Source organism: Idiomarina sp. A28L (assembly GCF_000218785.1).
In the GTDB taxonomy this organism is placed as follows: Bacteria; Pseudomonadota; Gammaproteobacteria; order Enterobacterales; family Alteromonadaceae; genus Aliidiomarina.
The window spans coordinates 57,672-115,342 of the sequence record NZ_AFPO01000012.1 but is presented as its reverse complement, the minus strand read 5'-3'; the positions used below and the strand labels follow the sequence as shown (position 1 = coordinate 115,342).

General features: G+C 46.3%; 48 protein-coding genes, 1 pseudogene and 1 riboswitch (2 of these 50 cut by a window edge). Of the genes and pseudogenes, 35 read left to right on the top strand and 14 right to left on the bottom strand.

Annotated elements, in window-relative coordinates:
- Together spoT and A28LD_RS05095 are read left to right on the top strand one after the other, a co-directional pair.
- A protein-coding gene (gene spoT / locus A28LD_RS05100; protein ID WP_007420001.1) for a bifunctional GTP diphosphokinase/guanosine-3',5'-bis pyrophosphate 3'-pyrophosphohydrolase crosses the window boundary here: on the top strand, positions 1 to 1,636 show its 3' portion. 479 nt of this gene lie to the left of the window's left edge; the window shows 1,636 of its 2,115 coding nt (coding positions 480-2,115); the start codon falls outside the window, past its left edge; the stop codon is at positions 1,634 to 1,636.
- A 1-nt stretch (position 1,637) separates the two neighbouring features.
- Positions 1,638 to 2,030, top strand: a complete 393-nt coding sequence (locus A28LD_RS05095) for a RidA family protein (RefSeq protein WP_007420000.1) — start codon at positions 1,638 to 1,640, stop codon at positions 2,028 to 2,030.
- 101 nt (positions 2,031 to 2,131) lie between these two features.
- On the opposite strand, the gene A28LD_RS05090 is transcribed toward A28LD_RS05095, so the two are convergent.
- A complete protein-coding gene (locus tag A28LD_RS05090; RefSeq protein WP_007419999.1) occupies positions 2,132 to 3,490 on the bottom strand; it encodes a Na+/H+ antiporter NhaC family protein in 1,359 nt (452 codons plus the stop codon).
- 204 nt (positions 3,491 to 3,694) lie between these two features.
- On the opposite strand from A28LD_RS05090, the gene A28LD_RS05085 reads away from it, so the two are divergent.
- The 12 genes from A28LD_RS05085 to hemB all read left to right on the top strand — a co-directional run bounded on the left by A28LD_RS05085 (position 3,695) and on the right by hemB (position 16,375).
- Positions 3,695 to 5,221 (top strand): carbon-nitrogen hydrolase family protein, encoded by a 1,527-nt coding sequence (locus A28LD_RS05085; RefSeq protein WP_007419998.1) that lies wholly within the window; start codon positions 3,695 to 3,697, stop codon positions 5,219 to 5,221.
- 36 nt (positions 5,222 to 5,257) lie between these two features.
- Positions 5,258 to 7,342, top strand: coding sequence for an ATP-dependent DNA helicase RecG (gene recG, locus A28LD_RS05080; protein WP_007419997.1), 2,085 nt, complete (start codon positions 5,258 to 5,260; stop codon positions 7,340 to 7,342).
- A 130-nt stretch (positions 7,343 to 7,472) separates the two neighbouring features.
- Positions 7,473 to 8,225, top strand: coding sequence for a bifunctional demethylmenaquinone methyltransferase/2-methoxy-6-polyprenyl-1,4-benzoquinol methylase UbiE (ubiE, locus tag A28LD_RS05075; RefSeq protein WP_007419996.1), 753 nt, complete (start codon positions 7,473 to 7,475; stop codon positions 8,223 to 8,225).
- Positions 8,225 to 8,815 (top strand): ubiquinone biosynthesis accessory factor UbiJ, encoded by a 591-nt coding sequence (locus tag A28LD_RS05070; protein WP_007419995.1) that lies wholly within the window; start codon positions 8,225 to 8,227, stop codon positions 8,813 to 8,815. The genes ubiE and A28LD_RS05070 overlap by 1 nt, the downstream gene beginning before the upstream one ends.
- A 53-nt stretch (positions 8,816 to 8,868) precedes the next feature.
- Positions 8,869 to 10,509: a ubiquinone biosynthesis regulatory protein kinase UbiB gene (gene ubiB / locus A28LD_RS05065; RefSeq protein WP_007419994.1), complete on the top strand. Its 1,641-nt coding sequence runs from the start codon at positions 8,869 to 8,871 to the stop codon at positions 10,507 to 10,509.
- A gap of 52 nt (positions 10,510 to 10,561) precedes the next feature.
- Positions 10,562 to 10,795, top strand: coding sequence for a twin-arginine translocase TatA/TatE family subunit (gene tatA, locus A28LD_RS12420; RefSeq protein ID WP_007419993.1), 234 nt, complete (start codon positions 10,562 to 10,564; stop codon positions 10,793 to 10,795).
- A 2-nt stretch (positions 10,796 to 10,797) separates the two neighbouring features.
- Positions 10,798 to 11,256 (top strand): Sec-independent protein translocase protein TatB, encoded by a 459-nt coding sequence (gene tatB, locus A28LD_RS12140; protein ID WP_007419992.1) that lies wholly within the window; start codon positions 10,798 to 10,800, stop codon positions 11,254 to 11,256.
- Positions 11,256 to 11,987 carry a twin-arginine translocase subunit TatC gene (gene tatC / locus A28LD_RS05050; protein WP_007419991.1) on the top strand — a complete coding sequence of 244 codons (732 nt, stop codon included), beginning with the start codon at positions 11,256 to 11,258 and terminating at the stop codon, positions 11,985 to 11,987. Before tatB ends, tatC begins: the two co-directional genes overlap by 1 nt.
- Complete coding sequence (locus A28LD_RS05045) at positions 11,984 to 12,703, top strand: hypothetical protein (RefSeq protein WP_007419990.1); 720 nt, start codon at positions 11,984 to 11,986, stop codon at positions 12,701 to 12,703. Before tatC ends, A28LD_RS05045 begins: the two co-directional genes overlap by 4 nt.
- A gap of 9 nt (positions 12,704 to 12,712) precedes the next feature.
- Positions 12,713 to 13,519, top strand: a complete 807-nt coding sequence (locus A28LD_RS05040) for a TatD family hydrolase (protein WP_007419989.1) — start codon at positions 12,713 to 12,715, stop codon at positions 13,517 to 13,519.
- Positions 13,516 to 15,333 carry a sensor domain-containing diguanylate cyclase gene (locus tag A28LD_RS05035; protein WP_007419988.1) on the top strand — a complete coding sequence of 606 codons (1,818 nt, stop codon included), beginning with the start codon at positions 13,516 to 13,518 and terminating at the stop codon, positions 15,331 to 15,333. Before A28LD_RS05040 ends, A28LD_RS05035 begins: the two co-directional genes overlap by 4 nt.
- Before the next feature lie 40 nt (positions 15,334 to 15,373).
- A complete protein-coding gene (hemB, locus tag A28LD_RS05030) occupies positions 15,374 to 16,375 on the top strand; it encodes a porphobilinogen synthase (RefSeq protein ID WP_040487066.1) in 1,002 nt (333 codons plus the stop codon).
- Between the two features lie 33 nt (positions 16,376 to 16,408).
- Here hemB and A28LD_RS05025 read toward each other — a convergent pair whose 3' ends face one another.
- Positions 16,409 to 17,890, bottom strand: a complete 1,482-nt coding sequence (locus tag A28LD_RS05025; RefSeq protein WP_007419986.1) for a Ppx/GppA phosphatase family protein — start codon at positions 17,888 to 17,890, stop codon at positions 16,409 to 16,411.
- A gap of 53 nt (positions 17,891 to 17,943) precedes the next feature.
- Positions 17,944 to 19,206, bottom strand: coding sequence for an ATP-dependent RNA helicase RhlB (rhlB, locus tag A28LD_RS05020; protein ID WP_040487065.1), 1,263 nt, complete (start codon positions 19,204 to 19,206; stop codon positions 17,944 to 17,946).
- A gap of 99 nt (positions 19,207 to 19,305) precedes the next feature.
- Between rhlB and trxA the strand changes: the two genes are divergently transcribed.
- The 11 genes from trxA (at position 19,306) to A28LD_RS04965 (ending at position 30,493) form a co-directional block, all read left to right on the top strand.
- A complete protein-coding gene (trxA, locus tag A28LD_RS05015) occupies positions 19,306 to 19,632 on the top strand; it encodes a thioredoxin TrxA (protein ID WP_007419984.1) in 327 nt (108 codons plus the stop codon).
- A 431-nt stretch (positions 19,633 to 20,063) separates the two neighbouring features.
- Positions 20,064 to 21,326 (top strand): transcription termination factor Rho, encoded by a 1,263-nt coding sequence (gene rho, locus A28LD_RS05010; RefSeq protein WP_007419983.1) that lies wholly within the window; start codon positions 20,064 to 20,066, stop codon positions 21,324 to 21,326.
- 256 nt (positions 21,327 to 21,582) lie between these two features.
- On the top strand, positions 21,583 to 22,050 hold the full coding sequence (locus A28LD_RS05005; protein WP_007419982.1) for a mobile mystery protein A: 468 nt from the start codon (positions 21,583 to 21,585) through the stop codon (positions 22,048 to 22,050).
- On the top strand, positions 22,050 to 22,643 hold the full coding sequence (locus A28LD_RS05000; protein WP_007419981.1) for a mobile mystery protein B: 594 nt from the start codon (positions 22,050 to 22,052) through the stop codon (positions 22,641 to 22,643). Before A28LD_RS05005 ends, A28LD_RS05000 begins: the two co-directional genes overlap by 1 nt.
- Before the next feature lie 110 nt (positions 22,644 to 22,753).
- On the top strand, positions 22,754 to 24,226 hold the full coding sequence (gene ubiD, locus A28LD_RS04995; protein WP_007419980.1) for a 4-hydroxy-3-polyprenylbenzoate decarboxylase: 1,473 nt from the start codon (positions 22,754 to 22,756) through the stop codon (positions 24,224 to 24,226).
- Between the two features lie 3 nt (positions 24,227 to 24,229).
- The gene (gene fre, locus A28LD_RS04990) at positions 24,230 to 24,934 is read left to right on the top strand and encodes an NAD(P)H-flavin reductase (protein ID WP_007419979.1); all 705 of its coding nucleotides are present in this window, start codon (positions 24,230 to 24,232) and stop codon (positions 24,932 to 24,934) included.
- A 67-nt stretch (positions 24,935 to 25,001) separates the two neighbouring features.
- Positions 25,002 to 25,111, top strand: a riboswitch (TPP riboswitch).
- 94 nt (positions 25,112 to 25,205) lie between these two features.
- On the top strand, positions 25,206 to 27,341 hold the full coding sequence (locus A28LD_RS04985) for a TonB-dependent receptor (RefSeq protein ID WP_007419978.1): 2,136 nt from the start codon (positions 25,206 to 25,208) through the stop codon (positions 27,339 to 27,341).
- Between the two features lie 108 nt (positions 27,342 to 27,449).
- Positions 27,450 to 27,704: a YkoF family thiamine/hydroxymethylpyrimidine-binding protein gene (locus A28LD_RS04980; RefSeq protein ID WP_007419977.1), complete on the top strand. Its 255-nt coding sequence runs from the start codon at positions 27,450 to 27,452 to the stop codon at positions 27,702 to 27,704.
- Positions 27,697 to 28,305, top strand: coding sequence for a nicotinamide riboside transporter PnuC (pnuC, locus tag A28LD_RS04975; RefSeq protein ID WP_007419976.1), 609 nt, complete (start codon positions 27,697 to 27,699; stop codon positions 28,303 to 28,305). The genes A28LD_RS04980 and pnuC overlap by 8 nt, the downstream gene beginning before the upstream one ends.
- 29 nt (positions 28,306 to 28,334) lie before the next feature.
- Entirely contained in the window at positions 28,335 to 29,126 is a 792-nt protein-coding gene (locus A28LD_RS04970) for a phosphotransferase (protein ID WP_007419975.1), read from the top strand.
- Between the two features lie 11 nt (positions 29,127 to 29,137).
- A complete protein-coding gene (locus tag A28LD_RS04965; protein ID WP_007419974.1) occupies positions 29,138 to 30,493 on the top strand; it encodes a hypothetical protein in 1,356 nt (451 codons plus the stop codon).
- A 55-nt stretch (positions 30,494 to 30,548) separates the two neighbouring features.
- Here A28LD_RS04965 and trhO read toward each other — a convergent pair whose 3' ends face one another.
- From trhO to pheA, 4 genes are all read right to left on the bottom strand, one after another.
- The gene (gene trhO / locus A28LD_RS04960; RefSeq protein ID WP_007419973.1) at positions 30,549 to 31,469 is read right to left on the bottom strand and encodes an oxygen-dependent tRNA uridine(34) hydroxylase TrhO; all 921 of its coding nucleotides are present in this window, start codon (positions 31,467 to 31,469) and stop codon (positions 30,549 to 30,551) included.
- A 172-nt stretch (positions 31,470 to 31,641) separates the two neighbouring features.
- A complete protein-coding gene (locus tag A28LD_RS04955) occupies positions 31,642 to 32,115 on the bottom strand; it encodes a Dps family protein (RefSeq protein WP_007419972.1) in 474 nt (157 codons plus the stop codon).
- Positions 32,116 to 32,233: 118 nt separating this feature from the next.
- Positions 32,234 to 34,024, bottom strand: a complete 1,791-nt coding sequence (locus A28LD_RS04950; RefSeq protein ID WP_007419971.1) for an ExeM/NucH family extracellular endonuclease — start codon at positions 34,022 to 34,024, stop codon at positions 32,234 to 32,236.
- A 47-nt stretch (positions 34,025 to 34,071) separates the two neighbouring features.
- On the bottom strand, positions 34,072 to 35,235 hold the full coding sequence (gene pheA, locus A28LD_RS04945) for a prephenate dehydratase (RefSeq protein ID WP_007419970.1): 1,164 nt from the start codon (positions 35,233 to 35,235) through the stop codon (positions 34,072 to 34,074).
- Between the two features lie 232 nt (positions 35,236 to 35,467).
- On the opposite strand from pheA, the gene A28LD_RS04940 reads away from it, so the two are divergent.
- The gene (locus tag A28LD_RS04940; protein WP_007419969.1) at positions 35,468 to 36,061 is read left to right on the top strand and encodes a hypothetical protein; all 594 of its coding nucleotides are present in this window, start codon (positions 35,468 to 35,470) and stop codon (positions 36,059 to 36,061) included.
- A 25-nt stretch (positions 36,062 to 36,086) separates the two neighbouring features.
- Here A28LD_RS04940 and cfa read toward each other — a convergent pair whose 3' ends face one another.
- Complete coding sequence (cfa, locus tag A28LD_RS04935; protein WP_007419968.1) at positions 36,087 to 37,199, bottom strand: cyclopropane fatty acyl phospholipid synthase; 1,113 nt, start codon at positions 37,197 to 37,199, stop codon at positions 36,087 to 36,089.
- A 227-nt stretch (positions 37,200 to 37,426) separates the two neighbouring features.
- On the opposite strand from cfa, the gene udk reads away from it, so the two are divergent.
- From udk to A28LD_RS04920, 3 genes and pseudogenes are all read left to right on the top strand, one after another.
- Positions 37,427 to 38,059 (top strand): uridine kinase, encoded by a 633-nt coding sequence (gene udk, locus A28LD_RS04930; protein ID WP_007419967.1) that lies wholly within the window; start codon positions 37,427 to 37,429, stop codon positions 38,057 to 38,059.
- 45 nt (positions 38,060 to 38,104) lie between these two features.
- A pseudogene (locus tag A28LD_RS04925) lies at positions 38,105 to 39,315 on the top strand (NupC/NupG family nucleoside CNT transporter).
- Positions 39,316 to 39,435: 120 nt separating this feature from the next.
- Positions 39,436 to 40,107, top strand: a complete 672-nt coding sequence (locus A28LD_RS04920) for an MlaC/ttg2D family ABC transporter substrate-binding protein (protein WP_007419964.1) — start codon at positions 39,436 to 39,438, stop codon at positions 40,105 to 40,107.
- Between the two features lie 60 nt (positions 40,108 to 40,167).
- Here A28LD_RS04920 and A28LD_RS04915 read toward each other — a convergent pair whose 3' ends face one another.
- Positions 40,168 to 41,199, bottom strand: coding sequence for a hypothetical protein (locus tag A28LD_RS04915; RefSeq protein ID WP_007419963.1), 1,032 nt, complete (start codon positions 41,197 to 41,199; stop codon positions 40,168 to 40,170).
- A gap of 204 nt (positions 41,200 to 41,403) precedes the next feature.
- Here A28LD_RS04915 and gorA point away from each other — a divergent pair, with 204 nt between their 5' ends.
- Complete coding sequence (gene gorA, locus A28LD_RS04910; RefSeq protein ID WP_007419962.1) at positions 41,404 to 42,759, top strand: glutathione-disulfide reductase; 1,356 nt, start codon at positions 41,404 to 41,406, stop codon at positions 42,757 to 42,759.
- A gap of 82 nt (positions 42,760 to 42,841) precedes the next feature.
- Here gorA and A28LD_RS04905 read toward each other — a convergent pair whose 3' ends face one another.
- Positions 42,842 to 43,525, bottom strand: a complete 684-nt coding sequence (locus A28LD_RS04905; RefSeq protein ID WP_007419961.1) for a DNA-3-methyladenine glycosylase I — start codon at positions 43,523 to 43,525, stop codon at positions 42,842 to 42,844.
- Positions 43,526 to 43,685: 160 nt separating this feature from the next.
- Between A28LD_RS04905 and A28LD_RS04900 the strand changes: the two genes are divergently transcribed.
- A complete protein-coding gene (locus A28LD_RS04900) occupies positions 43,686 to 44,759 on the top strand; it encodes a sel1 repeat family protein (RefSeq protein ID WP_007419960.1) in 1,074 nt (357 codons plus the stop codon).
- A gap of 88 nt (positions 44,760 to 44,847) precedes the next feature.
- Here the strand turns inward: A28LD_RS04900 and A28LD_RS11905 are convergent, their stop codons facing one another.
- Complete coding sequence (locus tag A28LD_RS11905) at positions 44,848 to 47,133, bottom strand: PAS domain-containing hybrid sensor histidine kinase/response regulator (RefSeq protein ID WP_007419959.1); 2,286 nt, start codon at positions 47,131 to 47,133, stop codon at positions 44,848 to 44,850.
- 241 nt (positions 47,134 to 47,374) lie between these two features.
- Between A28LD_RS11905 and dsbG the strand changes: the two genes are divergently transcribed.
- Positions 47,375 to 48,142 (top strand): thiol:disulfide interchange protein DsbG, encoded by a 768-nt coding sequence (gene dsbG / locus A28LD_RS04890; protein WP_007419958.1) that lies wholly within the window; start codon positions 47,375 to 47,377, stop codon positions 48,140 to 48,142.
- Positions 48,143 to 48,204: 62 nt separating this feature from the next.
- Here the strand turns inward: dsbG and A28LD_RS04885 are convergent, their stop codons facing one another.
- Entirely contained in the window at positions 48,205 to 48,921 is a 717-nt protein-coding gene (locus tag A28LD_RS04885; RefSeq protein ID WP_007419957.1) for a YebC/PmpR family DNA-binding transcriptional regulator, read from the bottom strand.
- A gap of 274 nt (positions 48,922 to 49,195) precedes the next feature.
- Here A28LD_RS04885 and A28LD_RS04880 point away from each other — a divergent pair, with 274 nt between their 5' ends.
- Positions 49,196 to 51,250: a GGDEF domain-containing protein gene (locus tag A28LD_RS04880; protein WP_007419956.1), complete on the top strand. Its 2,055-nt coding sequence runs from the start codon at positions 49,196 to 49,198 to the stop codon at positions 51,248 to 51,250.
- A 109-nt stretch (positions 51,251 to 51,359) separates the two neighbouring features.
- Here A28LD_RS04880 and A28LD_RS04875 read toward each other — a convergent pair whose 3' ends face one another.
- Positions 51,360 to 52,712, bottom strand: a complete 1,353-nt coding sequence (locus tag A28LD_RS04875; protein ID WP_007419955.1) for a mechanosensitive ion channel family protein — start codon at positions 52,710 to 52,712, stop codon at positions 51,360 to 51,362.
- A 232-nt stretch (positions 52,713 to 52,944) separates the two neighbouring features.
- On the opposite strand from A28LD_RS04875, the gene A28LD_RS11900 reads away from it, so the two are divergent.
- Positions 52,945 to 55,044 (top strand): tetratricopeptide repeat-containing diguanylate cyclase, encoded by a 2,100-nt coding sequence (locus A28LD_RS11900; protein ID WP_050795140.1) that lies wholly within the window; start codon positions 52,945 to 52,947, stop codon positions 55,042 to 55,044.
- A 77-nt stretch (positions 55,045 to 55,121) separates the two neighbouring features.
- Here the strand turns inward: A28LD_RS11900 and A28LD_RS04865 are convergent, their stop codons facing one another.
- Entirely contained in the window at positions 55,122 to 57,413 is a 2,292-nt protein-coding gene (locus tag A28LD_RS04865) for a S9 family peptidase (protein ID WP_007419953.1), read from the bottom strand.
- 222 nt (positions 57,414 to 57,635) lie between these two features.
- On the opposite strand from A28LD_RS04865, the gene prlC reads away from it, so the two are divergent.
- Positions 57,636 to 57,671: the start of an oligopeptidase A gene (prlC, locus tag A28LD_RS04860; protein WP_007419952.1), read on the top strand. 2,004 nt of this gene lie beyond the right edge of the window; 36 of the gene's 2,040 nt are visible here — the first part of the coding sequence; it begins with the start codon at positions 57,636 to 57,638; the stop codon falls past the right edge of the window.

Sequence of the window (57,671 nt, the reverse complement as noted above, 5' to 3'; positions counted from 1 at the left end):
CGAAACCCTAGAAATTTATGCGCCGCTGGCTCACCGTTTAGGTATTCACAACATTAAAAATGAGCTTGAAACTTTAGGCTTTCACGCGCTTTATCCGTGGCGGGCACGCCTGCTCGATAGCCAAGTTCGCAAAGCTCGTGGCAACCGTAAAGCATTGCTAGTACGCACACACGATGAGGTGTTATCACGCCTAGGTGAAATGGGTATTCGGGCGCGAGTTTATGGCCGTGAAAAGCATCTTTATAGCATTTATAAAAAAATGCTAAATAAAGAATTAAAATTCACCCAAGTTATGGATATCTATGCATTTCGCGTAGTTGTTGATTCGGTAGATACTTGTTATCGCGTTTTAGGTGCGGTTCATAATTTGTATAAGCCGATAGAAACGCGCTTTAAAGATTACATTGCGATTCCAAAATCGAATGGCTATCAATCATTGCATACATCGCTGAAAGGCCCGCATGGCGTGCCACTGGAAATTCAAATTCGCACCGAAGAAATGGATTTAATGGCGGATCGTGGGGTAGCAGCGCATTGGTTGTATAAAGATATTGAAGATAGCGGTACCACCGCGCAAGTGCGCGCGCAGAAATGGATGCAAAGCTTGATTGAATTGCAGCAAAGTGCCGGTAATTCGTTCGAGTTTATTGAGAATGTTAAATCAGATTTATTCCCCGATGAAATTTACGTGTTTACTCCCGATGGCCGTATTATCGAACTGCCACAGGGCGCCACGCCGGTTGATTTTGCCTATGCCGTGCATACAGATATCGGCACTACCTGTATTGGTGCACGGGTAAACCACAAAGCTTATTCGCTAAGTAAACCACTTGAAACTGGGCAAACGGTAGAAATTAGAACCGCGCCAGGTTCGCGGCCAAATATTGCGTGGCTGAACTTCGTGGTTACCGGCAAAGCACGGTTGAAAATTCGTCAGTATTTAAAGAACCAAGAATTTGATGAGGCTCTGGTTCTGGGTGAGCGCCTGTTGCGCGCATCGCTTGGTAATATCAATATGAATGATATTAAAGAAGCGGAATTTACCCGTGTAGCGCATGAATTGAAACGTGAAGATAAGCAAAGCTTGTTGCGTGATATCGGTTTAGGCAACCTCATGGGTGTTGCTGTGGTTCGCCGGTTAATCGGCGATGAGCAGCGGCTTAAAGCAGCGGCTGGCGATGATGAACGCGGCCGCAGTTTAGCCATAAAAGGTGCCGATGGCTTGCTATTATCGTTTGCTAAATGCTGCCGGCCGATCCCTGGCGATGATATCATTGCTCACGTAAGCCCCGGCCGCGGTTTAGTGATTCACCGCCGCGAGTGCAAAAATGTGCGTGGTCACGAAGAAGAACCCGGCCGTTATTTTGCAGTACAGTGGGATAACAAACCGGATTCCCAGTTTGTTTCTGAAATTCGTGTAGAAGTTGTGAACCATCAGGGTGCGCTTGCGCAATTAACGCAACAGATCGCGCGCACTGGTTGTAATATTCACGGCTTAAAAACTGAAGAAATTGATTCTAGTATTTATTACATTGATGTGGCATTAACTATTAATGATCGCAAACATCTTGCTGATGTAATGCGGCAAATTCGGAAAATGCCGCACGTACAGCGAGTTTCTCGTTTAAGGAAATAACATGTCGAAAGTTATTATTGCTACCGATAAAGCACCAGCGGCTATCGGAACATACTCACAGGCCATTAAAGTGGGCACTACCGTGTATCTTTCTGGCCAAATACCATTAGTGCCAGAAACGATGGAAATGGTTTCCAATGATTTTCGCGCGCAAGCTCAGCAAGTGTTCAAAAATTTAAGCGCGGTGTGTGCAGCAGCAGGTGGCGAATTGCAAGATATGGTGAAGGTACAAATTTACCTTACCGATTTAAGCAACTTCGCGGTGGTAAACGAGGTAATGGCAGAACACTTCAATACACCTTACCCCGCGCGTGCAGCCATTGAAGTCTCTGGCTTGCCGAAAGGTTCGCAAATTGAAATCGATGGTGTGATGGAATTACCTACCACGAACTAATTTCGTTCCCTTATCGTTTCCGCAAATGTTTACAGAAACGGTTACACAAAACGCCCGAAAGGGCGTTTTTTATTGCTGCAGCGAACCCAAACGAGCCCAGCTTAAACCGCGGGTTCACCATCTGCTTGAACTTCTGGTTCGGCTTTAATGGGGCCGAGAATAAAGATAGTAGCAATGGCCACCACCGCTAATATAAAGCAGTAGAACGTGTTCATGCTTACGGCTAATGGTGAAATGCCAAACGTGGCCCCCATTAGCAGTGCTTGTGCACCGTAAGGTAATACGCCTTGCACAACACACGCCGCAATATCAAGATAACTTGCAGCTTGTTTGGGCGCTACGTTGCCTTCAGCAGCTAAGCGCTTGCTCACTTCACCTGAAAGCAAAATAGTTACTGTGTTGTTTGCCACTGCCAAGTTAGTAAATGCGGTGAGCCCAAGAATACCAAATGATGCGGAACGATCGGCACGTTTGCTAATGCGGCTGGTGATGCGCTCAACGGTATTCGATAAAAACTTCAAGCCGCCTTGCTGGCGAATAAGTGCCGATAGGCCACCAATCAACAGCGAAAGTAAGAAGATTTCTTGCATGCTGGTAAAGCCTAAATAAACATCTTGGCTAAATGCTACTAGCTCGTAATCTACCGCAACAAAGCCAAACACCGCCGCTAAAATAATACCTAAGGTGAGCACCACAAATACGTTTAAGCCCGTTACCGCCAAGGCGATAATGAAGAAGTATGGGAGTGCCAGCCAGTAATTCGCTTCTGGAATATCAATCGGCGCGCTGCCGGTATCGTAAAACGAAAGCGCAATAATGGTAAGAACTGCGGCAGGCACAGCAATACGCAGATTCGCTTTGAACTTATCTTTCATTTCGCAGCCTTGGGTACGCGTAGCGGCAATGGTGGTATCGGAAATAAACGAAAGGTTATCACCAAACATGGCACCACTTACCAACACACCCGCCATAAGAGCTGGGTTAATACCAGCGGCTTGGCTTAATCCGAGCGCAACAGGCGCTAACGCAGCTAAGGTGCCCATCGAGGTGCCCATCGCTGTTGAAACAACGGCGGCGATTAAAAAGATGCCAGGCAGAATGAACGATGCTGGAATGATACTCAAACCAAGAGCTACCATGGCATCTACACCGCCGGTTGCGGCGGCAACTGTTGAGAAAGCACCGGCGAGCAAATATATCAAACACATGGTAATGATATTATTGTGGCCAACACCCGCTACAAAGGTATCAATGCGAGCATTGATACGCTGCTTACTTAGCAGCACAGCAAGAATGATGGCGGGTAATATAGCCACAGGGCTGGCAAGCTGATAGAAAGCCATTTCAACGCCGGCCAGATGAAAATATATTCCGGTACCCAAAAAAAGAGCGAGAAATAATGCAAGCGGTAATAGCGCCACTGCGCGTGGTTTAATTGGTGTGCTAGGCGTTGATGACATAAAAATCCCAAGTTTTATTTTAGACGTCCAGAAGCATAAACATCTTAACTCCTGCTTGCAAGCAAGAATTAACACAGATGTTTTCCGTGCTACCTTGAATCGGTGTACACTTAAGCCATAGATATATGGAATTAGATGTAAAGCCCTAGAAGTAATACTTTAAAAGTAATGCCTCAAAAGTAATGAAAAACAGAGAGAAATCGAATGAGCCCAGAAGATCTACATTTACAGTTACGTAATTTGCGTGATGAAGATTACCCACAGCTAAAAGCATTGATGGATCGTGTTTACGATGATATCGGCGGAGCTTGGGAAGAGCATACAATTCATGCTCTCATTCGTGATTTCCCTGAAGGTCAGATTTGCCTTGAAGATAATGGCGTGATTGTTGGCGTGGCCCTTACCGTGCGTGTAGTTTACGATAAGTTTAGTAACCCACATCAATATGATGATTTGCTCAGCAAGCGCGATAAAATTTTGAATCAAGCAGAAGGCGATGCTCTGTATGGCCTCGATGTTCTTATTCACCCTGATTATCGCGGCTATCGTTTGGGCCGCCGCTTGTATGATGCGCGCAAAGAACTTTGTATCCAGCAGAACCTAAAAGCAATTTTGGCCGGTGGCCGCATTGTGAATTTCCATAAATATGCTGATGAGATAACCGCAAGCCAATACTTAGAAAAAGTGCGCCGCCGAGAAGTTTACGATCCTATTTTGAGCTTTCAGCTTGCCAATGATTTCGTGGTAAAACGCTTACTTTATAAGTATTTACCAGAAGATAAGCGTTCGAAAGGTTATGCCACTTTATTAGAGTGGAGCAACTTTCTTTATGAAGCTTCAGAAACCGTTATTCACTCGCGCTCGCGGAATGTTCGTATCGGTGCTGTGCAATGGCAAATGCGGGCTGTTAAATCCGTAGAAGAGCTGCTGCAACAAGTAGAGTACTTCGTTGATGCGGTTTCTAGCTATAAAAGTGATTTCGTGTTGTTCCCTGAATTTTTCAATGCACCATTGATGGGGCTTTCGAAAGAAGGCCAACAAATGAGCGCTATTCGTTTCCTTGCTGGTTTCACTGAACGCTTCCGTAAAGAAATGTCGCAAATGGCAGTGAGTTACAACGTGAATATCATTACCGGTTCAATGCCGTTAAGTGAGGGCGATTCACTCTACAACGTAACCTATTTGTGCCGCCGTGATGGTTCGGTTGAAGAGCAGCGTAAGATTCATATTACCCCGCACGAAAAGCGCGATTGGGTAATTGAGGGTGGCGATAAAGTTCAAGTATTCCAAACTGATGCCGGCCGTGTGGGTATTTTGATTTGTTACGATGTGGAATTCCCAGAGCTGGGCCGTTTGATGGCCGATGAAGGCCTTGAGATCCTATTCGTACCGTTCTGGACAGATACCCGTAACGCATATTTGCGCGTGCGTCATTGTGCTCAAGCCCGCGCTGTGGAAAACGAATGTTATGTGGTTATTTGCGGTAGCGTAGGTAACTTGCCAGAAGTAGAGAGCTTAGATGTGCAATATGCGCAATCATCGGTATTTTCACCGTCTGATTTCGCGTTCCCACACGATGCCGTTATGTCGGAAACTACCCCGAATACAGAAATGTTGATGTTCTCTGATTTAAACTTGGATGAATTGAAATATCTGCATAACGAAGGCTCGGTAACAAACTTAAAAGATCGCCGCACGGATTTATATGATGTTGTTCGCAAGTGGGATTAAAACCATAAGCCTTCGGCAACCAGCAGCTCGGTGCCTATGAGTAATCTCTCGGCACTGGCTGAAATTTCGATCACCACGCTAAAAGGTGTGGGGCCGAAAATGGGCGAGAAATTGCAGCGCTTAGGCCTGAATACAGTGCAAGATGTGCTGTTTCATTTGCCTTCGCGCTACCAAGATCGCACTCGGGTAACGCCAATTGCAGCCCTACGTACCGGCGAATTTGCTACCGTGGTGGCCGAGGTTTTGGATAACCGCGTGCATTTTGGCCGCCGCCGGGCATTGTTAGTGCGGGTAAACGATCGCAGTGGCACGTTAACACTGCGATTTTTTCGTTTTAGTGCGGCTCAGCAAAAACAGTTAGAAAAAGGCCATACCGTTCAGCTTTATGGCGAGGTTCGGCCCGGGCCTACTGGGCCAGAAATGGTGCATCCAGATTACAAAAGCTTACAACCGGGCGAACCTATTCAGGTCGATGAAAGCCTCACACCGATATATCCGGCTACCGAAGGCGTGCATCAACTCACCTTGCGAAATCTCGCCATGCAGGCGCTTAGCTATTTAAATGCCAAAAGTTTACCTGAGCTGTTACCGGAATTACTACGCCAAGGCTTACCTAATTTGCAGGAAGCGATTCGTGTGTTGCATGCGCCACCTACTAATAGTGATCAGCAGCAACTTTTGGCTGGCTTGCATCCAGCTCAGCGGCGTTTGGCTTTGGAAGAGCTGCTCGCACACCAACTGAGTATGTTACAGGCACGGCAGCAAGCACAAGCGGTAAAAGCAGTAGCCTTACCAGCACCCAAACATTTGCAACAAGCGTTGCTGGCGCAATTACCATTTTCCCCTACAGCAGCGCAAAGCCGCGTGGTGGCCGAAATAGAAGCCGATATGCAACTGCCGGTGCCCATGCTGCGTTTAGTGCAGGGTGATGTGGGCTCAGGTAAAACTTTAGTAGCTGCTTTGGCCGCACTTTCGGCATTAGAGGCGGGCTATCAAGTAGCATTAATGGCGCCTACCGAACTTCTCGCTGAGCAACATGCACGTAGTTTTGCCATGTGGTTGGAGCCATTGGGTATTCAAGTGGGTTGGCTGGCTGGAAAGCTAAAAGGCAAAGCCCGAGAAACGACATTAACGGCGCTTGCGCGAGGCGATATTCGTTTTGTGGTAGGAACCCATGCGCTGTTTCAAGAAGCGGTGCAATTTCATAATTTAGCTCTAGTTATTATTGATGAACAGCATCGTTTTGGTGTGCACCAACGCTTAGCGTTGCGCGAGAAAGGTGAGCAACAAGGGCTGCATCCGCATCAGCTGGTAATGACAGCCACGCCAATTCCGCGCACGCTGGCAATGACAGCCTATGCCGATTTATCAACATCGATTATCGATGAACTGCCGCCGGGGCGAACGCCGGTGCAAACTGTAGCGATTCCTGATAGCCGCCGCCCAGAAGTGGTGCAGCGGCTGCACGATGCGGTGAAAAATGAAGGCCGGCAGGTATATTGGGTGTGCACGCTGATTGAAGAATCGGATGTGCTGCAATGCCAAGCGGCGGAAGATACAGCGCTGTATTTGCAACAAGAGCTACCCAATTTGCGCGTTGGTTTAGTGCATGGGCGGCAAAAAAGTGCAGAAAAAGAAGCGGTAATGCAGCAATTCAAAGCGCATGAGCTCGATTTACTCGTGGCTACTACGGTAATTGAGGTAGGCGTGGATGTTCCCAACGCCAGCTTGATGATCATTGAAAACCCGGAGCGTTTGGGTTTAGCGCAGCTGCATCAGTTGCGCGGCAGGGTGGGCCGAGGCTCGGTGGCAAGCCATTGCGTATTACTTTATAAAACCCCTCTCTCGAAACAAGCAAACGAACGTTTATCGGTGCTGCGTGAAAGTAACGATGGTTTTGTAATAGCTGAACGTGATCTTGAACTTCGCGGCCCCGGTGAATTACTCGGTGCCAAGCAAACCGGTTTGGTACAAATGAAAGTAGCCGATTTAACCCGTGATAGTGATCTACTTCCGCAAATTCGAACGTTAGCGCAGCAGTTATTTAGTGAATATCCGGAACAAAGCAGCGCGTTGATGCTGCGCTGGTTACCGGATAAAGATCGTTACGCCCAAGTTTAGGCTGATATACGCGCTATTATTGGGCAAAGAGCATTGGGCAAATGGCCGCCATCGTTTACACTAGGGTACTCATTGTCTGAGCAGTATTCGGCAGTAGTATTTTGCAGTAACCAAGAGCATGGAAAACATCATGAAAAACCAAGACGACAACACACATTTTGGCTTTAAAACCGTAGCAAAGGGCGAAAAAGCCAATATGGTAGCCGGCGTATTCCACTCGGTAGCGGGGAAATACGATTTGATGAACGATGTGATGTCGTTTGGTATTCATCGCTTGTGGAAGCGCTACACCATTGATTGTAGTGGCGCTCGCCGTGGCCAGAAAGTGCTAGATTTAGCCGGTGGTACAGGTGATTTAGCGGCTAAGTTTGCACGAATGGTAGGCCCTGAAGGCGAAGTAGTGTTGGCTGATATCAATGATTCAATGCTGCGTGTTGGCCGCGATAAACTGCGCGATATGGGTATTGTGGGCAACGTGAGCTATGTGCAAGCGGATGCCGAAAAATTGCCGTTTGAAGATAACACCTTTGATTTAATTACCATTGCCTTCGGGTTGCGCAACGTAACAGATAAAGATGCCGCGCTGCGTTCTATGTTGCGTGTGCTGAAACCCGGTGGCCGTTTGTTAGTGTTGGAATTCTCGAAGCCGGAAGTAGAAATGCTTTCGAAAGCTTACGATATGTATTCTTTCCACATTATGCCGAAAATGGGGGAATTCATCGCTAAAGATAAAGATAGCTATCAATACTTGGCGGAATCGATTCGCATGCACCCAGATCAAGAAACTTTGAAGGGCATGATGGAAGAAGCTGGCTTTGAACAGGTGGAATATCATAATCTCACCGGTGGTATTGTAGCCCTTCATCGTGGATACAAGTTTTAATGTCGGTATTGCAAGTGTTTCGCGCTGCGGCTGAACGCAGCTTGAATGTTGCTTTGGCGGCCGACCCGGCCTCGCCACAACGATTACGCCCATTGGCTGGAAAATGCTTTCGCTTAACTGTTAGTGCTTTTCCAGAACCTATTACTCTGCTTTTCTTTGACGATCGTGTGAGCCTTATGGGGCCACATTATGAAGTTGTAGATTGTGCGGTAACTGCGAACTTGAGCGATTTAGCAGAGCTTAGCGATGCCAGTAAGGTAACTAAACTGATACAGAGCGGGCGCGTGCAAATTATTGGTGATCCGGTTTTAGCGCAACAAGCCGCGCAAGTGTTTAAACAACTTGATATTGATTGGGAAGAAATGCTCTCGGGGTATATTGGCGATGTGCCAGGGTATTGGGCTAGCCAGTTGGTAGCTAAATTCGCGGCACTAAAACCTGAACCAGCGGCATTTCGGCAACGCGCAAGTGAGTTTTTAACGCAAGAATTCAATGCAGCAGCTAGCCCCTTGCAAATGGCCATCATGGTAGATGATATTAAAGCGCTTGAGGTACGAATAGCGCGGCTAGAAAAGCGCCGTTTTGAATAAAAAAGCCAATTACTTAAAGCTGAATAATTGCGAGTATAGGAGCATAACTGAACGTGCGGGCATTACGATTCTATAAGATTATAAGTACCTTGTTGCAGCACGGCGTGGATGAATTGATTCCGCGCCGCTGGCTGCCATGGTATTTGCGTATGCTGCGCCATAGCGCGTTTTGGTTGCGCAACAAACACAAAGATAAGCCGCTAGCAGTGCGTTTTCGAATGGCGCTTGAAGCCTTGGGCCCGGTATATGTGAAGCTTGGGCAAATGCTTTCAACCCGGCAAGATTTGTTGCACCCAGATATGATTTTGCAGCTTACTATGCTGCAAGATCGAGTGCCGCCGTTTCCCGGTGAAGAAGCGCGCGATTTAGTGTGTAAAGCGTTAGAGATTAACGCTATTACCGAAATATTTACTGATTTTGATATCACGCCTTTGGCCTCGGCCTCAATTGCACAGGTGCATACCGCCACATTAATGCGCCCCGATAATGGTTTGCCGCAAGAAGTAGTAGTAAAAGTATTGCGGCCAGGCATAGAGCGCACTATTGATGCCGATTTGGAATTAATGGAAGCGGTTGCGGGTGTTGCGGCGCGCTACCTTCCCGATGGCAAACGCTTAAAACCAGTTGAAGTTATTAAAGAATACCGGAAAACTTTATATAACGAGTTAAGCCTAGACCGCGAAGCCGCGAACGCTATTCAATTGCGCCGCAATTTCACTGATTCTGATTTATTATATATCCCTGAAGTATTTAGTGATTTCACCCGCGCCAACGTAATGGTGATGGAACGTATTTACGGTATTCCAGTGAATGATGTGGTTACCCTGCAAGCGCAGGGGATCGATTTAAAAACCTTGGCAGAACGTGGTGTAGAAGTTTTTTTCACACAAGTATTTCGCGATAGTTTCTTTCATGCCGATATGCACCCGGGTAACATTTTTGTAGACCCTGAATCAGGTGAAAACCCGCGCTACTTTGCAGTAGATTTTGGTATTGTCGGCACCTTAAATAAGGAAGATAAGCGTTATTTGGCGGCGAACTTCATTGCCTTCTTCAATCGCGATTATCGTAAGGTAGCGGAGTTACATATCGATTCTGGTTGGGTGCCTAGCCACGTTAATGTGGAAGAGTTTGAATCGGCCATTCGTACGGTTTGTGAACCTATTTTTGAAAAGCCGTTAGCTGATATTTCTTTTGCACACGTGTTACTGAATTTATTCAATACCGCTCGGCGTTTTGAAATGGAAGTACAGCCGCAGTTGGTGTTGTTGCAAAAAACATTGTTGTACGTGGAAGGCCTTGGGCGTCAGCTTTACCCACAACTCGATTTATGGAAAACAGCGAAACCATATTTGGAACGCTGGATGCATGAACAAATGGGCTGGCGCGCGCTGTATCGAAATGTAAAAGAGCAAGCGCCATTCTGGGCGGAAAAGCTGCCAGAAATGCCCGGGTTACTGTACGATACGTTGCAACAAATTCGCCGAGGCAATCAAACCCAGCAAATATGGGTTGAACGCTTATTGGCGCACCAGCGGCAAGCAGCTGTGAGCCGATGGTGGAGCTTGTTTGCGGCAAGTTTAACGGTATCGGCTGTGGCGTTATTGGCAGCAACAGAATGGCCGGTAGTAACCTATGTAGTGGCTGCGGGTGCAGCCTTGAGTTGGCTGCAGGCATGGCGGAGTAAGCCATAAGCGCTGTAATTCGTGAGAGATACTGAGTAAGCATTAACCAGAGGGCAAGATTATGGGTGGCGTGAGTATTTGGCAGATGTTGATCGTGTTAGCGATCGTGGTGTTGTTATTCGGAGGCAAGCGGTTACGCAGCCTTGGTTCTGATTTGGGCTCGGCTATTAAGGGCTTCAAAAAAGAAATGGACGATGAAAAAGCGAATAATGCCAAAAAAGAAAATAAAAGCGATGATCAAAAGCCGCAGGAAACCGAAGGCGATGATGATAAAAATGGCCCAACCCGACATTAATTATGTTTGATATCGGCTTCTGGGAACTATTGCTGATTGCAGCTATTGGCTTGCTTGTGCTTGGGCCAGAGCGGTTGCCGGGTGCGATTCGCTCGGTACAGCGTGGCTATGCCAAAATAAAAGCATTCGGCAGTAAAATGGAAGCTGAGTTAAACCATGAACTGCGCGTTAAAGAGCTGCATGATCATTTGAAACAAATTGAATCATCGGCTGATATGGAAAACCTCTCGCCAGAGTTAAAGCGCTCACTGAAAGAGCTTGAAGATGCCGCAGCATCGGTGCGTAGCCCTTACGCAGCAAAAGATAAGGATACTGCAGTGGCCGATTTGGCCGAAGAAAAAGCAAAAGCCGCTACAACAAGCACTGAAGAAGTTAAATCCGCATTGAATGAAGAGCTCGCGCCAAAAACAGAAACCCTCGATACCGAGATAGTTAAGCCACCGATTAAAGGTGATAAATAATGCAAGGGCAGGCAGGGTTACTGGATCATCTAGTAGATTTGCGCCGGACACTTTTGCGATCGTTTGCGGCAGTAGCTATTTTATTCCTTTCCTTGGTTTATTTTGCCCGTGATCTATATCGCTGGTTAGCCGATCCGCTCATGGTTCACCTGCCGGAAGGCACCAGCATGATCGCCACCGATGTTGGCGCTCCTTTTTTCGCACCATTCAAACTTACTTTAATGGTGGCGGTGCTTCTGGCGATTCCGTTTCTTTTGCACCAAATTTGGCGATTTATTGCGCCGGGGCTTTACAAGCACGAGCGCCGGCTCATTGCTCCGTTGTTGATCAGTAGCAGCTTGCTGTTCTATGCCGGCATAGCATTCGCTTACTACGTGGTATTACCGATTGCGTTTGGCTTTTTCACTAGCATGGCTCCGGAAGGCGTTACCATAGCTACTGATATATCGAGTTATCTCGATTTTGTATTAAAAATATTCTTCGCTTTTGGCATTGCTTTCGAAATTCCGGTAGCCATTTTATTGATGGTTTGGAGTGGAGTGGTAACGCCTGAACAGCTGCGCGCGAAACGCGCCTACGTGATTGTTATTGTGTTTGTGATCGGTATGCTGCTTACACCACCCGATATTATTTCACAAACGTTACTTGCAGTACCCATGTGGATTCTGTATGAATTAGGGGTATTGTTATCTCGTTTCTACACGAAAAAATCAGAGGAGCCTGCGGAATGAAGCAAACATTGAACCATTTTTCACCTAAGCGCTTGTTGCTAACGGGCGCTGTTGGCTTATGTATGATGGCTCCAGCTGTGGCGCAGGAAGAAAAGCCAAGCTTGGCTGAACAAATGCAGGAATGCGCTGCAATTTCCAATGCCATTGAACGCTTAGTTTGCTTCGATGATTTAGTAGCTAGTTTGCCGCGAGCTGGCGCTTCTCGTGTTGAGGGAGCGCAACGCGCAGCCCAAGCTGGCGCACGTGGGCAAGAACAAGCCGCAGAAGCGGCACAACGAGGCCAGGAAACGGCTGCGAGCGCTCGCGCAGCGACTCGCGGTGCGAGAGAGGCTGGGCGCAGTGGCCGCGATGAATCGTTGAACGAGCGGGAACGGGCAGCTCAAGAACGCATAGAAGCTGCCGAACGCCGTGCAGCTGAAGCAGAAGAACGCTTAGCTCGACAGCAAGCCGCACAACAACGAGCTGCTGAAGAAGCGGCCCGTAATCAGCCGCCAAGTGAGAAAACCTACATCACTATCGAGGAAGCTTGGCAAAGTGCTAGGGGCCTTTGGCGTTTTCGCTTAGATAATGGCCAAGAGTGGCACCAAACTTCTTCTGAAGCTGGCGTGCGCTATCGCGAAGGTGCGCGCTATTATATTGAGCCGGGAAGATTCGGTAGTTATTTCTTGGGTTCCGACGATAACAATCGGCGCATGCGTATTCACTTGGTGGATTAAGTTCACACCGTGGCTTGGGTAGATATTGGCGTAAACCTTACGGCAAGTTCGTTACAAAAACGAGCTGAAGATGTGGTGGCCGCTGCTATTCAAGCAGGCGTTTCTCGGCAAGTGTTAGTGGGTACTTCAATACATGAATCGCAGCAGGCTTTGGCGCTTGCTGAAACGTTTCCGGGCTGTATCACAACGGCTGGTATTCATCCGCACGATGCCGCATCAGCAAGCGCAAGCTTTATTAACGAATTACGTATACTTGCAAAACACCCTCTCGTTCGTGCTATTGGTGAATGTGGTCTCGATTACAACCGCAATTATTCGGCACCCGATGTGCAGCGCGAAGTGTTTGCGGCGCAGCTAGAATTAGCAGTGGAATTACAATTGCCAGTTTATCTGCATGAGCGCGATGCCATCGGCGATCAGCTGGCGGTTCTTGATCGCTATCTCAGTGATTTGCCTGCTGCTATTGTGCATTGTTTTACGGGTGGGCCTGAAGAACTAGCCGCCTATCAAGAGCGCGGTTGCTATATTGGTGTTACCGGCTGGGTATGTGATGAACGCCGAGGCCATGAACTGCAATTAGCAGTGCCGAATATAGCCGAAAATCGCTTGCTGCTGGAAACCGATGCACCTTACCTAATGCCAAGAAATATTCGGCCGAAGCCAAAATCACGAACCAATGTACCTGCGAACTTGCCATGGGTAGCCTCAGTAGTTGCTGATTTACGAGGCACTACTATCGAAACTCTTGCCGCTACCACTACAGAAAATGCGCAACGGGTGTTTGCGGTATGGCCAGCAGGAGAAACGCAACTATGAATATAATTCGTGGCGCGTTTTTCGTGAGCTTGAGCTTATTGTTGTTTTTATCCGTAGGGCCAAGCTCCGCTGAAGAATCTGTGCAACCGAACATTAGTTATTACAAAGCAGAAGATATCAATTTTTCACTTAGCGATGCACGGCAAATGGCTGCCCAAAGCTGGAACTATATTGGCACAGAGCCACCCTCGTTTGGTTATGATACAACGCCGCATTGGCTGAAATTAGAACTTGATGCAGCAAGCTATTATCGTTTGTTGCACATTCAGTATCCTTTGTTAGATCACGTTGATATTTATTTTATTTCTCCACAAGGGGATGTTGAGCACCACCATGTTGGTGACACAAAACCATTCTATCAACGGCCAATTGCAGCTGATGGTTTTGTAATTCCGGTGCCCTTTCATGAAGCACATGAAGTATTAATTCGGGTGCAAACTAGCAGCTCGTTGAGTGTGCCCATTAGAATTTGGGAAACATCTGCTTTTCATCAGGCTCAGGGCCCACGTTACGTTTCTATTGGTTTATATTTTGGTGTGCTTTTATGCATGGTGGTTTACAACCTATTCGGGTATGTGGTTACTCGCGAAACAAGCTTTTTTAGTTACTCGATTTATGTGGTGTTTACCGGTTTGTTGATGGCCGCGCTAAGTGGCGTTGGGTTTCGCTATCTTTGGCCAAATTGGTTATGGCTGCAAGAGCGCGCAGTAACGTTGTTCGGTGGTTTAGCATTTGTGTTTGCAACGCTCTTTATCACCCAGTTGTTGGGCTTACGAAAACAAAGCAAGGCTTGGCACACGGGCTTAATAAGCCTGGGCAGTTTTGCTGGGGTTGTGGCGATATGCAGCTTGTTTTTACCCTACTCGATAACTATTTTCATGCTGTTACCGTTTGCCGTAATTGCGTGTTTCTATGTATTAATATTAGGCGTGGCGATGTGGATTAAAGGCATGCAGCACGCGCAAATTTTCACGCTAGCTTGGTTCTTTTTCCTAGTTTCTATTATTTTTAACGCCTTGGGCTACCTTGGTTTGATTGATGGCCAGTTTATTCAGCGCTACGCCATTATGATTGGTTCAGGCATTGAGGTATTGCTGCTTTCTTGGGTTATCACGTTAATGTATTCCGCTGAGCGAACAGAGAAACTCGGAGCCCAAGAGCAAATGCTAAAGCATGCAGTGGCCGCTCAAGAAGCGCAGCGAGTGCTAAATGAGGAACTAGAAATTAGAGTAAAAGATCGCACTCAAGAATTACAACAGGTGAGTGAATCATTGCAGCGGGCAAACGCTACGCTTGAGCGAAAAAGCAACGAAGATGGCCTTACAAAGCTATTCAATAGGCGTTTTTTCGATACTCAGATACGTAATGAGTTCAAGCGAAGCCGCCGCACAGGAAGCCCATTGGCGTTAATATTGTTGGATATCGATCACTTTAAACCCCTAAACGATACCCATGGGCATCAGGTGGGTGATGCGGTATTGGTTGAATTTGCTCAGCGCCTACAGAGCCAAGCTATACGGGCAAACGATGCGGTTTGCCGATATGGCGGAGAAGAATTTGCGATTATCTTGCCGGCTACTGATTTGGCCGCAGCAGAACTTGTAGCAAAACGTTTCTTAACAGTAATTAGCGATCAGCCGTTTGTAAATAATAGTAGTGAAAAGGCAGCACCTTTAGCCGTTACTGCAAGTGCCGGAGTAGCGGTTTTGCGGGATACCATGGATAATGCAAACGATCTAGTAGAGGCAGCTGATTTGGCATTGTACGCCGCAAAAGATCAGGGCCGTAATATGCTTATTTTGGCAACCGAGTAATCTAGCACCCAAGTTCTACGACAAATATGGAGAGAAAATGATGTACCCATACGGTGGTTTTCCAGTTCGTCGCCTTCGGCGTCTTCGCCGGCATAATTTTAGCCGGCGCTTGGTGGCTGAGAACCAGCTCACTGCAGCAGATTTAATTTATCCCATGTTTGTTTTACCGGGTAAAGGCAAGCGCGAAGCGGTGCCTTCTATGCCGGGTGTTGAACGGGTATCAATTGATTTGCTCATTGCTGAGGCAAAGGAACTGCACGCGCTTGGTGTGCCGATGATTGCTATTTTTCCAGTAACTCCCGCTTCAGCAAAATCACTCATGGCGGAAGAAGCTTATAATCCGAACGGCTTAGCTCAAGAAGCTGTGCGTGCTATCAAAGCCGCTGTTCCAGAGATGGGCGTGATGACGGACATTGCGCTGGATCCTTTCACCAGCCACGGTCAAGATGGCATTATCGACGATGATGGTTATGTGCTCAATGATATGACCATTGAGATTTTGAAGTTACAGGCGATTTCACATGCGGAAGCTGGCGCTGATGTGGTAGCGCCCTCAGATATGATGGATGGCCGCATTGGCGCAATTCGCGAGGCGTTGGAAATGGCTGGCCATGTGAATGTGCAAATTATGGCTTACTCGGCAAAATATGCCTCGCATTACTATGGGCCCTTCCGCGATGCCGTAGGTTCTGCCGGTAACTTGAAAGGCGCCGATAAGAAAACCTATCAAATGGACCCTGCTAATTCTGATGAAGCTTTGCATGAAGTTGCATTAGATTTAGAGGAAGGCGCCGATATGGTGATGGTAAAACCGGGTATGCCTTATTTGGATGTTGTGCGCCGTGTAAAAGATACCTTTAAAGTACCAACTTTCGCGTACCAAGTGAGTGGTGAATATGCCATGCACATGGCCGCTATTGAAAATGGTTGGCTTGGTGAGGCCGTGATTCATGAATCGCTGTTAGCGTTCAAGCGTGCTGGCGCCGATGGGATTCTTACCTATTTTGCGAAACGTGTGGCTAAAGATCTTGCGAAAAAATAAACAATAGAAAGCTCAACTTAAAGAGTTTGGTGGCTAGCGTAATAGCAACCCGCCAAACTGCTCTTGCCACTCGCTCTCTGCGCGATAAAGGCTGCTTAGATAGGGGCTGTGTTCGAGGAAATCATTGGCAAAATTCAGCGTAATTTGATTGCCTTCAATACTTAGGCTTGCTTTCGCGATCATGGCATTGTTTCGCCGCTGGCAAGCCAATACAGCTAACCTTAGTAAACGAGCTAACCGTGCCAGTGGCAAATGCTCGGGCAGGGTTTCGGGCTGTTCATCATCATCAATAATGCCGGCTATCGCCTGTACCAATTCCAACAAATTTTCTCGTTGCCGAGCATTAAAACCTGGCAAGTTACTGTTCGCTACCAAGTAATGGCCGTGCGAACTGGCATGCTGATAGTTCAAACTTAAGCCAATTTCATGTAAATAGCTCACAGCGCGCAGTAAATTAATGGCTTCTTCTTCAGCAATATCGCACCAAGCTTGGGGCGCTTGCCGGTAATATTTCAGAGCTAATTCGTGCACGCGCCCCGCTTGCTGTCGATCAAGGTGGTAGGTGCGGGCAAGGCTTTCTAGGGTGCGCAGTTGCACATCAGGGTGCTGCAACTCCTCCAGCATGCCGTAAATCAATCCTTCACGAAGGGCACCTTCAGTAGCTTCAATAGTGTTGATACCAAATGCCCGAAAAATACCGATAAGAATACATAAGCCGGAAATAAAAGTTGGTTTTCGGCTTTCTTTTAAACCATGTAGATTCAGTGCTGCGATACTACCTTGTTGAATCGATTCAGTAAGTAGCTGTTCTAACCAAGGCAAGGTAATGCGCTCGGGCATGCGCCGTTCATGGGCTATTTCTTGCAGTGCTTTGAACGTACCCGAAGCACCAAGAGCGATATCCCACCCATGCTCTCTGTAGGGCTCTGCATGCTCACTTACTATGCGTTCAACTTCATTAATCGCAGCTTGGCAATTCGCCTTAGTAATGGTTTCTTTGGGAAAAAACCGACTTATCCAAGTAACACAACCGAAATCTAAACTCCGTAGAATATTCGCATCAAAGCCTTGGCCAAGAGCAAATTCAGTGCTAGCTCCACCAATATCGATGGCCAACATGCGGCCGTGATATGCAGTAGTATGAGCAATGCCTTGATAGATAGTAGCAGCTTCTTCTTCACCAGAAATAATACGTAAGGGGTGCCCCAAGGTTTCACGTACTTGGTTTAGGAAGGGGTCGCTATCTTTAAGTTTACGAAGAGTAGCGGTGCCAACCGCAGTGATGTTCTCTGGAGCAATATCGTTTACACGATCCGCGAATATGGCAAGGCACTGCAGAGCGCGTTCGCGCGCTGCAGAATCTAAACTTCCATCGGGTTTTAAACCACTGGCAAGGCGTACTTTGCGGCGTATCTTGGAAACCACTTGCACGGAGCCGGCCACTACCCGAACTACTAACATGTGAAAGCTATTTGAACCTAAATCAATAGCGGCGTAGTAATCCGTTGAGCGCATTGGCCGAGCTCCTTATGCATGCAATATTTTAGCAAAAAAATATTGTTCGTGATTTAGCTACGGCGTTGGCGTGGGCCTGAACTGCGCCGGCCATCTCTACCGCTTTGTAAACGCCGCTTTTGCGGAATATGCGGGCGTTTTAAATCACTTAACAGCGCTTCCGAATCGTATTTGGTTACTCCGATCTCGTGCTGAATATAGCTTTCGATAGCAGGTAAGTTATATACGTATTCTTCGCAGGCGAAGCTAATTGCTTTACCACTTGCGCCGGCACGGCCAGTTCGGCCAATACGGTGCACGTAATCTTCACAATCGTCTGGCAAATCATAGTTAAACACATGGCTAACCGCAGGAATATGTAAGCCACGCGCCGCTACATCGGTAGCAACTAGAATATCAATTTTACCAGAAGTGAAATCTTCGAGTATTTTAAGGCGTTTACGCTGAGGTACATCACCGGTAAGTAAGCCTACTCGATGTTTATCCGCTAAAAGCCAATGATACACATAGCTACACCCATGCTTAGTGTTACTAAATACAATTGCTTTTTCTGGCCAATCTTCTTCAATTAGCGTAAGCAATAGCTTAATTTTTTCTGGTTTCGAAGGATAAAATAATTCTTCTTCGATGCGCGCACCGGTCATTTGCTCCGGTTCAATTTCCACACTAGTTGGATCGTTCATTTGCTCGTAAGCAAGTTCACGCACGCGGAATGAAAGCGTAGCCGAGAATAATAAGTTCAAACGCTCTTCGGCAGGAGGCATGGCGCGTAGCATGTAACGCACATCATCAATAAAGCCTAAATCGTACATACGATCAGCTTCATCGAGCACCACAACATCAATGTTGTTTAGCTTGTAGGCGCCTTGCTTGAAGTAATCGATAAGGCGGCCACACGTACCAATAAGTACATCAACACCTTCTTGTAGTTCAGCGCGTTGAGAATCGTAACCCTCACCACCATAAACTACCGACATCTTCAGCCCGCAACTTTTTGCGATAGCTTCGGCATCATTAGCGATCTGAACGGCAAGTTCTCGCGTAGGTGCCATAACCAGAGCGCGTGGTTGGGTTTCACCCGGTACTCGCTGTGGGTGAGTCATTAAATGATTGAATAATGCGACGAGAAACGCGATAGTTTTCCCGGTGCCGGTTTGTGCTTGGCCGGCCACATCTTTTCCCTGCACGGCAATAGGCAAGCTCATTGCTTGTATTGGGGTACAGTACTCATAGCCGATTTGCTTTAAGGCATCTAGCACTTTAGGATGCAATCCCAATTCGGCGAATTGGGTTTCAGTTAAATGTTTTGTAGTCATAGGTTTCAAGTTTAACAGGTTTAGACTTGTATTAAAAAACAGAATATAATGCAATGCGTTAAAAATATACCCACGCATGCAACCGATTGGAGATGCAACATGAGTGACAATATTGTTCAGCTAAGCGACGAAGGCTTCGAAGCAGACGTACTAAATGCTGATCAACCGGTCTTAGTAGACTTCTGGGCCGAGTGGTGTGGACCATGTAAAATGATCGCGCCAATTCTCGATGAAGTGGCAGCAGAATACTCCGGCAAGCTGAAAATTGGCAAGCTTAATGTCGATCATAACAACGAAACTCCTCCGAAGTACGGTATTCGCGGTATTCCTACCCTGTTACTGTTCAAAAATGGCGAAGTAGTTGGCACCAAAGTAGGTGCAATGTCTAAAACTCAGCTAGCTGAGTTCTTGAACGAACACGTTTAAGCCTAATAAAACGCCTTTCCGTTTGCATAGATTGCAAGTTAATGCGGAAGGGCGTTTAAAAACTGGACGATTTTTACATTTAGTGTTATTTTTAATCCGCAGCATTTAATCCCTACTCGCTGCTGTCTGTGAACGAGCCCGTTGCAGACTTGAAATCCGAATATTTGAATTACACTTTTTCGATAGTTCGAGCTTGCGCCTTTTCGATTTTGTCATAAATGTTATTTATCATGTATGCAGATCCGAAAAATCACGCAAAGCGTTTAAACAACGGAACTCGCGAAAGGAAGCTTAGAAACGAATTTAAATACAATAAACGCAACATTGCTGGGCGCTAACAATTTAGCGTGCAAGTGAGTAAACCTTATGCAAATTAAGCGCTCATCAATCTTTGTTGCTCTCATCCAAAAACCTTGAAAACCAATCAAACTATGAATCTAACCGAATTAAAGAATAAGCCCGTTAACGAACTGGTAAACCTCGCCGCCGAGATGGGCCTTGAGAACATGGCGCGTTTGCGCAAACAAGATATTATTTTCGCGATTTTAAAAGCACACTCTAAAAGCGGCGAAGATATCTTTGGCGATGGCGCATTAGAAATCCTCCAAGACGGCTTCGGCTTCTTACGTTCAGCAGATTCTTCATACCTTGCTGGCCCAGATGATATCTATGTATCGCCAAGCCAAATTCGGCGCTTTAACTTGCGCACAGGCGATACCGTAGCCGGTAAAATTCGCCCACCAAAAGATGGCGAGCGTTACTTTGCGCTATTGAAAATTCGCGAAGTGAACTTTGATAAGCCAGAAAACTCGCGCAACAAGATATTGTTCGAGAACTTAACGCCATTGCATGCCAACGAACGTTTGCGCATGGAACGAGGCAATGGTTCTACTGAAGATATCACGGCCCGTATTCTTGATTTAGCTTCGCCCATCGGTAAAGGCCAACGTGGTTTGATTGTTGCACCACCTAAAGCCGGTAAAACGTTACTACTGCAAAACATTGCACAATCAATTGCGGCGAATCACCCTGAGTGCGAACTTATGGTATTGCTAATTGATGAGCGCCCAGAAGAAGTAACCGATATGCACCGTTTGGTGAAAGGCGAAGTAGTTGCATCAACCTTTGATGAACCCGCTAGCCGCCACGTGCAGGTAGCCGAAATGGTTATCGAAAAAGCCAAACGATTGGTAGAGCATAAGAAAGATGTTGTTATTTTACTCGATTCAATTACCCGTTTAGCGCGCGCTTACAACACCGTTATTCCAAGCTCAGGTAAAGTACTTACCGGTGGTGTGGATGCCAACGCATTGCACAAACCGAAGCGTTTCTTCGGTGCGGCACGGAATGTTGAAGAAGGCGGAAGCTTAACCATTATTGCAACGGCATTGATTGATACCGGTTCAAAAATGGATGAAGTAATTTACGAAGAGTTTAAGGGTACCGGTAACATGGAACTTCACTTAAACCGTAAAATCGCAGAAAAACGCGTGTTCCCAGCTATTGATTACAATCGTTCGGGTACCCGCCGCGAAGAATTGTTAACTACGCCAGATGAACTTCAAAAAATGTGGATTCTGCGCAAAATTGTACACCCAATGGGTGAAATCGAAGCGATGGAATTCCTTATCGATCGTTTGGTAATGACGAAAACTAACGATGAATTCTTCGATTCAATGAAGCGTTCGAAGTAAGCTTTTCGCGTTACTCGAAAACCGCTCTACTTGCCTTTCGTGTTGGAACAACCAGCATAGAAGGTAGGTAGGGCGGTTTTTTTGTGCGTAGAGGTAACATCAGCTACTTGGAAATTAACTGACTCTTAACGCTCAATTGTATATCTATTAATATTCATTTTATTTTTATAAGTATATCTATAGATTGACAATTAAGATATATATGTCTATGTTTTGATATGCGGATAATCATTAAACGTCTATAAGGTGATGTACAATGAGTGTGAAAAGTACAGTTAGAAAGCAATATGTGCAAATCATAAATAGCGCTGCACAGCAGCTTGCGTCACTTAAGAAGCCGTCTGAAGGGTGGCTTTCAGTGCTTCGTAAAGCCTTGGGCATGTCGGGAGCACAAGTAGCGATGCGTGCTGGCGTTACTCGCTCAGCCATTCATCAGGCTGAGCGTAATGAGGCCAACGGTGCAATTACAATCAAACAAATGCAGAAGTTTGCCGAGGCGATGGGCGGACGTTTCGTTTATGCCATTGTTCCTGAACGAGGAGAGGTAGCGGATATTATTCAGCTACAGGCACGCCGCAAAGCCGAGGCACGAGTTGTGCGCGCAAGTGCTCACATGGCTTTGGAAAATCAATCATTGACGAGCAAACAGCAGGCACAACGTATAAACGATCTTGCTGATGAGCTTATCCGAGAAATGCCCTCTGACTTCTGGGAGGTAAAGTAATGTTCCAAGAGCCTGATGGAGCTACCCCACTCGATCCCGATGAAATGCTAGGACTAAAATTTAAGTACGTTACAACTCGCGGCGAGCTGGATGAACTGGAGCAAGCTAATATTGAAGATGGACTTTCTTGGGTATCTCGCCGGCGAGGCGGTTCAGTTTTTGATGATGGCTTTATCAGAACATTACACAAAAAGCTTTTCGGTGATGTTTGGGCATGGGCAGGCGAATATCGCCTTACTGAAAAAAATATCGGCATCGATCCGTTTCATATTCCAGTGCAATTACGACTGTTACTCGATAATGCGAGTTATTGGCTAGAAAATCAGACTTTTCCGCCCCTTGAGGCGGCCGCTCGATTTCATCATCGTTTGGTACAGATTCACCTGTTTCCTAACGGCAATGGTCGTCATGCACGTATTGCAACCGATATCATGCTTGAGGAAATGTACGACCACCCACCAATTGCTTGGGCAAGCGGCTTTAACTTACAAGCCGACAATGAGCGCCGTCAAAACTATATTGCTGCTCTTCGCGCTGCAGATGCTGGAGATTTTCGGGCTCTATTGGCGTTCGTTGATACACCTGGTTACTAAAAAGATTTGGTTTGTAGGGATCCGATAATATAGCTTTCACCGTTCTTACAGATGATTGCTGCGGCGAAACTGATATACTTCATTTACTCTTCACTGAATTGGCAGTTTGCATGAAATATCGTGATTTACGTGATTTTATCGCGCAACTTGAAGCGCGTGGTGATTTAAAACGCATTTCTCAAGAGATCGATCCGTATTTAGAAATGACGGAAATAGCCGACCGTACTCTGAAAGCGGGCGGCCCTGCGCTACTTTTTGAGAACCCGAAAGGCCATAGCATTCCGGTGCTTGCCAACCTTTTTGGTACCCCAGAGCGGGTTGCTATGGGTATGGGGCAAACCGATGTTGCGGCATTGCGCGATGTGGGTAAGCTTTTAGCGTATTTGAAAGAACCTGAGCCGCCGGCTGGCTTTAAAGATGCCATGAGTAAGTTGCCGCTGCTGAAAAAAGTGTTAAGCATGGCTCCGAAAGTATTGAAGAAGGCTCCTTGCCAAGAAGTGGTGCTCGAAGGTGATGCGGTAGATCTGAACAATATTCCAATTCAACATTGTTGGCCGGGTGATGTGGCACCGTTAGTAACTTGGGGCCTTACGGTTACTCGTGGGCCGCAAAAGAAACGTCAGAATCTCGGGATATACCGGCAGCAGCTCATTGCGAAGAATAAGCTGATTATGCGTTGGCTCAGCCACCGTGGTGGTGCCTTGGATTTTCGTGAGTTTTGCCAACAAAATCCGAGTAAACGCTTTCCGGTTGCAGTAGCGCTTGGTGCCGATCCGGCTACTATTTTAGGGGCGGTAACGCCGGTGCCCGATACCTTATCGGAATACGCGTTCGCCGGGCTGTTGCGCGATAGTAAAACCGAAGTGGTGAAATGCTTAAGCAATGATTTGCAGGTACCAGCGCACGCAGAGTTTGTGCTTGAGGGCTATATTGAAGCGGGCGAAACCGCGCCGGAAGGGCCGTATGGCGATCACACCGGTTACTACAATGAAGTAGATGAATTCCCAGTGTTTACGGTAACCCATATTACCCACCGTAAAGATCCAATTTATCACAGCACTTATACGGGCCGGCCACCTGATGAGCCTGCTATTTTGGGTGTGGCTTTGAACGAAGTATTTGTGCCAATTTTGCAGAAGCAATTTCCAGAGATTGTAGATTTTTATTTACCGCCGGAAGGCTGTTCCTACCGAATGGCCGTAGTAACCATGAAGAAATCATATCCTGGGCACGCCAAGCGCGTAATGCTCGGTGTGTGGAGTTTCTTGCGGCAGTTTATGTACACCAAGTTTGTTATTGTGTGCGATGACGATGTAAACGCCCGCGATTGGAAAGATGTTATTTGGGCCATTACCACGCGCATGGACCCAGCACGCGATACGGTAATGATTGAGAATACGCCAATTGATTACCTTGATTTCGCCTCGCCGGTTTCTGGCCTCGGTTCAAAAATGGGCCTCGATGCCACCAATAAATGGCCGGGCGAAACCGATCGCGAGTGGGGCACGCCAATCGTAATGGATGAGAACGTAAAAAAACGTATTGATGATCTTTGGGACGACCTCGGAATTTTGGATTCTTAATTTATGCCAATAGTTGAAAGTAAAGTTCGCCGCTGTGAAGCGGTTAGTGAGTTTGTGTTTGTGGTAGAACTAGAATTGCCAGAACCTATATCCTTTGTGCCAGGGCAATACCTAATGGTGGTGATGGGTGATGGCGATATGCGGCCATTCTCTATCGCTTCTACGCCAGCGGAAACTGATTTCGTTGAATTGCATATTGGTGCTACGGCGGATAACCCTTATGCATGGGAAGTAATCGAAAAAATTCGTTCGGAGGGCAAACTTACTATAAATCTGCCAAGTGGCGATGCTGGCTATTTAGCGGGTAGCACGCGGCCGTTGTTGCTGCTTGCTGGTGGCACTGGGTTTTCGTATACGTGGTCGATATTACAAGCGCATTTAGCCAGTGATAATAAGCGGCCTATTACGCTATTTTGGGGCGGGCGCAAGGCCAGCGATTTATATATGCATGAAGAACTGCAAAAGCTTGCCGTTAGCGATTCTCGTTTTCACTATGTACCTGTGGCCGAAGAAGTTAACAGTGAGAATTGGCCAGGCATTAGAGGGCTACTTATTCCTGCCGTGCTAGAAACCGTTAAAAACCTGACCGACTACGATGTGTATATAGCCGGCCGTTTTGAAATGGTGCGAGTGGCGCGTGATGCGTTTTACGCCGAAGGCCTGCCGAAAGAACAACTGTTCGGCGATGCCTTGGCGTTTATTGAATAGTACAAGGAAGCTTGCAAAGAGCCGCGCATTCGTTATACTGCGCGGCGTTGCAGTGAATAACTGACAACAATTACCAAAGGGGTGCCGAGCTTTTTATAAGCGAAGGCTGAGATACGTAGTGAACTCTTTGTACCTGATCCGGTTAATACTGGCGTAGGGATTGGTAATCAGCACCCATTGTTGGCGAACTTGAAACAGCGCTCGCAATCTCACCAATACAGCGTTTAACCGGATCTCATCTTTAAAGCATTACCAAAAGAAGAGATCCCAAATGAAAATTACACGAACTTCCCTCGCGGTTGCTACCGCACTTTCTACAGCACTCTTTACAGCACTATCTGTGAGCACTATTGCAGTTGCTGAAGAATCATCTACAGATACTAAAAAAGATATTGAACGCATTACGGTTACTGGCGATTTCCGCAGCCGTGGCATTGAAGATGTAGCCGCCAGCGTTTCCGTTTTATCAGCCCATGATTTAAATAACCGGGCCGCTGCGCACATTGAATCAGCCTTAATGATGGCACCGAACGTGAATCTAGCTTCGGGCGCTTCACGGGCTAGCTTTATTCAAATTCGTGGTATTGGCGAGCGCAGCCAATTTGTTGATCCTATTAATCCTTCAGTAGGCTTGGTTATCGATGGTATCAACTACAGTGGCCTTGGTGCTGCCGGCACGTTGTTTGATATTGGCCAAGTTGAAGTGTTCCGTGGGCCGCAAAGCACTCGTTTTGGCGCCGATGCTATGGCAGGCATGGTTTACTTGCAAAGTGAAGAAGCCACCTACGCGCCATCGGGCCAGGTAGAAACCATGTGGGCGAATTATAATTCGTATGCGGCGGGCGTTGCCTTTGGTAATCGCGTTACCAATAACTTGGCTGTGCGTGGTTCGCTATACTCGAATGTAAGCGATGGCTTTATGGAGAACATCCACCTTAATCGCAAAGATACCCAAGATATTGATGAGCTAACCTTGCGTTTGAATGCAGTTTGGGATGTAAGCGATGATTGGGTGTTGCAGCTTACTTATCATCGTTTTGATATTGATAATGGCTACGATGCGTTTAGTTTAGATCGCACCCGTGAAACCCTTTCCGATACTCCAGGCCGCGATACTTTAGATAGCCACGCGGGCCGAATAGCGGCTACCTATACCGGTGCAACGGGTTATGAATTGCAGCTATTTGCGAGCTACTTGCAGGCTGATTCGGAATATAGCTTTGATGAAGATTGGGCTTTTGAAGGCATTCGCCCAGGTTGGGAATACAATTCATTTGATGCCTATTTCCGCGAGCGCGATCAATTAGAGCTGGAATCTCGCCTACTTTCGGCTGCACCGATTAGTTTGTTTGGTGTGCAAACCGATTGGTTAGTGGGTGCTTACTTTCAACAGCGAGATCAAGATTTAACGCGCGAATATACTTATCTCGATGCGCCATTTGCTAGCACCTACGATACCGAGCGCACTGCGGCTTACGCTGAATTACAGCAAACGCTTACCGAGCGCTTGCGTTTAACTTATGGTTTGCGTTGGGAACGTTACAGCAACCAATATCTAGATAGCCGAGGCATTGCGGCGGCACCGAGCGATAGCGCTTTGGGTGGCCGTGCTAGTTTGGAATATAGCCTAGCGCCGATGCAGCAAGCATACGCTAGCCTTACCCGCGGGTTTAAAGGCGGTGGTGTAAATGGCGAAGCGTTGGGCCGGGTGGAAGATCGTAACCTTGAAGATCACCGTGAATTTTTAGAATCGCGAGCTACCTTTGCACCAGAGTATCTAACCAGTGCCGAGATTGGCTACAAAGCTTTCTTACCTGATTACAACTTACGTGTGCACTTGAACGCTTTTTATAGCTGGCGCGATGATATGCAAGTTAACGCCTATGTAGAACGCAGTGCAGTGTTTGTTACTTATCTAGATAATGCTTCTGATGGCAAAAACTACGGTGTTGAAGCGCAATTTGATTACCTGCCAAGCGATTCAATGCGGGTGTTTTTAAACCTCGGTTTACTTGCTACTGAATTTAACGATCTTGTATTGCAAGATGGCACAAATTTAGCGGGCCGTGATCAGGCGCATGCGCCGAGCTATCAAGTAAACTTAGGCACGGAATTGTTATTACGTGAAGGGCTTACGTTGCGTTTAGAAATGGATGCCCGCGATAAGTTCTATTATTCCAATAGCCATGATGAGCAATCAGAAAGTTATCAGTTGTTTCATGCGCGTTTGAATTACCAGTGGCAAAACTGGGAATTCAGCTTATGGGCACGGAATTTATTTGATAAAGATTACACCACCCGCGGTTTTTACTTCGGTAATGATCCGCGTAAAGAGTATACGCCTGAGAACTACGTGCAATATGGCGAGCCGCGCCGGGTAGGTATTACTGCTCGATACCGTTTCTAATTTCGCCTTACTTTCACCTTACTTTCGCTTTACTTTCGCGATGACAAGAGGAGAGGCTTTGGATGTGTGAGCCGAAGCTTCTCCTCACCCTGATTAAGGAAAAAAATTATGCAGTTATCAGCTGAAATTAGTTTGTATCCGTTAGCCGATGAATACCGCCCAGTTATTCAAGAATTTGTAGAACGTTTGGCGGAACATAAAGAACTGAGCGTGAAAACTAACACCATGAGCACGCAGATTTTCGGCGAGTATCGCTCGTTAATGACAATTCTTACCGATGAACTGGAGCGGGTTTATCAACAAGTTCCAGCGCAGGTGCTTGTTTGTAAATTTATAAACCGCGATTTGAATCCGAATGGATAATCTATTAGAGCTGCTGGCGCTTTCATCGCCGGCAGAATTAGTGGCTGTTTGTTTAGCTATTGTTTATGTGGTTCTTGCTATCAAGCAAAGCCTTTGGTGTTGGCCGGCTGCCGCCATTAGTGCCAGTATCTATACGGTATTATTCTTTACTGGCCGCTTGTACATGGAATCTGTGTTGCAGATTTTCTATGTGATCATGGCAGGCTACGGCTATTGGAGTTGGGTGCGCAGTAGAGAAAACACTAAAAACACCCTAAGAATAAGCCAGCTTCGGTGGCAGTGGCATGCGTATTGGGCGCTCGTGCTAGTGGCGGTAAGCTTAATGCTTGGGTTTGCCTTGAACCGCTACACCAACGCCGATATGGCTTACATTGATACCCTAACTACTGTATTTAGCTTTTTCGCTACTTTTTTAGTGGCCAGAAAAGTATTAGAGAACTGGTTATATTGGGTAGTGATTGATGTAGTATATATTGGCCTCTTCTGGGTGAAGGGCTATCATGCTACGGCATTGCTGTTTGTTGTTTATGTAATCATGGCAGCGATCGGTTATTGGCGTTGGCGTCAAGATTTTCAAGCGAGTGTGAATGCTGAAACCTAGATAACTATTACAATAAAAGGAAGAAATCTATGGCGTTTCCAACCTGGTGTCTGGCCCATTTGCCGGTACATGGTGTTTGGAAAACTCGGTCGGTAGGCGAAGATTTAGCCAATTCAACCTGGTGTATCGAAAGTGATGAACATTGCTTTTTAGTGAAGCAATATGCCCACGATAGTGCTTTTGGCCGAATAACCGGAGAAGCCGTAGCAACTGATATTAAACTTGCCGAACTTGGCATCGCGCCCGCTATTATTTTTGCCGATAGCGGGCGTGGTGTTGTAATTACCGAGTGGCTATCTAGTGAACCACTTGCTGCTATTTTCGATCCAGAAGCCCGTGCTCAGAAATTGGGGTTGGTGCAACAGCAAATTCATCAACTAACCCCAGATATCAAACCGTGGTCTTTATGGCAACGAGTGATGGGCTATTGCGATGCGTTAGAACAACTTGAACCTCGCTTAGGTGCCCAATCGCGCGAAGATTGTGAAAGCTACAAAGATCTTTTTGCTGCTTGGCAAATGGGGCCACGCGTATTTTGCCACCATGATTTAAACGCCGAGCACGTTTACCCCGAGCCAGAACCCAGAGTTATTGATTGGGAGTACGCCGGTTATGGCCATCCTGGCTTCGATGTAGCTTCCACCATTGTTATCAATGATTTTTATGATGATGAAATCGAGGTGTTTTTAGAAGCCTACAATGCCGAAGCGCAAACACCGGTGGCACGTGAAGAACTGCGTGATTGGATACGCCTTATAGCCCTTATTAATCGCATTTGGTTTGCATTGCAGAATGCGTTAGCGAATGATGGGGATAGCTAAAGGAGCGTAAAATGAGCAAACAATCGCAGGACGATATCACCGATCGTATGTATCAATTCTTAGCGGAAGATGAAGATGCACGGGTATGTAAAGATATTCCCGATGAAGCCTGCGGCGAGCAACCCACATCATTTGTGCTCCACCTCTTATCATTAACGCTTACAAAGCTGGGCGATTCGCTAGTAAGTGCGCGCTTGGTTTTACCGTGGATGCTTTCCGTGGTTGGCGCCCCAGCGTTTTTCATTAGTATGTTGGTGCCTTTGCGCGAATCCCTATCGTTGCTACCGCAACTTTTTGTAGCCCAACGCATGCGCGAACGGCCAGCGCGTAAATGGTTCTGGGTAGCAGGCAGTGTTGGGCAAGCGCTTGCGTTGTTATTTATGGCCTCAGGCTTTCTGATGCTAAGTGATTATGGCTTATTAGGCTGGCAAGCGAGTGCCACAGCCTTTGGCTGGTGGGTGATTGCTTGGCTGATTGTTTTTAGTTTATCTCGGGGTATCTGCTCGGTAGCGAGCAAAGATGTATTGGGAAAAACCATATCGAAAACCCGCCGTGGAAGGCTAACGGGCTTAGCTGCAACAACCGCCGGGGTGCTTACCTTAGCTACCGCTGTGATTATTATATTTGCCCCTGAAGTTGAAGGCAGTTACCTGCTTTTCATTGCGCTTTTGGCGGGCGCTGCGGTGCTGTGGCTGCTGGCGGCAATAAGCTACGCGCGCATTCCGGAAACGCCAGGAGCTACTGTTGGCGGCGGCAATGCGATAACTGAGGCGATAAAATCGATAGCATTGATTTGGCAAGATAAGCAATTCGGCCAGTTTGTGGCTACACGAGCGTTACTCGTTTCGTCCGCGTTCTCGATACCCTATATTGTTGTGCTGATCCAACGCCAGAGCGCCGGAGAGCTTACCGGTTTAGGCGGTATGTTGCTCGCTAGTGGTTTAGCGGGCATGTTGGCAGGGCGTTTTTGGGGGCGCTGGTCGGATAGTGCAAGTAACCATGTTATGGCCGCTGCCGCCTTTATGGCCTCTGCGGTAATGGCACTCACCTTGGTTATTGATTTCACTGCGCAAGCTTGGCTTGGCCAAGTATTGGTGGGAGGCGGTTTAATATTCCTAGCTGCGGTAGCCCACCATGGCGCGCGCGTAGGCCGCAAAACCTATCTTGTTGATATGGCCAACCAAGAAAACCGAGCGCAATACACTGCTGTAAGCAACACGGTGATCGGTATTTTACTGCTGCTAGGCATGCTGCTCGGCGTGCTCGATGAATTAGCCGGAACTCATGCGGTGCTCGTGCTACTCATCGTTGTGGGCGTAATAGCCGGCGTTCGCGCACTTACGTTACCGAACGTAACCGATGAATAAATAAAAACGCCGAGCTAAGCTCGGCGTTTTCGTTCATAAAATTGAAGCTCTTGTACTAACCTTCCAAACGCCCATCACGAATGTGTTTTTCGCCGCGCGCTTTGGCGAGTTGAACTTGCTTCTCACGTTCGGCGAAGCGTTCTTTTTGGCTTGGCGTGGTTTTATCAAAACAATGCGGGCAGCTTACGCCTTTTTCATATTGCTCTGATTGCATTTCTTCTTCTGTGATTGGCATGCGGCACGCGTAGCACTGATCGTAAGAGCCTTGCTCCAAGCCATGCTTCACGGTTACACGCTGATCGAATACAAAGCACTCGCCATCCCACATGCTCTCTTCGGCTGGCACTTCTTCCAAGTATTTCAAAATACCGCCGTGCAGGTGATACACCTCGTTAAAACCAAGCTCTTTCAAATATGCCGTAGATTTCTCACAGCGAATGCCACCGGTACAAAACATGGCTACTTTCTTGTGCTTTTCTTTATCGAGGTGCTCTTTTACGTAATCAGGGAATTCCCGGAAGGTTTCTGTTTTTGGGTTTATAGCGCCTTTAAACGTGCCCACTGCATATTCGTAATCGTTGCGGGTATCGATAAGTAATACTTCGGGATCGCTAATAATGCGGTTCCACTCTGCGGGCGCCACGTAAGTGCCCACGATATTTTTAGGATCTACCCAATCGAGGCCCATGGTTACAATTTCTTTTTTCAATTTAACCTTGGTGCGGTAAAAAGCCTGGGTTTCGCTAGGTGATTCTTTGTGCTCGAGATCGGCAAAGCGGCTATCACTTTTCAACCAGTTGAGCACATTATCAACAGCATCGCGGGTACCACAAATAGTGCCGTTAATACCTTCGCGAGCGAGTAAAAGGGTGCCTTTCACTTCATTTTCAGCCATTACATCAAATAACGGCTGGCGGAGTTCTTCATAATCATTGAGCTCTACGAACTTGTAGAGCGCTGCACAAATATATTGCATCACTTTTTCCTTCGGCTAGCTGAATCGTAAATTCAGTGCGGTTAACTTGGTGCGTATAAAACGCGGGCGCATTATAGCGAATAAAAAATCGCCTCGCTACGCTTCAATCTAAACAAAAAAGCCACGGCAGCGTTTGCAAACCGTGGCTTTCAATTTGGTATTTATTTGAGGTTTAGCCTAAATATGAAGTAAGCATCCAAGCTGTTTTCTCTTGTTGAGAAATGTAATCACTCATCAACGCCACGGTGCCTTCATCGCCAAGTTCTGCGCCCTCAGCAAGAATTTCACGTTGCAGCTGGATTACCGCTTTGTAGCTTTGCAGAATATTTTCTACACATTCACGGCCATCATGCACATCTTTCGCTTCGGCGATATTGCTTTGCTCAAGATACGCTGAATAAGCATGGCGGGGGCGCTGGCCCAAGGTAAGAATGCGCTCGGCTACTTCATCGATTTTTAACAGTAAATCGTTGTAAGTTTCTTCAAATTTCACATGTAGTTCGAAAAAGCGTTCGCCGCGCACATTCCAATGGAAACCACGAACATTCATGTAAAACACTTGGTAATTTGCCAAGAGTTGGTTCAGTTTATCAGCCAGTGCTTTCGCACCTTGTGCTTCCAAACCTATAACATTTAATTGTTGCATACGTTTACTCCTTTCCCGTGCGTCAAAAAAATTCCCAACGCCGTCTTTCATACTAATAACACTAACAGCTTGTTCCGTGATTGCTAGCGATACTTATCAATCATAGCATTCGCTTTTATTAATGAAGTTGCGTTGAATCAATAATCGTAATAATAGGATCATGATCTGAAGAGCGGAACGGCGTTGGTGCATATAAGTGCTCCTGCTGCCATTCAGTTTTATCATCAATATCATATTGAAACGCAATGGGCTCATCGGAGTTTATTAACCAATGCGCCATGCCCTGAACCGCACCCCAAATCGAATCATGCACCAATACATGATCTAAGCTGCCTTGCTCACCACGAAATACATACGAATACCCATCGGTATCATAATAGTTGGCTAAGTTAGGAAAACCAGCGCCCGCTAACGCAGCAAGAGGATCTTCCATTTTGTATGAATTAAAATCACCGAGCACGATATAGTTACTGTGGCTTAAATCTTTCGGGTTACTAGCAAGCCATGCAACGAGTGCTTCGGCCGTTTCTACCCGCAACTGGTTCCAGCATGATTGGCCATCATTTTGATTGGCATTCACATTACTGCTATCACGTGGGCAGCTACCTTTAGATTTAAAGTGGTTAGCAACAACTGCAATTTCTTTACCCGAACTATTTACGCTAAAGTTTTGCAGCAGCGGCGGGCGGCTGCCCCAGCTGAATGGGCCTTCTTCTGTCCATTGCGCTGCACCTTTCGGTGTAACCCGATCATTGCGGTAAATAATGGCTTGAGTAATAGCATCGCCGCCAACTTTGTCAGCGTCAGCGCTAACGAATGAATACGGCGAACCTTCTGTGGCACTGTTTAAACCACGGGTTAAATCAGCAAGGGCACTGAATTCACCAAACCCATCGTTTTCCATTTCCATAAGCGCATAAATATCGGCGTTTAATTCAATCATGGTGGCTATGGTTTTAGCCCGCTGGCGTTCGAACTCTTCAGGGGTTTCAGCGCCACGCGGGGTTGGAAAATCACCGCCTTGGCCATCGCCATTAAAGTAGTTCAATACATTGAACGCTACCACGCTTAAATCGCCTTCAGGTAATTCGGGAACACCTGTGCGCGGGTTCAAGCTATTAAAAGTAGGCTCTACCACTGGTTGAATATGGTAGCTATTGCCAACCCGCACCAGAATACCTTCAATGCCAGTAATTTCATCACCACTGCGCACTGGGTTAGCCATGCTCAAGCCCCCGTTGGGATAACGAATTTGCTCCGGGTTCTCAACCCATGAGCCATCATCTAGCACCAAGCGGCGAGCGTTGTTGTAAGTGGTGCGAACCGAAGCATCGGGGCCCGGTTGTTTTACTTGTGTTGCTGTCCATAGGCGCTCGGTAGCGATATCTAAAGTGCCAAAGCGTGCAAGCTGGTAGTGCCCAATAACCACCATTGGGTGCTCAAGGGTTACACGTTGAAATAAGTAACTATCTAAGGTTTCATTTTGCTGCAACGGCAGGCTCACGCGCACTTTGCTTATTTCGCCAGTGCCACAGTTGGCAAAATCACTGATGTTGGTTAACTGCCAACCACCGTAATATGAATCTAGATTCCCGGTTACTTGAATTCGTTGGCCTTCAGTAACATCACCAATTAACGCGCTATCTTGCACAAATGCAGCGCCGGTATCACCTTGAATGAAAAAGCCTTGTAGCTGCTGTTCACCTTGAAAAACACCGTGTACTACACCATTCACAGTTACATTGCTGGCTTCGTTTTGGGGGCCCAAATCAGCAAGGGCTGTAGTAGGGTTAGCACATTGCTCGGCAATAACATTGCTGCGTTCAGAAGTGCTGTAGGTTCCCGAGCAAGCACTCAAAGTAAAAATGGCAACGCTTGCTGCTGAAAAACTCAGTAATTTAAAATTCATAAATTTATATCCAAAGTAATTTCGTTAAGTGTAGCTAAGGTGTGAAATTAAGCGCGAGAATTTTGTTCCGGCGCAATTACCCGAGTAGCCTTTACGCGTTCATCAGCATAACTGCCTAGTACTTTAATAAAACGTGTCATGGCTTTTAGTTCCCGCAGTGCATCTTGCCATTGTGGGCTTTGTTCATGCACCGCTAAATCAACATAGAATAATTCTTCCCAAGGATTACCCGGCATTGGCCGCGATTCTAACTTAATTAAGTTGAGTTCATGCTGGCGTAAGATAATCAGCGCATCGGCGAGTGCGCCCGGCTGATTATGAGTGGCCATTATTAAGCTAGTGCGTGCGGGTACCTGCTGCGGAACATGACAAGCCTCCCGTTGAATTAAAATAAAGCGTGTTTGGTTACCGGGCTGGTCGGCTAAGTTTTGTGCCACGGCTACCAAGTTAAATAGAGCGCCGCCGCTTTGCGAACCTAAAGCTGCAATACCGGGCTCTTTACTACTGGCTGCCAACTCCATAGCGTGAGCAGAAGAAGGACAAGAGAGCACGATTACATTCTCTAAGTGGCTTAAATACCGCGAGCATTGAGCAATAGCTTGAGGGTGGCCATAAATTGTATGAATTTCTTTATCTTCATCGCCTTTGCTAACCAGTAGTTGGTGTTCAACCGAAAGGTAGGTTTCTGAAACAATGTGTAAATGGGTGTGGCGCAACAAATCGTAGACTTCGTTGATCGAACCCGATGTTGAATTCTCTATCGGTAAAATACCAAGGGTTGTATTACCATCTTCCACAGATTTCAAAACATCGTTAAAGGTTTCGCAGGAAACACCTTGTAAGGTGCATTGGCGCCGATGTGCATAACCTTGGGCGGCTAAATGAGAATAACTGCCAGCAGTGCCTAAGTGGGCAATACTTAAGCTTCCGCTGCCATCGCCTTGCTGCATCCAAGCTTGTTGGGTAAGTACTGAATCTTCGATAATAATTTGGTAAAGGCGGGTTAAGTAGCCGGCATCAAGGCCGAGTTCGCTACCGAGTTCCATGAGCCGCAGCAATAAAGAAGCTTCGCGCTCGGTATCGCGCACAGCTCCGGCTTGCTCAGCTTTATTGCGAGCAACAGCTAAGGCAACTTCGCGGCGTTCGGCGAGAGCCTCTAGAATGCGCCGATCAATATCTTCAATGCGCGTTCGAAGCGTTTGTAAATCCATGGATATCGCCCTCAATTGAAGCTCTTTTGCCGATAATCTCGGCAGCAGGCCAACTATAATCTACTGAATTAATGAAGATACCATGAAACTTGCAGAAATTGGCGTGAGTGCGGATAAATACACACATGGAGCTTAGCTTTTTGAAAAACTCGCTGAAAAATTCGGTTGCTCAGGTTACAGTGAGGCAAGCGAATATTAAGTTGAGCTAAAAATTGAACCAGTGAGGAATAATATGCATCGTTCAAAATTGATGATTCGGGGCTTATGTGTTGCAGGAGCTGTTACCTTAGCAAGCGCTTGCACCGCGCCAGATGAGCAACCGCAAAAAGAGTTTTTTGCGGCACTACAAAGTTTGTGTGGTAATGCTTACGCTGGCGAACGAGTGGTTGAACGCCCAGGCCGCGATTTACTGGCAGGTAACGAGGCACTTATCGTGCACTTTCGGCAATGTTCGGAAAATCAGGTGTTAGCGCCATTTCATATTGAAAAGCCAGAAAGTAATGATTGGGATAGATCGCGTACTTGGATTTACACCCAGTATCACGATCATTTAACCCTGAGCCACGATCATCGTGAGCCCGATGGTTCGCCTTCCGAAGAAACCGATTACGGCGGTGCCACAATAGATTCGGGCACGGCTGAACAACAGATGTTCATTTTCACTGATCGAACGGGTGAAAACGGTGAAACCCTTGGTTGGCGCATAGAAATAGTGCCCGGTGAACGCTATAGCTACGGCACCATGGCCGATGGCGAGTGGACATGGCGAGTAGATTTCGATTTAAGCGAAATTATCGCTGCGCCACCCGCACCTTGGGGTTATTAATTTCAAAAATTAAAGTGAGTGCTCGCTAACGCGGGCACTCGTAACCACCAATGATTCCCTTCGGCGAAAGCACCCACTGCCACAGCTGAATATCACGAGAGCGAAATGCGCCTGCACAAGAAAGCAGGTAGTAACGCCACATCCGATAAAAGCGCTCACCGTATTGGTCTTTAAATTCAGGCCAAGCGGCTTCAAAATTAGCATGCCATGCCATCAGTGTTTTATCGTAATCCGCACCAAAGCTATGCACATCTTCTACTACAAACAAACCTTCGCTAGCTCTACTAATATGCCGCATCGAAGGTAATTCTCCGTTTGGGAAAATGTATTTTTCAATAAAAGGATCGGGCATAGTATCGCCCACATTACGACCAATAGTGTGTAACAAAAAAAGGCCCTCGGGTATTAAGCAGCGCTTCACCACTTGCATATATTCACGGTGGTTTTTCGGCCCTACATGCTCGAACATGCCCAAGCTTACAATTCGATCAAACGGTTCATTCATATCACGGTAATCAACTAAACGAACCTCTACGGGCAAGCCTGCGCAGTGTTCTTCAGCAAGCTTTGCTTGCTCCCTTGAGATAGTAATACCAACACATTTAACGCCATAGTTTTCTGCCGCGTAACGAATAAAGCTACCCCACCCACAGCCGATATCGAGAACACGCATACCGGGCTTTAATCCAAGTTTTTGGCAGGCTAGTTCAAGTTTAGCTTCTTGAGCTTGATTTAGATTTTCAGCATTTTTCCAATAACCGCAGGTATACACCATGCGGTCGTCGAGCATCTTCTTATAAAAATCATTGCCGATATCGTAATGCGCTTCGCCAACCTGCCATGAACGACGGTGGCTCTGAAGGTTAAAAAAGCGGTTTTTCAAGTAGTGAAAAAGCAATCGAGAAGGTTTTATTTTTGTTTGAACTTTATTTCGCAAGAGGTGGAAAAAGAATTGATCAAGGGCATCGCAATCCCATTCGCCATCCATATATGATTCGCCGAGGCCTAAATTACCGCGGGCTAATGCTTGGGCAAAAACACGTGAATCATGAAGCTGAAAATCCCAATCACGCTTGCCGTTTACTTGTATATCGGCCGCGAGCAATAGCTCTTCTGCAAGGCGATAAGATGAGTTCATGCGTTACGTCTCCTGTTCCTGGATATGTGTATTTCGCTAAAAACTTCGTGTTCTATATCAACCAATTTTGTTTCTTTTCTAGACACATGCACATCAACAGTAGCAAAAAAAATTCTAATTTGTAGCGCATATGCAGCGATTTACCGAATTACATGTTTATAAATGAAACGTAATTCGGGATAATGCGCGCTATTGTGCGGTCACTGATGTAGAGAATAGGGTTACTTGTGGGAAAAACTACTGTTATTGCCATTGCTGGGCCTTCAGCTTCTGGGAAAAGTTTATTTGCTTCAACTGTTTACCAAGAATTAGTGGCTGAACTTGGTGGCGAACGTATTTCTGTCCTTTCAGAAGATGCGTATTACCGTGATCAAAGCCATTTATCTTTGGAACAGCGGGTTCTCACTAATTATGATCACCCAAGCGCGTTTGAGCACGAGTTGTTAGCTGGCCATTTACAAAGCCTACGCGATGGTAACCCAGTTGAAATGCCGCAATATTCTTATAAAGAACATACCCGTATTAAAGATACTATCCCAGTAACACCTGCTCGGGTTATCCTCGTTGAAGGTATTTTGCTACTCTGTGATCCGAAACTTAGAGATCAGTTCGATATTTCTGTATTTATGGATACGCCATTAGATATTTGTTTATTGCGCCGTATTAACCGCGATATTGAAATGCGAGGCCGTTCGTTAAGCTCAATTACTGAACAGTATGAACATTATGTGCGCCCAGCATTTTTTGAATTTATTGCACCTTCGAAGCAATTTGCCGATCTTGTGGTAACCCGCGGCGGCCAAAATGAAATTGCCATTGATATTATTAAAACAAAAATCCGGCAGCTCCTAGCTGAATAATAGCTAATTGGCTGAAGTACCGGTGAATAAAAATAGGGAAACAGAATGATAAGCCTTGTCGGAATGGCTGTGTTGTTACTGGTTGCGTTTGCATTCTCAACAGCACGTAAAAGTATTCGGTGGCGTACCATCGTTTTAGCGTTCGCACTGCAAGTGGGTTTAGGGGCATTTGTTCTGTATGTGCCTGTTGGCCAAGAAGCGTTAGGTGGCATTGCTTTCGGTGTAGCCAGCGTTATTGAGTATGCGAATGCGGGAATTAGCTTTCTATTTGGTGATTTAGGAAACTATTCACAAGGCTTTATTTTTGCTATTCACGTGTTAAGTGTGATTGTGTTTTTCTCATCACTTATCGCTGTTCTCTATCACTTGGGCATTATGACCAAGGTAATCAACTTGATTGGTGGCGGGTTGCAGAAGCTACTTGGCACCAGCCGGCCGGAATCAATGTCGGCAGCTGCCAATATATTTGTAGGCCAAACAGAAGCGCCATTAGTTGTGCGCCCGTTTATCCCCAATATGACCCGTTCCGAGCTTTTCGCCGTAATGGTAGGCGCTTGGCCTCGATTGCTGGTTCAGTGCTCGCCGGCTATGCCGGTTTAGGTATCGAATTGAAATACCTAATCGCAGCTTGCTTTATGGCAGCTCCGGGTGCGTTGTTAATGGCGAAAATTATAGTGCCAGAAACCGAAGAGCCAAATAACGATTTGCAGCACGTGCCTACCGAGGAACGCCGCGCAAACGTAATTGATGCAGCAGCTTCAGGTGCCTCTAGTGGTATGCAGTTGGCACTCAACGTAGGTGCTATGCTGTTAGCGTTTGTGGCGTTAATTGCGTTGTTAAACGGCGTGTTAGGCTGGTTTGGTGGGTTCTTCGGTTACGAAGAACTTACTATGCAGGTGATTTTTGGTTATATCTTCCAGCCGCTCGCGTTCATTATGGGGATTCCATGGGATGAAGCTCAAATTGCTGGGAGTTTTATTGGCCAGAAGCTAGTTATTAATGAGTTCGTTGCTTATTTAGATTTTGCTCAGTTTAAAGACACCATGAGCATGCAGAGCCAAATTATCATTACCTTTATGCTTTGCGGCTTTGCCAACTTCTCATCAATTGCCATTTTACTTGGTGGTTTAGGGGGTATGGCGCCAAGCCGGCGTAAAGATATAGCAACTATGGGCATGCGTGCTCTATTGGCTGCTACACTTGCTAACTTGATGAGCGCTTGTATCGCAGGCTTCTTCTTTGTGCTGGCGGCGTAGCTGAACTTGAAATAAGGTAAGAACTTAAAATAACGTCAGAACTAAAATTAAGAGCAGAATTAAAACTAAATAGAAAAAGTAGTATCTAAGGAAGTGTTCTGTGAATCGAGGAGTAATCACATGAAACAAATTACAATATGGATGAGTGCAGTTTTATTGATATTCGCGTTTGGTAATGTAAAGGCGGAAGAAGTTGATACCAGTAACCCATTCAAAATGCTTGAGCAAATCGCCGAGCGAATGACAGTACGTATCACTGAAGAGCGCGGCAATATTGAACAGAACCCGGGATTCTTGCGGCAGATAATGGTAGATGAGCTGTTACCTCACTCAGATTACCAATTCGCAGCGCGGCAAGTGTTAGGGCGAAATTGGCAACGCTTAAACGGCAGCCAGCAAGATGAGTTTGTAAGCGTATTCCGGGAGTATTTGGTAACTACGTATGCACGTGTGTTCACTCAGTATGATGAAACACGGCATAAAATTACCTTTGGCCGTGCCGGAAACTATGAAAATGAGCGCCGAGTAACGGTTCGTGCGCAGCTTGTAGAAGAAGGCGGCCGGCCACCGATTCGTTTAGATTTTCAGCTACAACGCCGAAGCCCTGATGCACCATGGATGGCATTTGATTTAGTTGCGGAAGGTGTGAGCATGCTGAATGCGCAGCGTTCAGAGGTAGAAGCTTCGTTACGCCAAAATGGTATCGACGGCACTATTGAGTTGCTGCGTGAGCGCGCGAATAAAGAAATTACATTGGATGAAGATTTAGACGTTTCAGATTTCACTAACTAATAATTCGATGTTTGTAAAACAGCCGGTAAGTGCGCCTATTCAGTGCACAAACCGGCTTTTTTAATTCCCGTACCACATTTCAAATTCTAAACCGATAAGCCATTGTGCCTCGCGCCGCTGAATAAGCTCTTCGCGAGGCCAGTGCAACCCAGCTGATAGTTCTAAATAAAGCCAATCGCGGGCAAATTGCCGGCGGTGAATGGCACGTATGCCCCATTCAGTTAACGGCACTTCTTGCTTAGTTTCGCCCTCATACCAAATTTCGCCGGCTATAGCGCGCTCATCATCGTAAAGGTGATACACCGCAAAGCTGCTATGCCAACGAATGCCATCGATACGTTCTGCTCTTGTGGCATCAATGGTAAATCGGCTAAGCCACTCGGGGCTGGCACTTTTTTCCAAGTCTAATCGCTGGTTAAAACCATAACCATCACTATTGCGCCAAAATAGATTTGAGCGCATGCGCACTTGTTTATCTTCATCAATTCGATACTGATACAAGTAACGAATCTGCGTATAAAGATCTGCTTTTAGACCACCGCGAATGCCTGCGCTGATAGAAAAACGATTGGCCTCACCTTGGTTTGGATTAAACCCCAAACCTACAATCCACTCTTCATCACCGCGATCAGAACGGATAACCGAGCCCCGATAAGTACTCTGTTCATCTACGGTGAAATCATCAACGTTAGTTCGGCCGATAATCGCAGAAAAACGCTCTTCGGTGTTAGGCAAAGTAAATTGTGCCCGGAAACTTGAACGCACTTTCCAACCATCGTATTGGCTCCATTCAGGGCCTATCGATAAACGGCCGTGGGAATTATATTCGCCATCAAATGCGCGGCTGTTACCAAAGAAGTTATCTATCCAGCGGGCAGTGTTATCAACCGAGGTTTCTACACCTGTTTGAAAGCCATCTAACCAGTTTAATTCAAGCTTAGTTTTATCTTTTTTCTCTTGTTCGTCGGTAGTTTTTTCTTCTACGGGCAAGAGCAGTGGCTTTTCTTGTGCAGCCGCGTTCGCAGCAAACGAACATGCCGTAATAACTAACATTAGCTTACTTAATTGCTTGCTTAGCTGATTGGTGTGCAAGTATCCATCCTCACGAAAAAGCCTAAATTCCTTTTTAAAGATAGCTGGCGTTTCGAAAAATAGTAAGGCCCATGAACGCTAGCTTGCCCGAATGTGTAATCAACGTCCAGATTGCTTTAATCGAATTTACGTAAATTAAAAAAGTGCTGCAACATGATATACTTCACAACTGCTTTAAATACATCGATGTAAGGAAGAACAGCAATGGGCAAACATTTCGATTACTTGAGTATCGGCGCGGGTAGCGGCGGTATTGCTTCCGCGAATCGCGCTGCAATTCGCGGCGCCAAAGCGGCGGTAATAGAGGCAAAAGCGGTTGGCGGTACTTGTGTAAATGTTGGCTGTGTTCCAAAGAAAGTAATGTGGTACGGCGCGCATGTTGCCGAAGCTATCAAATATAGTGAGGCGTATGGTTTCAATTTAGAGCATAAAGGTTTCGATTGGGGAACCTTAGTTAAGAATCGAGAAGCTTATATCGAGCGCATTCACGGTGGCTATAAGCGTGGATTTGAAGGCAACGGCGTTGAATATATTGAAGGCTTTGCCAAGTTTGTGGGCCCTCATGAAGTTGAAGTGAATGGCGAGCGCATTACCGCCGATCACATTACTATTGCTGTAGGCGGGCGCCCCACATTACCACCGGTTCCGGGCGCTGAACACGGTATAGATTCCGATGGTTTCTTTGCATTAACCGAGCAGCCGAAAAAAGCAGTAGTAGTGGGCGCGGGTTACATTGCCGTAGAAATCGCTGGTGTGTTGCATGCACTAGGCACCGATACACATTTGTTAGTGCGCCAAGATCGGCCGCTGCGGTATTTCGATCGTGATATTATCGATACGTTATTAGGCTTAATTGAACGCCATGGCCCAACCTTACACCAGTATTCTGAAGTAAAATCGGTAGCAAAGGCGAGCGATGGCCTGCTTACCATTACAACTCTTAACGATGAACAGATAACTGATGTAGATTGCCTAATTTGGGCAATCGGCAGAGAACCGGCTACCGATGCTATTGGCCTCGAAAATGCCGGTGTTGCAACCGACGATAAAGGTTTTATTCGCACTGATAAATATCAAAACACCAATGTTGATGGCGTTTATGCAGTAGGCGATATTACCGGTGAAGCCCAGCTTACTCCGGTGGCGATTAAAGCAGGCCGATTGCTAGCCGAGCGCTTGTTCAACAAAGAACTTCCTGATGCGCATATGGATTACAGCCTAATTCCTACTATCGTATTTAGCCACCCGCCAATTGGTACTATTGGCTTAAGTGAAGTAGAAGCCATTGCGGAATATGGCGAAGATCAAGTAAAAGCCTACAGTTCGGGCTTTGCCGCTATGTATAACGCTATTACGCCTTATCGTGAACTCAGTAACTTCAAGTTAGTTTGTGTAGGTAAAGAAGAAAAAGTAGTAGGTTTACATGGTATTGGCGAAGGTATGGATGAGATTTTACAAGGCTTCGCGGTAGCCATGAAAATGGGCGCCACTAAGGCTGATTTTGATGCCACGGTAGCGCTACACCCTACCAGTGCTGAAGAGTTTGTAACGCTTCGCTAAGTTAACGTTCTAATGTAATAAATACACAGGCCAGAAACCGAGAGTTTCTGGCCTTTTTAATGCTAGCGAATAAAAGATTGCTTTAAGCGCCTACGCTGTAAGATAAAATTCGAGATAAATGGCTGTAGGGTAGGCCGGTTTCTTGGTGCCATGCGTTAAACGCGGTTTGTACTTGGGTTAGGCCCTTTTTGCTGGTGGGGGCGGCATCGAGTAGGTTGTGGTTTTCGAGTGCGGTAACCACATCCGATGAGAGAACATAACCATCCCAACCAACGCGGCGCAAAAAATGTTGGGCAGTAGCGCCACCCAAGCGCGCTCCGTTTTTCTTCAGCCAAAGTAATAAGCCAACTTGATCATCGGAAGGCCACTGGCTTAAAAAACGCCCAAAACCGTTATACTCCTCGGAAGCTTCAACAATCATTTGCGCATTTTGCGGTACCGTGAAAATCTTTTGCATATTACGCACAATGCGCTCATCGCGCGCAAGTGCTTCTAATCGTTCGGGCGGAACTTGCTGCCAATAAAGTGGCACAAAACCGCTAAAAGCTTCTTCGAAGCCAGGCCATTTGTGGTTGATAATGCGCCACACAAAACCTGCTCTAAATACACAAGCGGTAACTATGGAAAGATAGCGATCATCGCCAAGTGCGGCTAATTCCTCAGAGCTTGCCACTTCAGGAAGCATGCTTTGAATGGCTTTTATGCTGCCTTTTCTAGCTATTGCGCGCTCGTAAAAAGGTTGAAAACTAGGGATGCTACTTGGCACTGCAAATTCCTCAATAAAAAACCAATGCTAATATGATTTTACCAATATACCGCAACCAATAACCCCTGCAAGTGCTTGCTATTGCTTAGGCCTAATTGTGTTTTTGTTTTAGATGCGCAACAATCGTTTCATAGTAATTTTATGAAAAGGAACGTTACCCATGATTCGGCTATCTCGGCTTCTAATGTTATCTGCTTTAAGTTTAATGTTGAGTTTATCGGCACCTACTGTATCAGCCCAGCAAACCGACGATTTTACCGTGGGTTTAGATTTAATTGCGGTTGAGCGTTTCGAAGATGCTTATGAGATTTTTCAACAACTCATGCCTCTGGGTAGTTCAGATTCAGCTTATATGATCGGGCTGATGTTAATTGAAGAGCGTGGCACTGAATACAACCCGGTTAAATCGTTAGGCTATTTGCTGGCCGCCCGAGCGTGGGGCAACGAAGAAGCGGAAGATATTATAGTACAAATTGAACCGCATCTATCAGCTGCGGAACTAGCCGAGGCGAACCAAGTTTTGCTAGAACTCAGCCGTTCTGTACAAGTAGCTTTTCAAACGCGTGATTTGCAGCTTGATGCAGAGCCACCAGAAGCGTTAGATCGGGTTCAACCAGTACTTACCGCCGATATAGCCCGTGCAAACAATCACGGATGGATTGAAGTGATTATTGCGATAAATACAGAAGGCCGTGTGATAGCAATGCAGCCACTGAATCTAGCCAACCGTGATTTTTTGCGGGCTGTAACTCGAGCATTTCGAAGCTGGCGCTATGCCGAAGGTGATAGCGTTTCCGTAACCTCAGTTTTGCTTGATTACTCTATAGGTAACGCCGAAGTAAGCGTTGATGTATTAAATGCCTATAATGAGGCACTTCCTCAAGCTAAGGCTGGCGTTACCGAACAGCAAGTATACTTGGGAGGCCTTACGCAGGCCCTTGTTCGTTATGAAAGTGAGCAGGTTCGCGAGTTGCCAGAAGCGTTGTATTGGTATGAGCGCGCAGCTCGCAACGGAAATTTACAAGCCCAGCGCTTTTTGGCATTACGCCATGTGCACCCAGAGTGGGCTGAACACCTAATTGCACGAGGTGATGCAGATGTAATGGCATGGCACGGTATGCGCTTATTTACACAATCTGAAGCTGCTGAGCAAAAGCAACGCGGCCGTGAGCTAATGGAACGTGCAGCTGAATCTGGCAGTAGCATTGCAGAAGATCTGCTCAAGAATATTTAGCCGCATTTATAGCTCTAACTGACAGCCGCATTTAGGCATAACATGTGGGCATGCAAAAAGAGCGCTTAATTTAGCGCTCTTTTCGTGTTTACTTATCCAGTGCGAAACGAATTTTTTCTGCTAACGCCTGCCGGTGATAAGGCTTACTAAGAAGTTGTACTCCTTTATCTAAACGCCCAGCATGAGTAATTGCATTTTCAGAGTAACCGGAAGTAAAAAGAACTTTTAAATTCGGTTGCAGCGTTTTTGCTTTTTTAGCTAACTCTGGGCCGTTAAGTTCGCCGGGCATTACTACATCGGTGAAAAGTAAATCAACGGGGCCATTTGCTTGCAGCCATTTGTAGGCGCTTTCACCAGAAGTAGCTGAACTAACGCGATACCCTAAGCGCTCAAGTTGGCTTAATACGCTTTGCAGTACCAGCTCATCATCTTCAACTACTAGAATATGTTCTTGCCCACGAGAACGGCTAATATCGGTAAGTTCTTTTTTTTCTAATTCTTCATGATTATTAGTTCTCGGTAAATACAGCTTCACAAGCGTGCCGAGATTTAGCTCGGAGTAGATATTAATATGCCCACCCGATTGCTTAATAAAGCCATGAACCATACTTAAGCCCAACCCTGAGCCCTTACCTTTAGCTTTTGTGGTATAAAAAGGCTCAACGGCTTTTTCAAGAATATCCCGCGCCATACCGGTGCCTGTATCCGAAACCGATATAAGAATATAATCGCCTGGTATTACATCTTCGTTCGGGATGACATCGCTATCTAAGTGGGTATTTTCAGCTTCTATCAATAAATTGCCGCCCTCTGGCATGGCATCTCGCGCATTAATCACTAGATTAAGTAGAGCGGCCTCTAACTGGCTTGGGTCTGCTTCGGTAAGCCATAAATCTGGCTTACACAAAACTTTAATATCCATATTCTCGGTTAATGTACGCTCGAGCAACTCATGCATGCTCTGAATTAATTCAGCCACGTTAATTACTTGCGGTTCTAACGGTTGCCGGCGAGCAAATGCCAATAGCCGTTGCGTGAGTTCAGCCCCGCGGCCGGCCGCTTTTACAATTAAATCTACTAAAGGCTTTAATCTGCTTTGCTCATCTAGCTGCTCGCTAACCAGTTCCGCATTTCCCATGATCACGGTAAGCAAATTATTAAAATCATGGGAAACGCCACCGGTTAAGTGGCCAACCGCCTCAAGCTTTTGTGATTGCCGCAAACGGTCGTCTAAATCGCGCTGCTCGGTAATATCGCGAAAATACACTGCTAAGCCATCTTTGCCAGGGTAGGCGCTTACTTGAAACCAAGCTTGTAATGGCGAAAAATACTCAGTAAAAGTAACCGTTACTTGCTCGTTTACTGCTCGCGTGTAATTGCGATAGAAACTTGAATCTACCGCTTCAGGAAATTGCTCCCAAACATTCTTGCCAACTAATTCTTCGGAACTGCGGGTAAGTAACTTTTCCGCTTGCGGGTTCATAAAAACAACCAGCCAATCAGCGTTGAGCAGGTAAAAACCATCACTCATATTTTCTAACGCATTATGCAGCTGCCTTGCTACATCATCGGCGCGATCTCGAGCATGAATAAATTCGGAAACATCTTGAAAGGCGCCGCGTAAAGCTCTCGGTTCACCGGCATCATCAAGTTCAGCTTCGCCAATAACGCGAACCCAGCGTTCCTCACCATCAGGCCGTAGTATTCTTGTTAGTATATTAAATGCCTTGCGGTTTTCTATTGCGCGTTCAACGATAGCCGCTACTTCTTCGCGTACATCTGGGTGATAACAATCCATGGCAATTTCAAGGTTCAATTCTATATCAAGCGGTTGGCCAACAATATTGTAGATTTCAGCACTCCAAAATACCGAATGCGTTTTGAGATCAATTCGCCATGAACCTAATTTTGCTACTTCGCCAGCTAAACGCTGTAAAAATTCAGATTCACTCAGGGCGGCCTCGGCACTAACTGCTGCTGTTACATCTTCAACCGTGTGTAATATGTATTCTAGGTTGCCTTCACTATCTAACAGTGGGTGATTAACGGTGCGCCAATAACGTATTTCTAATTCACCGCCTTGCTCGCCCGATTTGCTAATTGAGTAACGCTGAATCGCCATCTCATCGGTTTGCTTGTGCTCAACAACATAACGGAACGATTCCAATGCAGTGCGCTTATCTTTCACAGTTGATTGATTATCGAAATCGGGGAAGGCTTCAAAAATAGGTTTACCAATCAGTTGCTCACGCGAGCGCTGGGTAACTTTTAAATAGTCATCGGTACAGGCAACAATAGTGAAGTTATCGGGAATAAGCACCAGAGTGTTGGTGTTGCTGCGTTCAAATAACCGGTTAAAATTAGGTGTGTTCATAGAGTTCCAGCGTGCTGCGCATCAAAAAACGTTAGTGTTAGCCTGAAGTTTGCCCCGTTGTAACTAACACTTTGTAGGTACATGTAATGTAGTTAGAAGTAGCGCTTGTGTAAACCATTAGTAGCTGTTTTGCTCAGCGCTATATTTACCGGTAGAATCGTATCCTTATAGAATCTTATAGCACGCATACATGGAAAAGAAATAAGCTGTTCACATGTGGGCTGCACAATTGGAGTAATGAATGCCGTATCTGAAGTTTCTAGTAGCCGCTATTGCGGGTAGTTGTATGTTGGTTTCGATAGCGAAGGCTGAAGAGTTACCCGCGCCTATTCAAATGCTTGCCAACCAAGGGCTTACTATTGTTGATACCTTTCCAGCACCGGGCGGGCTTAAAGGCTATGCTGCTGAATTTCAAGGCCAAGCCATTGCGCTTTATTTAACTGCCGATGGCGAGCATGTAATCGTAGGTAACTTGCTGAATCTTGAGGGCAGAGATATTGCTGCAGATCCCCTTTATCAACTGGTAACTGGCCCGGCACAAGAACATGCTTGGCAACAAATGGAAAGAGCAACGCTGCTGCAAGATGGTGATGCCGATGCGCCACGAATTATTTATACGATGACAGACCCTAATTGCCCATACTGCCATCGTTTTCGTGAGGCCGCAGAGCCTTGGATAGCTGCCGGAAAAGTGCAGTTGCGGCACTTAATGGTGGGCATTATTCGTGAAGAAAGCCCAGCACAAGCGGCTGCCATTATGGGTTCGCCAGATCCAGCCGAAGCCCTAGTTAACCATATTAATCGCCGTGAGCGTGGTGGTATCGAGGCTATTCCGCGCTTTGTACGGATTGGCGAGCCAGTAATTCGAGCGAACCACCGCATCATGCGCGAATTGAACTTAAGTTCTACACCTATTGTGTACTACCGCGATGAAAATAATCATGTGCAAGTGATTCGAGGCATGCCACAACCGCAGCAATTTGAAGCGATTTTTGGCCCGCGGCCGTAAAGTTGGCGCCGCTAAAATAGGAAAAGGGGCCATGAGCCCCTTTTTTCACTCTAAAACTACCATTAGAAGTTAGCGTTGTGATAAACCCGTTGCACGTCATCGCAATCTTCCAGCATATCCAAAAACTTCTCCATCATCGGGATATCGTCTTCCGGCATATCCATGCTGTTTTGGGCTACGAACTGAATTTCATCGGTTTCAAATTCAACCTCAGGAAACGCAGCCACTAGTGCTTGCTTGGTGTTGGCATATTCAGTGTGCGGAGCAAACACAGTAACCATGCCGTTTTCTACTTCCACATCGGTTACATCTACATCGGCTTCCATTAATGCCTCTAGAACCACATCTTCATCATCGCCCGCAAAGTTAAATATGGCGCAGTGATCGAACATGTGGGCAGTAGTACCAGGTGCACCAATTTTTACTTTGCACTTAGTGAAGCAATTGCGCACATCACCAAAGGTTCGATTTGGGTTATCAGTTAAGCATTCCACAATCACCATACAATTACCGGGGCCAAAGCCCTCATATCGCGCCGGTGAATAATCTTCGCCACCCACACCGGAAGCTTTATCTAATGCGTTAGCAATTACGTGCGCAGGCACTTGATCTTTGCGCGCGCGATCGATAAGGCCACGCAGGGATATATTGGTATCTGGGTCAGCTCCACCCGATTTTGCTACTACATAAATTTCGCGGCCGTATTTACTATAAACACGGCTTTTTGCGGTAGCTGTTTTCGCAATTGATTCTTTTCTGTTTTGATAAGCGCGGCCCATAAAATCACTTCCGTTAATTTGTTCGATATAAATAGATTTGTATGAATTCTACCGTTTGCGCTACGTGAATCCTAATGCTTTGTTTATTTTCCTACATTAACTACTTGCGTTATCGGAAAAATGCGCGTTGGCGTTTGATTAAAAAGAGAAATCAAAGTGATTTTAACTCACTACGAGTTTCATCCCATTTTGCTGTGATCTTAGCAAATATTGCTTGTGGTCTAATGTGTTGGCGGTTATTTTAACAGCACTTAGTTGAGGATTCCGAATACCTATGAAATTACATACCGAATTAGGGTGCATCGCTCTAATCGCCTTTTTTAGCTTTTTTATTACGATGAATACCGCAAATGCAGTAGATTCAATCGATCCGGCTCTTGAACAAGAGTTAGATAGCATTTTAGGCGTGGGTTTATATCCTGAAGATCGAGAAAAATTGGCAGAGTTATTGGAACGGATAAAAGTTAATGTTCCTGCTTCTACCTATGTGAGAGCGTGGGGTTATCGCGCGTTAGAGCTTGCGCATGCTGAAGGCAATTATGCTGATGCAGAAATATTGGCAAAAGAGTTGATTCGCTTTGCGCAATCGGCCGATAGCTCTGAGGCGCAGGCAGAAGCTTGGGCTGTTTACATTGAAATATTGAGCGCCAAGGGTGACCATGAAAACGCAGCGCGATACGTTGTGAAGTTAACGCCGCTTGCCGATAATATTCTGAACCCTCGTGTTCAGTTTTTTGTTAATAACGTGGCGGGCCGAGTACTACAAGAAGTAGAACGTTATGAAGAAGCGTTGGGCTTTTTCCTGCAAGCGCAAGCGGCACTAAGCCGCACTAGCGGCCTACAAACACTGCGTCGCCGCCAATTTTTGAATTACCACATTGGCCATTTGCAAACCGATTTGGAAAACTATCGAGCGGCACTAGATCTCACAAAATCAACGATTGCAGAGGGTGAGCGTTATGATGTTGATCATCGGTTAGCCGATTTGTATCTGCTCAAAGGTTTTTTGCAATCGCGCCCAGAAATCAATGAGCCAGAAAACGCATTGGAATCCTTCCGTATTTCAGCGGAGTGGGCAGAGCGCACCGATAATGCGCGTGTGCAAGTTATCTCGCGCAACAATATTGGCTCACTTTTAATTCAGCAAGCGCGTTATAGTGAAGCTGAAGAATACTTGCACGCAGGCATTCGCGCCGCCGAAAATGCGAATATGATGCGTGAAATGAATTATCTTAAATTCAACTTAGCCGATATCAAAGTAAAACGCGGTATGTATTCTGAAGGCATCGAAGAAATGCTCTCCATTGTGGCGTACATGAAAGAGTTTGCTCGCCGTAATGACCATGCTGAGGTACTCACGTTCTTGGCTGGCGCCTATCGTGAAGCAGGCATGCATATAGAAGAAGCAGATACGCTTCGTGAAGTGATGAGCTTGCGATTCGATTTGTTAACCAACGAGCGTGAACAAATGCTTTCGGAATTGGCCGCGCAATATGAAGCCCGGGAGCAAGAGCAGCAAATAGAGCTGTTAGAAGAGCGGAATAACTTACAAGCACAAATGATTGAAAACGCGGCGCTACAGCGCCGTATAGTGTGGCTGTTTGCCATTGTTGTAGTGCTTGCGGCCGCGCTTTCATACTATGCCTATCGCACTGCAAGAAAAGCAAATGTTCGGTTGAATACTGCAAACCAGCAGCTTCAGGAACAAACGCTCCGAGATCCACTCACCAAGTTGCATAACCGCCGCGCTATGCAAAAAGAGATGGAGCTTCGGGCTGAGAGCAATTATCCAATGCCTGAACTAGGCAAAATTGATGCGCTAATTTTGCTTGATCTCGATTTGTTCAAAGAAATTAACGATCGTATTGGCCATGCCGCTGGCGATGAAGTATTGCAGCAAGTTGCAACTCGCTTAACCCATGCTGTAGCCGATGAAGATATGGTTATTCGTTGGGGCGGTGAAGAATTCTTATTGTATGTTCGTCATCGTAGCGCCGCTGAGCTTGCTCAGCTTGCCGATAAATTACTTCATGTTATTGGTGATACGCCGGTTTATTATCAACAAAATCGCATTCCAATTTCTGTTACGGGCGGTATGATTACACTGCCGTTTTCTGGTGTTCCGGAAAGTGAGTGTGATTGGGAAAAATCATTGCAAGTTGCAGATATGCTGTTGTATATGGGTAAACTTCGTGGGCGAAACCAAATTTCGCATATTAGCGAACTCACTAAACCATATGCGGAAATTCATGAAGTACTACACCGCGATTTGAATCAGGCAATTGATAAAGGCTGGGCACCACTTACTATTTTTAATGGCCCGAAATAGTGAATGTGAATATAAATAGTTAGATATAACTATTCAGGTATAGGGGCTTCAGCCACAAAAAAGGTGCGTTAACTGAGAAGTTAAACGCACCTTTTTGTTTTAACCGAGCCTATTCTTCTTTTGGCTTTGCGCTCGGCCCGGCTTTTTCTATTTCTTCATTCTCAATGGCTAACTTTGCTTGCAACTGCTGTAAAGCATCTAGATCAATACTCTTCAAATGCAAATCGCGCTGTGGGAATGGAATGGTAATTCCATGCTCTTGGAACGCTTTCCAAATGGCCACGCGAATAGGAGATTTTACTCGCTCAACGCCGCTTTCAGGGTCGCCTATCCAGAAGCGCAATTCCATGGTAATGCCGCTCTCGCCAAATTCTTTTAAGAATACATTGGGGGCAGGATCTTTGAGAACACGATCAGAAGCAAAAGCACAAGGCAACATTACTTCGATCGCTTTTTCAGGGTCGCAGCTGTACTCAATATCTACCTGCACGGCCATACGCACATTACGATCGGCATAGCTCCAATTGATTACATTCGAGGTGATTAAATTTTCGTTTGGAATAAGCGTATCAACACCTGAACGGTTACGCAGCACAATGTAGCGCGATTTGAGCTCCTGTACCCAGCCAAATTCGGTGCCAATGGTTACCACATCGCCTGGCTTCACTGAGCGGTCCATGATTACGATAAAACCGCTAATAAAATTTGCTGCAATCCGTTGCAAGCCAAAGCCCAAGCCAACACCTAACGCACCACCAAATACCGCGAAGGTTGATAAATCAACGCCAACAGAACTTAATACGATTAATATCGCAATGGTAATGGCGGCAAACTTAACAAACTTAATTAAGCCTACGCGAGCACTGGCGTTGATGCTTTTATTCTCGGTGAGGCGCACCTCAACCAAATGTGAAAGCCAGCCTGCTATAGTAAGCGCTAGCATTATTAGAACCGTTAACTTCAAACCCGATAAAAGCGAAAGGCGGAAAGAACCAACGGTAGTGCCCACTGAATCAAGTGCGGCCATAGCTTGCGGTAATAAGTTAGTTAAGTGCAGGCCTACAATTATCCAAATAGTTGCGGAAATAAAGCTCTCAGAAGCTTTTAAGAAAGGGCCGCCTTTCACACTCTTGCGCAAAAAATAAACACTAAAGCGTACAGCGGCGAATGAAAGCACTAGCGGCAATGCTATATCGAGCATTAAGGTTTCAAGTTGGTAGGTGTTTACAATAAGTTGCCCAAGCCAAAGCACAATTAGCATGGTCACCGGCCACAATAATCGCTCTAGAGAGCGAATGGCAAAGAGCCGTAAACCGCTGCTTTGGTTACCACGTTCGCCTAATTTTTTCAGTAGAATTCGGCGTGAAATAAGAGCCGCTAAAATAGAAAGGAGCAGTACTACCCATTCAGAAATAGTTTGCTGGCTAAAAATTGTTTGGGCTTTTGTGAGAATTAACTCCATTCTGCCGAATCTCCGTTGGCTTAAAATCTAGTTAATAATGAACTAATTCTGGGTATCACGCCACTATTTGAATTGCTCGGGATAAACGTGATGCACGGATGTAATGTAAAAAATTCGTGCGGTTTTACTGGATATTTTATCATCAGTTTGTTAAACCATACTTATAGTAAACTTTGCGCTTTAAATATAATAGAATTTTATCCAGCCGTTGTATTTTCAATATGGTAATTGAATGCAGATGAAAAAAGGAAACGGCTTCGCTAAGCGTTGCGCACTTAAAATCGGCTTTATGATGCTGTTGCTGCCCGGATTACTATGTGCAGTTACAGCGCAAGATTTAACTCCAATAGCAAACCCGGAACTTGAAGCTCGCCTTGATAGCTATTTAAGTATAGATGATTCCGAATCAGCACAGCCAGAGCTGGTCAGTATTTTGAGCGCGGTTGATGCCCATCGATACCCATCTACCTTTGTGCGCGCGCGTACTTATAAAGCATTTGAATTGGCCGAAAACGGCGATTTTGCCGGCGCGATTGAACTTGTAGAGGAAATGCAAGCGTTCATAGAGCGTCACCCACACCCCGATGTAGTATCTGAGGTGCAGGCAAATTTGGTTGCATTAAGCTGGTATAACGGTGAAATAGCGCGCTCGCTCATTCTTGCGGAACAACTTATTGAACAGCTGGATGGGGTACAGAACCCCCGAATTTTGTATTACGCCAACAGTATTATGGTGGGCATATTTCGAGCCAATAGCCAGTATGAACGCGCATTGGAACGTGCCATTCAAGCACTCGAAGCTATTCATGGTAGTAACAACCCTCGTACCGAAATTCGGCGTATTGCTCTCACAACTGAAATTATTGGTATTCACCGTGATTTGCGTAATTTTGATGAAGCGTTAGTTCTGGTGAAGCGTAATATTGAAGACGCTAAGCGAATTGACTTGATTAATGAAATACCCAATCTGCTGATGCTCAAAGGTTTTTTAGAGGGCCATTTAGGGTTTTATGAAAACTCAGTTGCAACCTATGAAGAGGCGGCTGTATGGGCAAACCGAGCGGGGGATAAAGAAACTGTATTGCTGAGTAAAAATAATATCGGTAGCACCTTTATTGAGCTCGAGCGCTACCAAGAAGCAGAAGATATTCTTCGTGAAACGCTTGAGTTCATTCATACCGAAGGTACAGCCGACGATAGTATGGTGCACTTGTTGGCCTTCAATTTAGGCTACATTGACGTTTTTCTAGGTAATATAGAGCAAGGTATTACAGCGGTAACTGAAAATGCCGCGCCTTTGTTAGCTTCGTATTCAGCGCCTGACCAAGCTGATCTCTATGAATATATTGCGCGAGCCTATGGCCAAGCAGGCATGTATCAACAACAAGCAAAAGCGCTTTTACAAGAGAGGCAATTGCGCGCAGATATCTTCCGGAGCGATCGCGAGGCAAGCTTAAATGAGTTGCAATATCGTTATGATGCTCAAGATCAGCTACAGCAAATTGAATTACTTGAGCAACGCAATGCACTGCAGCAGAGGGTAATTGAGAACAGCCAACTGCAACAGCAAATAGTGGTGCTGTTCGCTATCGTAGTTATTTTGGGTTTGGTGTTAGTTGGCATCATGTATCGAGCGGCTCGCCGAGCAAATAAACAGTTAAAGGTAGCGAACAAACAGCTTGAATTCCATTCTCAGCGTGATCCGCTTACGGCCTTGTTAAATCGCCGAGCATTGCAAGAAGAATTACAGAAGCGCGAGCAGGGAGAACGCAGAGCGGCTGCCGCTGAATTCCCAGACGCCATGATTCTGCTTGATGTTGATTACTTCAAACGAATTAACGATAAATATGGCCATGCGGCCGGCGATATGGTGTTAAAAGATTTGAGCGGGCGTTTGCTGAGTGTTGCACGTGCCAGCGATTTAGTAATTCGTTGGGGTGGCGAAGAATTCCTAATTTATCTCCAGAATATGAATCCTGAGAAGCTAAAAGAATATACCGAGAAAGTACTTTCAGTAATTGGCTCAAACGCGGTTGTGCATGAGGGTACTAAAATACAAGTAACGGCTACAGCCGGCTATATCAGCTTGCCATTTGCGGGTATAAAAGAAAGTGATATCGGTTGGGAGAAAACATTACAAATAGCGGATATGGCGTTATACATCGGCAAGGTTCATGGCCGCAACCGCGCTTATGGTATTACTGGCCTGAAAGCTCCATACGAACAAGTGAGCCGATACCTAGATAACGATTTGGCCGAAGCTATGGAGAAAGATTTAATTGATTACGAATTAGTTATCGGGCCCGATGTAGGTAACCTCAATAGAAGCTAACTTGCTTTATCGCATAAATCAAAACAAAGCCCGCGCAAGCGGGCTTTGTTGTTCTAAATGTTTAGATAAGTAAGTACTTATTTAACCGGAATTGATTCCCAGAAAAACTCAGTAACCATGGTGCGCAGGTGCAAACTAGTGCCTTCGCCTTCACGAATGCCGTGAGTACGGTTCGGGTAGCCCATGAAACGGAACTGTTTGTTGTGCTTGATAAGTTCATCTTGCAAGCGTTCACTACCTTGGTAATGCACGTTATCATCGGCGGTGCCGTGAACTAACAACAGGCTGCCTTGCAGGTTCGCTGCATGGGTAACCGCTGAAGTTTCTTCGTAGCTTTCTGCCGCATCAGGCAGCAAACCAGAATAACGTTCTTGATAAATAGTATCGTATAAACGTAAATCTGGAACCGGCGCTAACGCCACGCCCGCATGGAATTTCTCAGGGTAACGGAATAATGCATTCAGGGTTTGTGAACCACCACCACTGTGGCCCCACATACCTACACGGTTGCCATCTATCCAATCCCAACGCGCTAACATTTGATCAAGCGCATCGGCTTGATCGCGCACAGTGATAATACCAAGCTGCATGTATATCGAATGGCGCCATTCTTGGCCCCGTGGTGAGCGTGTGCCACGGTTATCAATAGAAACCACCACATAACCTAGCTGGGTCATGTAATCGTGCCACAAGTGGGTTTGGCCTAACCAGCGGTCGGCTACTGTTTGGCCCCATGGCTCTCCGTAGATATGCATAATTAACGGATATTTTTTGCTTGGATCAAAATCAGCGGGGCGCTTTAAGTAACCATCAAGCATTAGGCCATCGCGTGCTTCCACTTGGAAAAACTCAACGTCAGCGGTAAGCTTTTCAGCCAACACTTCTTTCAATTCGGTGTTCATTTCGAGTTCGTTAATTACGCTGTGATCTGGCAACCGCACCATGCGCGTTTCAGTAGGAACACCCATGCGCGTTACGGTGTGCAGAGCAAAACGGCCATCGCGCGATACGGTGTAACCATGATAACCCGGCCAATCTTGCGGGGTAATGCGTTCAGCTGGCGTTTCACCGCTTAAATCAACCCGGAATAAATAGCGTTGCAGCGGGTTTTCTGGCGAAGCGATAAACCAGGCATAACCATTGCCTTGTTCATCTGCTACGATTTCTAGCATTTGCACGATATCGTAATCGCCTTCGGTTAATGGCGTGAGGCCATTACCATCGCGGTCGAAACGGTATAGATGGCGGTAACCAGAACGTTCGCTCTGCCATAAGAAGCTTTGGCCATCGCGGAAGAAACGAACATCATCTACCTGCTCAACCCATGCATTGCTCTGCTCGGTAATCAATGAAACCGCTTCACCGGTAGCGCGCTCAGCTAACCAAAATTGCATGTTATTTTGGGCGCGGTTCATGTGCTGAACCATTAGCTCATCGCTGTTGCCAGCCCATTCCATGCGCACAATGTAGTTTTGCCGCGGGTCACCGGGTAATTGCACCCATGTAGTATCGCCACCGCTGGCAGAGATAGTACCTACGCGCAATTCTGAGTTGGTTTCGCCTACCTTCGGGTAAGGGAATTCAGTGAGGGTAGGGTAAAGCTCGCTCACGTTATCGATCATGGTGAACATGGGCACGCCACTGGTATCAAGCTGCCAGTAAGCAATATGTTCGCCATCAGGCGACCAACGAAACCCATCGCGTAACGAAAACTCTTCCTCGTTCACCCAATCAAAGGTGCCGTTAATAATGGTACTGCTACCATCGCTGGTGATTTGGGTAATATCCAACGAAGCTAAATCTTGCACATAAATGTTGTTCTGCATTACATAGGCAACGCGGCTACCGGCAGGATCAAACTTGGCAAACTGCAACGTAGAGGCCGGGAAATCGGCACCGAGCTGTACTAAGCGTCCGTTTTCTAAGTTTAATACCCAGTAATCGCCTAAAGTGTGTGTGCGCCATGAACGCTTGGTGTTGGTGAAAATAAGCAATTGCTTACCATCTTCCGACCATTCGTAGTTGGCAATGCGTAAGGGCTCTTCAGCGCCTTCGGGTTGCAGTTGTGCGGCATATACCAACACAGTGCGTTCTTCAGTTTCTGGGTGGTAGCGCACAATATCGCGGCCTCCATCTTCGGCACTTTCCAAAGTGGTGTAGCCAGAGCCATCGGCTAGCCAACGGGTAGTTGGAAAGCTTTTTGCGCTGAACATATCGCTGGCATAAATATCAGCGAGAGAGAATGTGGTATCGGCTGGCATTGGGCTAGCTTGCCCGCGCGGCGAAGGCATTTCTGGGCTAGTTGCGCATGCACTTAGCAGCAATGAAGCCCCGGCGGCAAGCGCTATTATTTTTGTTGTTTTCATCATAAATTTCCGTTGGTTATCCGTTGGCAAAAGGACATGAACAGTTCTTTGCAATCGATTGTATCGGTTTTTTCGTATGAATAAACCCCAACCTAACGATTGATTCCGGCGCTTGGCCTTGAAACTGCGCACTTGCGGCCGCATTAATAGGGTATTACCAGAATCTAGCAGTGCTTCTGAATGATGTTGAAGCCATTCCTTACCTGATTTAAAAGGAAAACAGCAATGACAATGAATGCAACGAACCCTCTGCTTGGTGAG

Bases quoted from the DNA above. Each gene is read 5' to 3' on its own strand.
- A28LD_RS05095 (WP_007420000.1), top strand. From the start codon at position 1,638: ATGTCGAAAGTTATTATTGCTACCGATAAAGCACCAGCGGCTATCGGA.
- A28LD_RS05090 (WP_007419999.1), bottom strand. From the start codon at position 3,490: ATGTCATCAACGCCTAGCACACCAATTAAACCACGCGCAGTGGCGCTA.
- A28LD_RS05085 (WP_007419998.1), top strand. From the start codon at position 3,695: ATGAGCCCAGAAGATCTACATTTACAGTTACGTAATTTGCGTGATGAA.
- recG (WP_007419997.1), top strand. From the start codon at position 5,258: ATGAGTAATCTCTCGGCACTGGCTGAAATTTCGATCACCACGCTAAAA.
- ubiE (WP_007419996.1), top strand. From the start codon at position 7,473: ATGAAAAACCAAGACGACAACACACATTTTGGCTTTAAAACCGTAGCA.
- A28LD_RS05070 (WP_007419995.1), top strand. From the start codon at position 8,225: ATGTCGGTATTGCAAGTGTTTCGCGCTGCGGCTGAACGCAGCTTGAAT.
- tatA (WP_007419993.1), top strand. From the start codon at position 10,562: ATGGGTGGCGTGAGTATTTGGCAGATGTTGATCGTGTTAGCGATCGTG.
- tatB (WP_007419992.1), top strand. From the start codon at position 10,798: ATGTTTGATATCGGCTTCTGGGAACTATTGCTGATTGCAGCTATTGGC.
- tatC (WP_007419991.1), top strand. From the start codon at position 11,256: ATGCAAGGGCAGGCAGGGTTACTGGATCATCTAGTAGATTTGCGCCGG.
- A28LD_RS05045 (WP_007419990.1), top strand. From the start codon at position 11,984: ATGAAGCAAACATTGAACCATTTTTCACCTAAGCGCTTGTTGCTAACG.
- A28LD_RS05035 (WP_007419988.1), top strand. From the start codon at position 13,516: ATGAATATAATTCGTGGCGCGTTTTTCGTGAGCTTGAGCTTATTGTTG.
- hemB (WP_040487066.1), top strand. From the start codon at position 15,374: ATGTACCCATACGGTGGTTTTCCAGTTCGTCGCCTTCGGCGTCTTCGC.
- A28LD_RS05025 (WP_007419986.1), bottom strand. From the start codon at position 17,890: ATGCGCTCAACGGATTACTACGCCGCTATTGATTTAGGTTCAAATAGC.
- rhlB (WP_040487065.1), bottom strand. From the start codon at position 19,206: ATGACTACAAAACATTTAACTGAAACCCAATTCGCCGAATTGGGATTG.
- trxA (WP_007419984.1), top strand. From the start codon at position 19,306: ATGAGTGACAATATTGTTCAGCTAAGCGACGAAGGCTTCGAAGCAGAC.
- rho (WP_007419983.1), top strand. From the start codon at position 20,064: ATGAATCTAACCGAATTAAAGAATAAGCCCGTTAACGAACTGGTAAAC.
- A28LD_RS05005 (WP_007419982.1), top strand. From the start codon at position 21,583: ATGAGTGTGAAAAGTACAGTTAGAAAGCAATATGTGCAAATCATAAAT.
- A28LD_RS05000 (WP_007419981.1), top strand. From the start codon at position 22,050: ATGTTCCAAGAGCCTGATGGAGCTACCCCACTCGATCCCGATGAAATG.
- ubiD (WP_007419980.1), top strand. From the start codon at position 22,754: ATGAAATATCGTGATTTACGTGATTTTATCGCGCAACTTGAAGCGCGT.
- fre (WP_007419979.1), top strand. From the start codon at position 24,230: ATGCCAATAGTTGAAAGTAAAGTTCGCCGCTGTGAAGCGGTTAGTGAG.
- A28LD_RS04985 (WP_007419978.1), top strand. From the start codon at position 25,206: ATGAAAATTACACGAACTTCCCTCGCGGTTGCTACCGCACTTTCTACA.
- A28LD_RS04980 (WP_007419977.1), top strand. From the start codon at position 27,450: ATGCAGTTATCAGCTGAAATTAGTTTGTATCCGTTAGCCGATGAATAC.
- pnuC (WP_007419976.1), top strand. From the start codon at position 27,697: ATGGATAATCTATTAGAGCTGCTGGCGCTTTCATCGCCGGCAGAATTA.
- A28LD_RS04970 (WP_007419975.1), top strand. From the start codon at position 28,335: ATGGCGTTTCCAACCTGGTGTCTGGCCCATTTGCCGGTACATGGTGTT.
- A28LD_RS04965 (WP_007419974.1), top strand. From the start codon at position 29,138: ATGAGCAAACAATCGCAGGACGATATCACCGATCGTATGTATCAATTC.
- trhO (WP_007419973.1), bottom strand. From the start codon at position 31,469: ATGCAATATATTTGTGCAGCGCTCTACAAGTTCGTAGAGCTCAATGAT.
- A28LD_RS04955 (WP_007419972.1), bottom strand. From the start codon at position 32,115: ATGCAACAATTAAATGTTATAGGTTTGGAAGCACAAGGTGCGAAAGCA.
- A28LD_RS04950 (WP_007419971.1), bottom strand. From the start codon at position 34,024: ATGAATTTTAAATTACTGAGTTTTTCAGCAGCAAGCGTTGCCATTTTT.
- pheA (WP_007419970.1), bottom strand. From the start codon at position 35,235: ATGGATTTACAAACGCTTCGAACGCGCATTGAAGATATTGATCGGCGC.
- A28LD_RS04940 (WP_007419969.1), top strand. From the start codon at position 35,468: ATGCATCGTTCAAAATTGATGATTCGGGGCTTATGTGTTGCAGGAGCT.
- cfa (WP_007419968.1), bottom strand. From the start codon at position 37,199: ATGAACTCATCTTATCGCCTTGCAGAAGAGCTATTGCTCGCGGCCGAT.
- A28LD_RS04920 (WP_007419964.1), top strand. From the start codon at position 39,436: ATGAAACAAATTACAATATGGATGAGTGCAGTTTTATTGATATTCGCG.
- gorA (WP_007419962.1), top strand. From the start codon at position 41,404: ATGGGCAAACATTTCGATTACTTGAGTATCGGCGCGGGTAGCGGCGGT.
- A28LD_RS04900 (WP_007419960.1), top strand. From the start codon at position 43,686: ATGATTCGGCTATCTCGGCTTCTAATGTTATCTGCTTTAAGTTTAATG.
- A28LD_RS11905 (WP_007419959.1), bottom strand. From the start codon at position 47,133: ATGAACACACCTAATTTTAACCGGTTATTTGAACGCAGCAACACCAAC.
- dsbG (WP_007419958.1), top strand. From the start codon at position 47,375: ATGCCGTATCTGAAGTTTCTAGTAGCCGCTATTGCGGGTAGTTGTATG.
- A28LD_RS04885 (WP_007419957.1), bottom strand. From the start codon at position 48,921: ATGGGCCGCGCTTATCAAAACAGAAAAGAATCAATTGCGAAAACAGCT.
- A28LD_RS04880 (WP_007419956.1), top strand. From the start codon at position 49,196: ATGAAATTACATACCGAATTAGGGTGCATCGCTCTAATCGCCTTTTTT.
- A28LD_RS04875 (WP_007419955.1), bottom strand. From the start codon at position 52,712: ATGGAGTTAATTCTCACAAAAGCCCAAACAATTTTTAGCCAGCAAACT.
- A28LD_RS11900 (WP_050795140.1), top strand. From the start codon at position 52,945: ATGCAGATGAAAAAAGGAAACGGCTTCGCTAAGCGTTGCGCACTTAAA.
- A28LD_RS04865 (WP_007419953.1), bottom strand. From the start codon at position 57,413: ATGATGAAAACAACAAAAATAATAGCGCTTGCCGCCGGGGCTTCATTG.